This window comes from Pelagibius litoralis (assembly GCF_011683915.1).
Classification (GTDB): Bacteria; Pseudomonadota; Alphaproteobacteria; order Kiloniellales; family Kiloniellaceae; genus Pelagibius; species Pelagibius litoralis.
Genome location: NZ_JAAQPH010000011.1, coordinates 1 through 57,671, shown reverse-complemented (window position 1 = coordinate 57,671; position 57,671 = coordinate 1). Strand labels below are relative to the sequence as shown.

Here is a 57,671-nt window from a genome sequence, read left to right as displayed (position 1 = left end):
CGATGGTATCGTTGCCCGCCGTCGCGCCGAGACCGGTCGCTTCGTTGGCCTGCGTCGCCGTGGCGCCGGTCTCGCCGATCGCCTGCGCCCCGCCGGAGACAGTATCGGCACCGCCGGCCGTGTTGATCGTGTCGTCGCCCGCAGACGCGCCTACGGTGGCGGCGTTGCTGCCGCTCGCCGTGGCCGTCCCATCGGAAATCGCCTGGGCCTCGCCCGCCACCAGATTGGCGCCCCTGCCGGGACTGGCCGGACTGTCGATGTCGAACCCGGCAAAGACACGATCGTTGCCCGCCATGCCGTCGCCGCTGGCGGTGTTGCTGGCGGTTGCCGTGGCCGTGCCATCCGAAAGAGCCTGGGCCTCGCCGGCTACCACGTTGTCGCCCACGCCGGCATTGAGACCGTCGTTGCCGGCCTCGGCCCCACCGCTCGCCGCATTGACCTGCTCGGCATCTGCCACGGTCGCGCCGATCGCCTGGGCGCCGCCGGATATCGTATCGGCAGCATCGCCGCCAAAGATGTTGTCCTCACCCGCCTCGCGACCGCCGCCGGAGCCGACATTGTTGCCGTAGGCCTCGGCCGCGCCGCCGGAGGAGATCGCCTGGGCGTCGCCGGCAATCACACTGGCCTCGGCACTCACAAAATCGGCACCCACAAAAACCGAATCGCTACCGGCACGGCTGTCGCTGCCATCTGCGGTGTTGACCTGCCGGGCATTGGCCGAAGTCGCGCCGATCGCCTGGGCGTCGCCGGAGATGGTACCGCCGCCGACGGCCACATTGATGAAATCACGGCCAGCGTCACCACCGTCACCGGCAGTATTACTGCCCTCGGCGTCAGCCGACCCGGCGGCGGAAACAGCCTGAACATCACCCGCCAGAGCGTTGCTGCCGCCGCCAACCTCGATGCTGTCGTTGTCGGCATCGCTGTCCACACCGCTCGCGGTGTTTACCTGCCGGGCATTGGCCGAGGTCGCGCCGATCGCCTGCGCCCCGCCGGAGATGCCATCGCCGCCGTCATCCGCGACAATCCTGTCTCGACCCGCGTCACTGCCGACAAACGCCGCATTGCTGCCATAGGCCGTGGCGCTGCCGTCGGAGATCGCCTGAGCGTCGCCGGAAACCGTGTCCTCGCCGTCTCCTGATTCGATTTGGTCCAGACCGGCATCGCCGCCGCCGGATGCAACATTGTTGCCATAGGCTTCGGCTGACCCGGCAGAGGAGGTCGCCTGAGCATCACCAGCGACCTGGTTGTCGCCGCCACCGGCGAGGAGGGAGTCGCCGCCTGCCTCGCCCGAGGTGTCGGCAAGGTTAATGGTCTGCGCAATGGCACCGGTTACACCAATGGCCAAAGAATCGCCGGAAAGCGCATCGGCGCTATCCCCCGACGTGAGGGTGTCGTTGCCCGCCGAACCAGCGCCGCCGGCCGTGTTGTCAGCCGTCGCCGTGGCGCTGTCGCCCCGGGCCAGAGCCTCGCCGGCGATGGTGTCCTTGCCGGTGCCGCCGTCGATCACATCATTGCCGGCCGCGGCCTCCGCGCGGTCGCTGCGGTTCTGACTAATGGCCGTCGCCGAAGAGGTATCGCCCCCGGCACTTGCGTCCGCCAGCGCCTCGCCGGCAATCAGGTCATCGCCGTCCCCGCCGTCGATCGTGTCGATGCCGGTCGATGCCGTGCTCTCGCCGCCCTGCAAACCGAGATTATGGGCCGTCGCCTCCGCCGTACCGGACGATCCTTCTCCGGTAACGATCGCCGCCGCATCGCCGGCAATCCTGTCGTTACCGGCGCCGCCAACGAGGGAATCGTTGGCGAAACCGCGGTCTGTCTCGCCCGTACCGTCCAGCAGCCGGACAACGCTGTTATCGGAATAACTGACAGCCTGGGCGCTTTCGGAATCGGCGGCCATAGCGTCGCCGGACACCGCGTCATCGCCATTGCCGGCGACGACGGTGTCGTTGCCGCCCAGCACCGCAATGGCCGCCGCATCGGACTCGCCGGCACTACCGGGAATGGCGGTCACATTGTTCAGCGCATCGCCGGCAATGACGTCATTGCCGGCGTGGTCGGGGTCGTCGTCCGGCAGGCCGGCGATCTCTTCCGAACCGTCGCCGTAGATCTCGTCGTCGCCGCTGCCGCCCTCCAGGGAATCGTTGCCCTGGCCACCGATCAGGTAGTCGCCACCGGCACCGCCATAGAGCGCGTCATCACCGGCTTCGCCGAAGAGGAAATCGTTGTGATCGCTGAACAGGGGGTCATGGGTAAGGTCCGCGCTATCCGCGCCACCGAGCACCGAGGAATCGAGAATCTGCTGAAACTGGTTCTGTGCCTTGTCGCCCTGCTGTCCGCGCAGCGCCTGCGAGCCGCCGTAGAGCGAATCCCCGCCCCCGGCGCCGAGCAGGAAATCAGGTCCGCCGCCGCCCTCAAGCAGCTCACCCTGGGGATCGGCCGCCTGCAGGAAATTCTGACCGGCCAGCGGATCGGGGTTGTCCTGGCCCGGATTCAGATCGTCGTTCAGCGGATCCTTGGCATTGGCATCATCGTCCGTCTGATCGTCATCAGTGTCGTTGAGGGCCCCGTCGGTGGGGATCGTGCTGGTGGTCCAGTCGCCCGGGCCGTCGCTGTCGGTGGTATCGACCCGCGAGAAGATGGGGTGACCCTCGGTAAAACGGCCGTTGAAGGTCTCAAAGCTCAGATTCAGCAGCGGGGAGCCGAATCCATCCGGCGTACCGGTGAAATCCGGGTCAGTCAGGCCGTCCAGGTCTTCCTGGGAGACATTGGCCGCAAAGGTGTCGAGCGAACCCGTGACGCCGTCTTCGGTCGACACCAGGTTCACCGCAACCGGATCGCTGGTATCGTCGCCCAGGTTCCAAAATGCCTGAGCCTCGACGTCCTGGCCGCCGATCACATTGCCCTCGGCATCGAAGACCCGCAGCATAACGGTTTCAAGACCGTCAGCGAGGCTGTCACCAGCAAGCTGATAGAGAACCACAAATCCGCCGGCCGGGACGGTGATACCGCCGGGCACCTCGAAAACGATCGTCTCGCCGGCGGGATTGAGGATCTCGACCACAAGGTTTTCCGGGAAAACCCCGGCGGCGCCGTTGTTCACCACTTCGATGAAGTTGTATGCCTGGGCCAGTTGCGGGGCGGCGTCGGCAGCCTGGGGCGCATTGGCCGGATCCGGCTCCACCGTATCCGGCAGATCGGGAACGCGCAGTGTCGCGGAGACGCCGATCTCGTTGATCAGCGGCAACGGCAACGCAATCTCCGGCGCCGCTTCGTCGTTCAAAGCCAGTTCGATGGCATCGGCCTCAGTCCCGGCCAGGCCGAATTCGAGCTCGGTCCCCCCAAGCGGGTCCGCCGACGCGGTCAGCAGATCGATGGTCTCACCCAGGTCGTCGTTGTAGGCCGTCGCGCCGCCACCCTGGGCGCCCTGGCCGGCCGCCGTCTCCAGGTTGGTGTCGCCGCTCTCCGCCAACGCCAAAGCCTGGCTGATCAATACGTCCGCAGCGATCTCTATACCGCCAACCGTGAAGCTGGGCGCGTCGCCGCTGTCGGCCAGCGTCACCAAATCGAGGAAGACGATCTGGCTGTCGGGCGTGCCGTCGCCATTGTCATCGAAGGTCAGGATGAAGTCGGCCCCGTCGACCCGAACCTGCGCATCGCCCGGCGGAAAAGTCAGGTCATAAACCTGGCCGGCCACGGCCTGAATCTCAACAATCTGTCCGGGTGAACCACGCGAAATGATCAAGACATCCGCAGCTTGACCGGTCAGTTTGCTGCTACCGTCACTGCTGGCGACATGACTGCTCTCAACGGACTCGGCCAAAGTATCGTCCAGACCCTCGTCGCCGCGGCTGAGGTCGTCCGTCATCCTGTCTCTCCCACTTGTCCCACACCCCTTGGTGCAGATGCAAAACCCGGTCATTGAGAACCGGCTTCCGTATCCGCTGCGTACTCAAATTCTTAAGCACCTGGATTCTTAGATGTTTCGAGGCACCTGCGTTCCTGGACATCCATGTACATAGATGCACCCAAACACCTGTGTTCCCAGACACCTACGGCAGGCCGCAAGAACGCTACCTGTGCCTTTGCCGCCGCGCCTGTGAGTAGAGACAGTTTTGCCGGTTGATTTGAATGGGAAATAAGTAGTTTGACTGACCTGCGGGCACCTTTGTCCGAAATGAGTCTCCCACACATACGGAGATGTGAGCTTGAGATCCTTCAACCTTGAGTTAGAGTCGGCCCGCAATGGTAAATTCGCAGATTCCATGGCCCATACTTTTTCTGGCCACGTTCCTTTTTGCGCTCGCACCGACCTCTGCCGTCCAGGCGGACAGCCCCTTGGAGGCGTGCGATTCGGCAACGCCGCTCAACAGCCTGTCGGAACGCGGGGAAGACCAACTGCGCCCCTTGCTGGCGGACGTCTTCCTCGACCCCACCGGGGTAACGGAACCGGCCGCTATTGCGGCGCAGGCTTTCGAATCGGGGCATTGCACCCTCATTTTTCAGGCCCCGCTGCCCGACCAGGCTCTCTGGCTCCGCTTCACCGTCGTCAATGACCACGGCAGCGAAAAGCAGTGGTTCGTCGCCTTTATGGAATTCATCTTCGATGAGGTGATCCTGTTCGAACAGCAACCGGACGGTTTGATCAACCTATCGCGGAACGGCCGCACCGTCCCTCTTCCCGAAAGGGTAAATACCGAGGTCAAAACCGGCTTTCCCCTGACTGTCGGGCCGGGCGAGGAGAAGACCTTCTACCTGCGCATTCAGGGAACCTTCGCGCCGACCATAACCCCGGTGATTATGTCGTCCTATCTGTTTACGGGCTGGTCGACGCTGACCTTGGTTATGACGGCTCTATTCCTGGGCTACGTCGGGGCCATTGCCATCATCAGCCTTGTCCTGTTCCAGCACATAGAGGCCCGCTTCTATCAGTACTATGCGCTCTACATGCTTTGCCTCTTCGTCTTTTCATTCATCTATGACGGATGGCTCAGCAATTTTGTCGGCGTGACCCTTCCGGTTACCGTGATGTCGCCGATTCGCGAGTTCATGGCCGGGCTCGGCGTCTTCGCCAACATCCAATACTGTCGCGTGCTGCTTAGGATCGACGCGGGTACGCCCGGGCTAAGGCGACTGTTCCTGGTCCTGTCAGGCATTGCCGTCGTCACGACCGGGCTGGCGGTCGTCGATCCCTGGGGCCTCTCCCTCCCCTTGCATCTCGCTTTCTTCGCCTGCCCCCTGGTCCTCCTCGGTGTGGCATTCAAGAGAATTTACGACGGGCTGCCGCAGGCCAAGTTCGTCTTCGGATCCCTGCTCGCCCTGACATCGGGGCTGTCCATCGCCGTCTATTCCTTTGTCTTCCCGATCGAAATCACACAGGCTGCCGTCGCTTACGATCTCATCGTCATGCGCCCGCTCACCTGGGGCTATTACCTGGCCGTCATGGGGGAGACGACCTTCATGATGCTGGCAATCTCGACCATGGTGAACGCTCTTCACAAGCAGAGACATACCGCCGTCGTGGAGGTGCAGGCGCTGCGGCGTGACGCGATCGCCGCCCAGGACCAGCATGCCGAATCCCTGAAAACCGCCAGTGCAAGAATCGAGGCACTTGAGGCCAGTCTGATCGAGAGCCCTCAAAAAAGCCTCCAGTCCCCGGCCGAGCAGCGCTTTGTTGAGTCCGCCACCCGGTGTGTCCTGGAACATCTGGGCGAGCAGGGCTTCGGCGCCAGGGAACTGGCGGCCGCGCTGGGGACCAGCGAAAAGACTCTCGGCCGGCGCTTGAAGGAAGCCTGCGGCCTGGCGCCGGCCGCCTTCATTCGATCCGTGCGCCTGACCTTCGCCCGCGATCTTATCCTGCTGCGCCAGCGCAACACGATCGCCGAGATCGCCCATGCTGCCGGCTTCTCCAACGTCGGCCACTTTGCCAAGTTGTATCGCCGGGAGTTTGGGCAAACGCCGAGTGAATCCTTCAGGTCGACAAAAACTGTGGATTAGCCCGGATCACTTTCCTGCCGGTCTCAGGCTCAAAGGAGGTTGGAGGCTTGCGGGCGGCCTCAACGCCAAAAGCCCCGCTTGGTAGCGGGGCTTTTATGTTTGGTATTGGATTCAGGGTTTTCGCCTTGCCTTGATGGGCGCGGGCACAATTTCGGCCCTGTTGCCGCCCACCAAATCACCAAAGGCCCGCCGCTAGAGCTCAGCGTTTGAAAGCGGTTGCGAGAGCATGCCTGTGCCTTTGCCGGACAACCGCCGATCATGGAAGGTCCAAGACCGGACAACCTCCCGTGTCTCAGAAGCAGGAACGGCAGCAACCGGCTTACTTGTAGGTACGGGCGCTGAGCGGCTTGGCGTCGATTGCCGCGCGCAGGGCGGCCAGAAGGCCCTCCTCGGCGCGGTTTAGATGGGTGTGCGGGTTCCACACCACATAAATATCGATGGCCGGCGGCGCCTTGTAGGGCGGCAGCCGCCACAACAGACCATCGCGCAGATCGCGCGCCACCACGTGAATTGGCAGCGGGCCGATGCCGAGGCCGGCGACGATCATGCGCCGCACCTCCTCCAGGTGCGAGGAGTGGCCGACCACGATGTCGTCGATGTCGTGCTGCGCACGCAGCAGGGCGACGGGGCGCAGCGCATCGGCCAGCTGGTCGGTCTTGAAGGAGACCGCGGCGTGTCCCTTCAGGTCCTCCAGCTTCAGGCCGCTCTGCCCGAACAGCGGATGCGAGGGGCCGCAGAAGAACCCGAAATACTCGCGGTAGATCATCTCGTATTCCAACCGCGGTGAGCGCCTGTGCACCAGGCAGACGCCGAAGCTGACCGATTTCTCCAGCACCGCGCGGGTCACCTCGGCCGAGGTGTCGACCTCGATCTCGTAGGTCGCTTTGGGGTTGGCGACGTGGAAAGCGGCCAGAACCTCGTCGAAGATCGGCGAGATCACGTGGCTGGCCATGGCGATGCGCACATGGCCAGCGATCTCGTCCTTGATATCGCGGGTCAGCACCGCCACCCGGACGACGTTGCCGTAGATCTCCACGCATTCGCGGTAGAGCACCTCGCCGGCCGGCGTCACCCGGAAGGTCGCCGGGCCACGCTCGATCAATCGTTTGCCGAGCCGGGTTTCCAGGCGCTTCAGCGCGTGGCTGATCGTCGGCTGGCGCAGGTAGAGCCGCTTCGCCGCCCCGGTGACGCTGCCCTCCTGCACCACCACCATGAAGGTGCGCAGCAGGTTCCAATCCAGTTCGCGTGCCAAGCGCTCGCCGCTGTCCTTCAGCAGGGAAGACTCCATCATCGGCCTTTATAGATGATATCTATAACCATTATAGCACTTATCTATTTGCACAATAAAGGGCGAAGGAGAACACTGCCCCGACACGACCCCGGGCAACCCCGCAGCGCACAATGCCGGGTGTCAGAGAGGCTTTAAGGGACCAATGTCAGCAAGCGACGTCGACGCGCCGGGCGCGCGTCCGTGGATTCTTATGTCGCCGGCCCTGGCCGCGGTGGCCATGCTGTTGGTCATCCCGGTCTGCTTTATTGCGGTCTATTCCTTCTGGCTGCGCACCGCGGTCGGCTCCGAACAGGTCGGCTTCTACCTCGACAACTGGATCGAGGTGCTGACCGACCCCTTCTACCGCGACATCCTGTTCCAGACCCTGCGCATCGCCGCCGCCTCGACCCTGCTCTGCATCACGCTCGGCTACGTGCCGGCCTATTTCATCGCCCGCTCGACCACCCGCCACAAGGCCGTGCTGATCCTGCTGCTGATGCTGCCGTTCTGGATCAGCTACATCATCCGCACCATGTCCTGGATCAACATCCTGGGGGTCAGCGGGGCGCTCAACGTCTTCCTGCTGTGGCTCGGCGTAATCTCGGAGCCGATGCAGATCCTCTACAACGAGGGCACGGTGATACTCGGGCTGGTCCACTTCCTGCTGCCCTTCATGATCCTCAACATCTATGTCAGCCTGGACGGCATCGACGGTAACCTGGTCGACGCCGCGCGCTCGCTCGGCTGCACCGGCTGGCAGGCCTTCCGGGAAGTGACCCTGCCGCTGTCGCTGCCCGGGCTGGCGGCCGGCAGCCTGCTCTGCTTCGTGCTCGGCGCCGGCACCTACATCACGCCGATGATCCTCGGCGGACCGCGCGACGCGATGTTCGCCAACCTCGTCTTCGAGACCATCATCACACAGCTCGACTGGCCGCTCGGCTCGGCGCTCTCCCTTGTCCTGCTGGTCGTCCTCGGATCGGTTGTCATGCTCTACAGCCGCTTTGCCGGCATCGGCCAGCTGGCCAAGAGCTTCCGATGAGCGGCGGCCAAAACATCGTGACCAGCTGGAGCCTGATCCGGGCCTTCACCATCCTGATCTACCTCTTCATGTTCCTGCCGGTGGCGGTGGTGGTGCTGCTCGCCTTCAACGCCAACCAGTTCGGCAGCTTTCCCATGGAGGGGCTCAGCCTGCGCTGGTTCGTCGAGCTGTGGAACAACGACGCCATCGTGCGCGCCTTCAAGACCTCCGTGCTGCTGGGGTCGTTGACCGCCGCCGTCTCAACGACCCTGGGGGTGCTGACCAGCCTGGCACTGGTGCGCTACGATTTCCGCGGCAAGGGTTTGATCACCACCCTGATGATCGCGCCGATCCTGGTGCCGGAGGTGGTGCTGGCCGTCGCGCTGCTGCTCTTCCTGCGTTGGCTGGAGATGCCCAAGAGCTTTCCCCTGCTGCTGCTCGGCCACGTCATCTTCACGCTGCCTTTCGTGGTGCTGATCGTGCAGGCTCGCCTTGTCGCCGTCCGCCGCGACTATGAAGAGGCGGCGCTGAGCCTGGGCGCCAATGCCTTTCACACGTTCCGCGAAGTGACCCTGCCGCTGATCATGCCGGCGGTCTTCGCCGGCGTCATCTTCGCCTTCACGATTTCCTTCGACGACGTCACCGGTACCCTGTTCTGGAAGCCGGGCGGCGTCGAAACGGTCCCCACCCAGATCTTCGCCATGCTCCGCAATTCGATCAGTCCAGAAATCAACGCCCTGGGCGCGGTCATGGTGGTCGTGACCGTCGCCGTCCCGTTGCTGGGCGTCTCCATCGCCCGGCGCATGGCGGCCGCGTTGCGGTGACGAAAAGAGAGAAGCCTCGAACAATGCCAACAAACATCAAACCAGGGAAAGGTATGGGAGATGGATAACACCACCCGCTATCAAAAACTGCTGGAACGCTTTCGCAACGGCGATATCGACCGGCGCTCGTTTCTGACACTGCTGGGCGCGGCGAGCCTCACCGCCGGCCTGACCGGTGCGCCGCTGAAAGGCCTGCAGCGCCAGGCCTTCGCGGCCACCCCCGAAAGCGTGCGCTTCGACGGCTGGGGCGGCGTGGTCTCGGAGGCCTTCCGCAAACATGCCTTCGACCCCTACTCCGCGAAGACCGGCATCAAGGTCATCGACGGCACCTTCGCCAGCGGCGACGAATACCTCAACCGGGTGAAGGCCGGACAGCCGGGCGAATACAACATCTTCCACGCCAGCGGCGTCTTCGACTACGCCCGCTACGTAAACCTGGGCTACGACGTGGTCCTGAACGAGGACAACATCCCAAACCTGAAGTACGTCATCTCGGCCCTGATGGAGCCCTTCCGCGGCGTGACCAACGGCAAGCTGTCGGCGGCGCCCTACGACTACGGCACCACCGGACTGGCCTACAACACCGCGAAGATCAGCCGCGAGGAGATGGAGGAAAAGGGCGCCAGGATCCTCATCGACCCCAAGTACAAAGGCAAGATCGGTGGCTGGGGTGACTGGCGCACCCGGATCTGGTACGGCGCCCTGGCGACCGGCCAGAAACCCAACGACATCCAGGATATGGAAGCCGTCTGGGACGCCATCCGCGCGCATCGCGACCTCGCCCTGAAGTACTGGGGCTCCGGCGCCGAGTTGATGAGCCTGCTGGCCGAGGGGGAGATCTACGTCACCGAGGGCTGGTCCGGACGCATCGCGGCGCTGCAGCAGCAGGGCCACCCGATCGGCTACTACGACGCGCCGAACGGCTATGCCTGGCAGGAGTGCCTGATGGTCCTCAAGGGCAGCCCGCTGGAAGCCTGCGAAGAACTGCTGAACTTCATGCTCGAGCCCGCGGTGGCCATCGCCGTGGCCGAGGGGCAGAACTACCCGCCGGCGCTCGACCCGACCAAGGTCGATCTCGGCAAGAAGATCCCGACCCTGCCCGCTTTCGATGCGACCGGCAAACTCGCGCAGCTGACCTTCGCGGACCCGGCCTACTGGAACGGCAACGAAGCCGAGTGGTCGAAGAAGTTCGGCCGCGTTCAGAAGGGCTACTGAACGAGCCTGGCGGGCCGGAAAGATCCCCGGCCCGCCGCGCCTTCCTGACGGAGAACTGGAGTAACCCTTGATGAGCGATCGGGAACAGGTCGTCGAGCTGAGCGGCGTGGTCAAGCGCTATGGCAACTTCACGGCGGTCGAGCCGATGAACCTGGCGGTCGAGGCTGGCGCCTTCGTGACCCTGCTCGGCCCCAGCGGCTGTGGCAAGACCACCACCCTGCGCATGGTCGCGGGTCTGGCGGCGCCGAGCGCGGGAGACATCCTCATCAAGGGCGCGCGCGTGAACGACGTGCCCATCCACAAGCGCAACCTGGGCATCGTGTTCCAGAACTACGCCCTCTTTCCCCATAAGACCGTGTTCGATAACGTCGCCTTCGGCCTCAAGTACCGTAAGGCCGCGAAGGCGCAGATCGCCGAACGTGTCAGCCGCGCGCTGGACCTCGTGCAGCTGCCGCAGATGGCCGACCGCTTCCCCAACCAGCTTTCCGGCGGCCAGCAGCAACGCATCGCGCTGGCGCGCGCCATTGTGGTCGAGCCGGATGTCCTGCTGCTCGACGAGCCGCTCTCAGCGCTCGACGCCAACCTGCGCGAGGGCATGCGCGTCGAGCTGAAGAAGATCCAGCATCAGCTCGGGATCACCACCATCTTCGTGACCCACGACCAGTCGGAAGCCCTGGCGATGTCGGACAAGATCATCGTGATGAACCAGGGGCGGATCGAACAGGAAGGCTCCCCCGAGGACGTCTATACCCGGCCGCGCTCCGAGTTCGTCGCCCGCTTCCTGGGCAACTCGAACCTTCTCGACGGCCAGGTAACCGCCCGCGACGGCAACGCCCTGCGCATCGCGGTCGAGGGCCTCGGCGAAATCCAAGCCGACAGCGAAGGGACCGAGGCGCCGCAAAACGGCGCGCGCCTGCGGCTCGTCGTGCGGGCGGAAAAAATCCGCCTGTCCAGCACGCCGCAAGACAAAACCGATGCAACCCGCCTCACCGGCCGGATCGAGACGGTCGATTATCAGGGACAATCGGCCCGCTACTTCGTTACGGTCGGGACCCACAGCCTTCAGGTGATCAACCCGATCGACCGCCGTCCTTTCGGCCAAGGCGCGGAGGTCTCGGTAGAGATCCGGCCGCGCGATGTCGTTCTCCTGAAGCCGGAATAGAACCACCAAGAGACCCCAAGGAAAGACCGCCTTCATGACTGCCACCACCGCGATCGCCGCCGAGACGCGCGATCCTTCCAACCTCTTCTACCAGTCTCGTACGCGGCGCCCCATCGTGGCGCGCGCCGAGGGTATCTATTTCTGGGACCGCGACGGCCGCCGCTACATCGACGGATCGAGCGGCGCTATGGTCGCCAACATCGGCCACGGCAACCCGCGCGTCCTCGCGGCCATGCGCCAGCAGATGGAGGAGACCACCTTCGCCTATCGCCTGCACTTCGAGAACGAGGCCGCGGAGACCCTGGCAAGACGCATCGCCCAACGCCTGCCCGAAGGCCTCGACCGCGTGTTCTTCGTGTCCGGTGGATCGGAAGCCGTCGAATCCTGCCTGAAGCTCGCCCGCCAGCACGCGCTCGCCACCGGACAGGCCGGCCGCTACAAAGTGATCTCGCGCTATCCCTCCTATCACGGCGCAACGCTCGGCGCGCTCGCCGTTACCGGCTACACGCCGATGACCGCGCCCTTCGCGCCGATGATGCAGGAGATGCCGAAGATCCCGGCACCGACCTGCTACCTCGATAGCGACAGCCTGGACTGGAAGGCGCGCGGCCTGCGCTACGCCGAGATGCTGCGCGCGGAAATCCGCCGGCAGGGTCCCGAGACCGTTCTCGCCTTCATCATGGAACCGGTCGGCGGCGCCTCGACCGGCGCGCTGGTCGCCCCGGACAGCTACTATGCCCGCATCCGCGAGATCTGCGACGAATACGGCATTTTGCTGATCCTCGACGAAGTGATGAGCGGCGTCGGCCGCACCGGGCGCTTTCTGGCCGCCGAGCACTGGAACCTGCGGCCCGATATCGTCGCGCTGTCCAAGGGATTCGCCGCCGGCTACGCCCCCCTCGGCGCCATGGTCGCCGACCGCCGCCTGGTCGAGCCGGTGCTCGACGCGGGCGGGTTCATCCACGGTCACACCTACGCCGGCAACCCCCTGGCCTGCGCCGCGGGCCTGGCGGTTCTCGAGGAGATCGAAAGCCGCGACCTGATGGGCAATGCCACCCGTATGGGTGGGCTGTTGAAGTCCGGGCTCGCCGGGTTGATGGCGCGCTGTCCCTTCATCGGCGACGTGCGTGGCCTTGGTTTGCTGCTCGCCTTCGAGACGGTCACCGACCGCCAGACGATGCAACCGCTGCCGCCGGCCCTGAACGCCCACAGCCGCCTGGTCGAGATCGCTTACGAGAAGGGCCTGATCATCTACTCGCGGCGCACCCGCGGCGGTCTGGAGGGCGACCACTTCATGGTCTGCCCGCCAATGATCGTCGATGAGGCCGAGATCGCCGAGATCCTCCGACTGCTCGAGGAAAGCCTCGTCATCTTTGCCGCCGAAGCCGGCCTGTCGACCCTTCCGGCGGAGGCATAGCGCGGCCATGCCCTCCAGGAAGATCATCATCACCTGCGCGGTCACCGGCTCGATCCACACGCCGACCATGAGCCCGCACCTGCCGGTCACCCCGGACGAGATCGCCGAGCAGGCCGTCGCCGCCGCCGAGGCCGGCGCCGCGATCCTTCACCTGCACGCGCGCGATCCCAAGGACGGGCGCCCCTCGGCCGATCCCGCCGACTTCATGGCCTTCCTGCCGCGCATCAAGCAGGCCTGCGACGCCGTGGTGAACATCACCACCGGCGGCAGCGCGCAGATGACGCTCGACGAGCGTCTCGCCGCGCCGCTGAAGGCCGCTCCGGAGATGTGCTCGCTGAACATGGGCTCCATGAACTTCGGCACCTTCCCCCTGCAACGCCGCTACAGCGAGTGGAAGCACGGCTGGGAGCCCGGCTTTCTGGAGGCCTCGAAGAACGCCGTCTTCAAGAACACCTTCCGCGACATCGAAAGCGTCCTCGATCGGCTCGGCGACGGCTGCGGCACCCGCTTCGAGTTCGAGTGCTACGACATCGGCCATATCCAGACCGTCGCCTTCTATCTGGCGGAAGGCCTGATCAAGCCGCCGATATTCCTGCAGTTCGTGCTCGGCGTCCTCGGCGGCATCGACGCCGCCCCGGAACAGCTTCTGCACATGAAGGCCACGGCGGACCGCTTGCTGGGCGACGCCTATCAGTTCTCCGTACTGGCCGCCGGACGGCACCAGATGCCGCTGGGCACCATGAGCGTCATCCTCGGCGGCAACGTGCGTGTCGGCCTGGAAGACAGCCTGACCATCGGCCAGGGCGAACTCGCCACCAGCAATGCCCAGCAGGTCGGGAAAATCCGCCGGATCATCGAGGAACTGGGCTACGAAGCTGCCAAACCGGGCGAAGTGCGCGAGAGCCTGGCCCTCAAGGGCGGCGACCGGGTCGCCTTCTGATGACCGGCGACCAAGCACAAAGCCCGAAGGACGTGACGGTCCGTCTGGCCGGCAAGGCCGATGCGCAGGCCGTCTACAGCCTGATCGTGGAACTGGCCAGAAGCCGCGACGCGATGGACAAGGTGATCTCCAGCGTGGCGGACATCGCCCGCGACGGTTTCGGCGCCGACCCGGCCTTCGAGGCACTGATCGCCGAAGTCGGCGGCGAGGCCGTTGGCCTCTGCCTGTTCTTCGGCAGCTATTCCACCTGGCGCGGCCGGCGCGGCCTCTATGTGCAGGACCTTATCGTCGCCGATAGCGCCCGCGGCCTCGGCGTCGGCCGCCGGCTGCTGGCCGAGACCGCCGCCATCGCCCGGGCGCGCGGCGGCAGCTACCTGCGCCTCTCCGTTGACGACGACAACACCCGGGCGCAGGCCTTCTACCAGCGCACGGGGCTCAGCCATTCGCAGCCGGAGCAGATTTACGTGCTGAATGAAAGCGCCTTCGCCGAGCTGGCAGCCAGCGCGAAGGGAACCGACGCATGAAGGTGTTTTGCGCCGCCGAGCGGCAGAAGATTCACTACCCGCGCAGCTTCCTGGTCAACGGCGCCCCGCAACCCAATCCTGAGGTGCCGGAGCGCCTGGACCGCCTGCTGCAGACCGCCGCGCCCGCCGGGCATGACATTGCGGAGCCCTCGGACCATGGCCTCGGCCCCATCGCCGCCGTGCACACGCCGGACTACGTCCGCTTCCTCGCCAACATCTACGAGCGCTGGGCCCGCATCCCCGATGCCTCCGCCGAGGTAATCCCCAACATCCACCCTGACCGGCGCGACGCGAGCTATCCGCTCTCCGCCGTCGGCCAGGCGGGCTATCACATGGCAGACACCGCCTGCCCCATCGGCCCGGGCAGCTGGGAGTCGATCCGCTGGAGCGCCAACACGGCGGCCGCCGGCGCCCACCACGTCCTCGACGGCGCGCCGGTGGCCTACGCGCTCTGCCGCCCACCGGGGCATCACGCTTTCACCGACCTGGCAGGCGGCTTCTGCTTCGTGAACAACGCCGCCGTCGCCGCGATGGTACTGCGCGGCGACCACGAGAGGGTGGCCATCGTCGACGTCGACCTGCACCACGGCAACGGTACCCAGGGCATCTTTTACCGGCGCGCCGATGTGCTGACCATTTCAGTCCATGCCGACCCGGTCCGCTTCTACCCCTTCTTCTGGGGCCACGCCCACGAGCGCGGCGAGGGTCCGGGCCTCGGCTACAATCTCAATCTGCCGCTGCCGCGCGGAGCCCAGGACGACGCCTTCCTCGGCGCTCTTGACTGCGGCCTGGAGTCCGTTGAGGCCTTCGCTCCGGGGGCGCTCGTCGTCGCCCTCGGGCTCGACGCCTTCGAAGGCGACCCCTTCGGCGGGCTGTCCGTCACCACCGGGGGCTTCGGCCAGATCGGCCAGAGGCTGGCGGACCTCGGGCTGCCGACGGTGATCGTTCAGGAGGGAGGCTATCTCTGCGACGCCTTCGGCGACAATCTCACCGCCTTTCTCGCCAGCTCCGATGCCGCCCGCGACGCTTTCCGATAGGGGAAGTGGGAAAATCCCACGGCCCAGGCCGTTTACGGACTATGTCTAGAGCAGATTCACCGGGTTGGATGGACTCGCTGAAAGCGATCCATCAACCCGGTGAATCTGCTCTAACTGTTTGATGTCGATCGGATTCACATGTTTTGTCGAAACCACGAAGTGGTTCCGTCAAAACATGATCCGATCTAGGAAACCAAAAAAAACCGCTCACTGTCACGACAGGCTTGAAGTCAGCAAGTGCTTCGGGTTGCGAATGCGCCTCTCCGCCTGTTTGTTCCTTTGCATTTGCGCAAAGAAAAGCGCCGCTAAGCTTTTGACTTAGCGGCGCTTTTTGCTGGTTGCGGGGGCCTGCAACCACCGAAACCGACATTCGCTTACTGTCTCAGTATGATGGCAGCTGGGGGGCTATCCCCACGCGGTTGGGGGAACCCTTCCTGAAGCTCGCCCCGCTTCGTCAGTTTGGGGCCTGTCCCCGCGCGTGCGGGGGGACCTTGCCGTGGCGCATGAATTTGTGACGGCGGTAGGGCCTACGCCCGCTCCAGATCGAAGCGGTCGGCCGTCATCACCTTGATCCATGCAGCGACGAAGTCGCGGAGGAATTTCTCGTCACCATCCTCGGACGCATAGACCTCGGCGACGGCACGCAGCTCAGAGTTCGATCCGAAGATCAGGTCCACCGGCGTAGCCGTCCACTTCAGTTCACCCGTGGCGCGGTCGCGTCCCTCGTAGATGCCGTCGGCGTCCTTCGCCTTTGACCAATTCGTTGCCATGTCGAGCAGGTTGACGAAGAAGTCGTTGTTCAGCGTCCCGGGACGGTCCGTGAACACGCCGTGTTCGACGCCGCCGGCGTTGGTACCCAAGGTCCGCATGCCGCCAACCAGTGCGGTCATTTCCGGTACGGTCAGTCCAAGCAGGTCGGCGCGGTCTACCAACATCTCTGCCGGTGACAGGTGGTTACCGCCGCCGAAGTAGTTGCGGAAGCCATCGGCCGTGGGCTCGAGGACGGCAAAGGACTCGACGTCGGTCTGTTCCTGGATAGCATCCGCGCGCCCGGGCATGAAGGGTACCTCCACCTCGTAGCCGGCTTCTTTCGCCGCCTGTTTGATGGCCGCCGCGCCGCCGAGGACGATCAGGTCGGCGAGAGAGACCTTCTTGCCGCCGGACATCGAGTCGTTGAAGTCCTTTTGAATGCCTTCCATGGTCTGCAGCACCTTCGCCAGCTCTGCCGGGTCATTGACCGGCCAGTCCTTCTGCGGCGCGAGGCGAATGCGCGCACCGTTGGCGCCACCGCGCATGTCTGAGTCGCGATAAGTAGCGGCCGACGCCCAAGCGGTCCGCACCAGCTCGGAGGTGGAGAGGCCGGAGTCGAGGATCTTCTTCTTGAGCTCGGCGATATCCTTCGCGTCGACCAGTTCGTGCTCGACCGCCGGTACAGGGTCCTGCCAGATCAGTACTTCCTCGGGCACGTCAGCGCCCAAGTAGCGGGCGCGCGGACCCAAGTCACGGTGGGTCAGCTTGAACCAGGCCTTGGCAAAAGCCAGCTCGAACTCCTGCGGGTTGTCAAGGAAGCGCTTGGAGATCTCGCGGTAGGCCGGATCGAACTTCAGCGACAGGTCTGTCGTCAGCATGATGGGCGCATGCCGCTTGCCCTCGACGTGGGCGTCGGGGACGGTGTCGGCGGCTGCCCCGCCCTTGGGCACCCACTGAATGGCGCCGGCGGGGCTACGGGTCTGCTCCCATTCGAAGCTGAACAGGTTCTCCAGGTACATCATCGTCCACGACGTCGGCGCCGCGGTCCAGGCGCCTTCCAGCCCGCTGGTGATGGTGTCCTCGGCGTTGCCCTTGCCGCACTTGTTGGCCCAGCCCAGGCCCTGTTCCTCGATGTCAGCGGCTGCCGGCTCGGGACCCACGCACTCGGATGGCTCGGCCGCACCGTGGACCTTGCCGAAGGTGTGGCCGCCGGCGATCAGGGCGACGGTCTCTTCATCGTTCATGGCCATGCGGCCGAAGGACTCGCGGATCTGCTCGGCGGCCGCGAGCGGGTCCGGATTGCCGCCGGGCCCTTCCGGGTTCACGTAGATGAGGCCCATCTGCGTGGCGGCGAGGGGGTTTTCCAATTTCCCTTCCTCGTCATAGCGCTCCCGGCCCAGCATCTCGGCTTCCGGGCCCCAGTAGACGAGATCCGGCTCCCAGTCGTCCGCCCGGCCGCCGGCGAAGCCGAAGGTCCTGAAGCCCATGTCCTCCATGGCAACGGTGCCGGCTAGGACCATCAGATCGGCCCAGGAAAGTTTGCGGCCGTACTTCTGCTTGATCGGCCAGAGCAGGCGCCGCGCCTTGTCGAGGCTGGCGTTGTCTGGCCAGCTGTTGAGCGGATCGAAACGCTGCTGGCCGCCACCGGCGCCGCCGCGCCCGTCAGCGACGCGGTAGGTGCCGGCGCTGTGCCACGCCATGCGGATGAACAAGGGGCCGTAGTGGCCCCAGTCGGCCGGCCACCAGTCCTGGGACGAGGTCATCAGTTGCTCGAGGTCCTTCTTGACGGCCCCGAGGTCCAGGCTGGCGAAGGCCTCGGCGTAATCAAAGTCCTCGCCGTAAGGATTGGACGTCGGGTCGTGGTCGCGCAGGGGCTGTAGGTTGAGCTGCTCAGGCCACCAGAACTGGTTAGGCTTCGGCTTGCCGGACACCATGGCTGGGTCTGCGGCTGCCGGTGCGACGATCAGGGCAGCTAGGATGACTGCGGGAATTGCTTTCATGAGCATGGGGATAATCTCCTCATTTTTGGTCAGTTCCACTTTCGGGCGCAAAGAAACGCCTGGGCTTGTCGTCATCTGTTTCGCGTTCCAGTTTCACCTTTAGAACCCGGCCTCCGACGTCCTGGCGAACGCGGACAAGAAGACGGTCCAGTGGCATGACCTCACCGGCCTCGAGCGCTGCTCCGAAATCGTGCTCATGGTCGTCAGCCCAGAGTGGCGAAGCGCCGAAGCAGAGCTCAACAACAAGGGCCATCAGAAAGGCCGGAACGACCCTCTTCCAGGGGAGAATGAAACTGGAAAACCTCACGTTCGTGATCCTACAAAGCGCCGCCTCACCGGATGGAAAGCATTGTTCGTGCTGTGCTCTGAGCGCTGCTTCCCGCTGAGCCAGCGCTGTTTCGCCTTGTAGACCCTTTCTCCATAGAACGATTGCGCGGCCCCGGAGCCTTCGGGGTCAGCACAGCACAATCATAGATTACAATTTGACTCGACTCTATCGGGAACCTCTTGATCTGGCTCAATGGATACGTCTTGACCAAGAAGTGTCACAGGACAGTTGGCTGCCGGTCCGGCGCTGCCGTGACTTTGCGGGATGTATCAGTTGCCGCCCTGGCCCAGGCCCCGTCCTTGAGCAGGGTCAGAGCAAATGAGTTGAGCCAGGTAGGAGAGTTCCATAGTCTCCAGTGATGCGCAGCCCCTTGCGCTATTTCAACAGTTCGCCGGAGGTGATCCGCCTCACGGTGATGTTTTATGTCCGCTATCCCTTGTCGCTCAGGCGGGACGAAGACCTGCCGCAGCGATAGCGGATAACGGACATACATCATCATCACTGCCAGGCGGATGACCTCGGGCGATGTCTTGGAGTATCGGAACGGATTCCTCATCCGAGGACGCTACGAGACGCGCTTTCGACGCTCAAGCAATTTGCTCTGACACTGCCGCAACCCGCCCTCGATGCAACACAGGTTTCGAGCCGGACACTGGCTTAGATCACCTACCACCCACTTAACGTGTCAATTCCGCTCGCGGTCCATCTGGTGGAGCTTCTCGACGCGCCGCCGGAAGTCTTCATCGGCCGAAAACTCGGCCCGGAGGTAGGCGCTGATCAGGTCTTTCGCGAGCCAGGCACCGACGATCTGGGCGCCGATGCACATGACATTCACATCATCATGCTCGACCGCCTGATGGGCGGAGTGGACATCATGGCAAACGGCGGCGCGGATACCCCTCACCTTGTTGGCGGCAATCGATGCGCCGACGCCCGTACCGCACACCATCAGACCACGGTCGGCCTCTTTATTGGCGATTGCATCCGTCACCTGCCGGGCTATATCGGGAAAGTCCACCGGCTGCTCGTCATACGATCCGACATCCGTCACCTCGTGACCGAGAGCGCGAACATGTTCCATGACCAGCGCTTTGAGCGGGAAGCCTGCATGATCGGAACCGATGACGAGACGCATGAGATGATCCTTTTGATGGGAAGCGGCTAGCGCAGAAAGCTTGGAAGCCAGAGAACCAGATCCGGCGCGAAGGTGATGATTGCCAAGGTCAGGAGAAGCGGGACATAGAACGGAACAAGCGCTTTGAGCAACTGGCGCAGCGAGATGTCCGCGATCGATGAAATAAGGAACAGCGACAGGCCCATCGGCGGCGTCAGCAAACCCAGCATCAGGTTGAAGATAACGACAATACCGAAGTGTACGGGATCGACGCCGGCCATCACCATCGGCGGCGCAATGACCGGTACCACCAGCAACGTGGCCGTGGTCGAATCCAGAAACATGCCGGCGATGAAGAAAATCAGGTTTGCGATCACAAGCAGCACAAGAGGGTCTTGCGAGAGCGACAGGATCATCCGCGAGAAATCCTGCGGGATCTGCTCGACCGCGAGGATCCAGCCGAACAGCGATGCAACGGCAACGATGATGAGGATGGCACTGGTGCTGCGAACCGTCAGCAGCATGGCGCCCAAAAGGTGGGACAGCGTCAGCTCGCGATAGATCACCCCGCTGATGAAGAGAACATAGACAGCGGTGACCGCGGCGGCCTCGGTCGGGGTGAAGATTCCCAGCATCATGCCGGCGATCATCAGGACGGGCGCCAGAAGCGCCGGAAGGGCCGGAACCAGGGCGCTGACCAGTTCCCCGCCCGTCGGCCAGCGCCGGGCCCGGGGCATGTCGTTTCGCAACGCGATGACCGCCGCCGTGATCATCAGCAAGACGATGCAGATCAGCGCCGGGACGATGCCCGCGATCAGAAGCTGGATGATCGATACGCTGGTGACCGAGCCATAGACGATCAGAGGAATGCTGGGTGGGAAGATCGGTCCGACAACGGCCGAGGCTGCCGTGACCGCCGCGGAAAAAGGGGCAGAGAAACCTCTTTCGCGCATGGCCTTGATCTCGATCCGGCCCAGGCCGCCGACATCGGCGAGGGCGGCGCCCGACATGCCCGAGAATATCAGGCTCGAGAAGATGTTGACCTGGGCAAGGCCGCCAGGCGCGCGCCCGACCAGCGTATCGGCGAAATGAAAGATCCGGCTCGTAACGCCGGCGGCATTCATCAGATTGCCGACGAAAATGAAGATCGGTACGGCGACAAGGGGAAAACTGTCGAGGGCATAGGTAATCCGTTGAGCCAGAAGACCCAGCGGCAGCCCTTCAATGAGGATATATCCGATAGCCGGTAGAAGGATCGCATAGACGACCGGAAAACCAGCTATGAAGAATACCAGAAAGGCAACGACAACGAGGATACCCATGACCCTGTGCTAGTGCCTCACGTTGCCGTTGGTTGGCCTCGCCCGGCGGCGTTGAAGCAGACCGACGATAACGACCCCGCAAAACCCGAATAAGGTCGCCCCCAGAAACAGCCAGAACGGAATCTTCAAGGTCGGCGTCGAGTTATTCAGGTTCGCCAGAATCGTTACCCAGGTGGCATAGGCGACAAAGGCGCTGGCCAGTATTCCAAGAATGGCGATTGCGAGTTTGAGGACGCGCCGCGGCTTGTCCGGCAATGCCTCACGGAACTCACCCATGACGATGTTCTCGCCGGCGGCGACCACCAGCGGAAGGGCGACAAAGACGAGACAGATCAGCAGGAACCGGGTGAGCTCCTCCGCCCCGACAATTGGCGCCCCGAAGGCGTCGCGCATGACCACCTGGATGAAGGGAACGGCCACAAGCGCCCCCAACAGAACAACACTGAGCGCCTCCACCGCTTTCCTGATGACCATCAATTCCGTCATTCCCTGTGTTCAGTATCCTGCGTTCAGGACTGGCCGCACCAAGGGCCGCCGACAAACGACCATGACACCCCCTAGGAGATGGCGGGGTCTGTTCCGGTGCTCCGAAACCCCTTGGCTCCGGCGCCTGGAAAAAGAAACGGGCGCGCAGGGCGCCCGTTCCCCTGCCTCAAACCCAGGCCTTATTCGACTGCGCTGATCTGCTCGATATAGGCGGTATACTCGGGAAAATCGGCATTGATCTGCTTGAGCACCTGTGTGCGGAAGGCATCAAGGTCGAGGCCGTTTTCCGTGGTAACGAAAGTCATGCCGGCACCGGTCAGCTGAGCGATCAACTCGCCCTCTGAGTCCTGAGCCCAGCGGAGAGACTCCTTGGCTTTCCGGTCTAGAACCTCGGTGATTGTCGTACGGTCGACCTCGTCCAGCCTCTGCCACGCGGCCTCATTCACAAAGATCGCCAGAACCGACTGCATATGACCGGTCATCGCCACATGAGACTGCACCTCGTTCAGCTTGTTGGCGCTGATCATGGTCAGAGGGTTTTCCTGCCCAACCACAAGGCCGGTCATGAGCGCCGTCGGCAGCTCGGAGACCTCCACCGGCGTCGGCGTGGCGCCGAAGCCCTTGACCATCGAAACCCAGAGATCGAGCGGCACGGCCCGAAACGCCTTGCCGGCCAGATCGTCGGGCGACTTGACCTCGAAGTTCGAAGAGATATGACGGGCACCGCGATAGAGGCGGCCAATGATGCGAACACCGCCTTCCCTGATCAGTTTCTCGTTGATTTCCTGAAGCGCCCGGGAGGTGCGGGGGTCGGTCGCGCTGAGCGCGTGGGCGCCGTCGCGATAGATGAACGGCGCATTGAAGACCGCCACCTCCGGCGCGATGCGAGCCAGCGATGCGAAATCGTGATGGCCCATCTGGATCGACCCGATGCGCACGCCGTCCACCAGTTCGGCGACGCCGCCGAGTTGGCTGGCCGGGAAGACCTGCACCGTGATGCGGTCATCGGTGGCCGCTTTGATCGCCGCCGTCGCTTCCTCGGCATAGCGGGTCTGAATATCGCCTTCCGACCCGACATGGGCGTAACGAAGGTTTTCAGCCAGAGCGGGGCCTGCCATCAGGCCGAGCACCAGGCCCGCCGACGCAATATAACGTAGTGACTCCACAAGCATTGTAATTTCTCCCTAGGATTTTTTTTGATTTTGTTGGGTAGCTACCCAGCGCCGCCCTTGCTGTAGGCGGCGATGAGACTTTTGCGGCGGAGTTCGTCGCCGATCGCGAAATGCTCCCGCAAGCGCCGGTCGGCCGCCTCGCGGTCACGTTCGACGATGGTCAGGAACACCTGTCGATGGGCCTCGACGAGATCGTCGATGATCGCTTTCGTCTTGTGCGTGGTGCGGCGGCGTTCAACGTGGCTGCACAAAAGCAGATCCGAGATTGCCCGATAGAGGGTTATCAGCCCGGGGCTGTGGCTGGCCGCGACGATGGCCTGGTGGAACTGGAAGTCGGCCTCGCCGCCCGCCTCCGGGTCATCGAGCGTTTCAATGAGCGCCGTCAATCGCTCGCCGATGCGCGAAAGGTCATTTTCCGTGGCGCGCTCGCAGGCCAAGCGGATCGCCTGGCACTCGATGGCGATCCGCGCCTGCAGAATATCGTCCAGAATGTTCTGTTCCTGAGCCAGGCAGAAGGTGAAGAAATCGGCGAGAACACTGATGTCGGCTTTGCCGACATAGGCCCCTTTGCCATGACGGATGTCCAGGAGGCCGAGCATGGCCAGAGACCGCATGGCTTCGCGCAGCAAGGGCCGGCCAATGCCGAGTTTCAGCGCCAATTCCCGCTCATTGAGAAGGCGGTCCCCCGCCTTGAGTTTCCCGGACAGAAGCTGTTCGCGGAAAAACGCGAAAACCTGCTCGGCACCGCCGCGCTCGTCGTCATCAGACACTGAGAGTTCGCTCTTGGTCATAATTGTTCCTACCGTGGTAAGACCAATTGTGACCAATCTGGGAAACGGAGTCAAGCCCGGCCTTTCTCCCTGTTTAATCAGCGACATCGAAGCCATCCAAACCGGCCAAGATGCGGGGGGTCAGGTCTGGGGTGCGGAAATGAACTGCAAGGCGAAGGATTTCCTGTGCTGGCGGCAAATGGGTCGATCAGCTTATTGCCGGCGGCGGTGGCGATGCGATGAACACGGTCCTGCGGTCTCGGGTGATCGCAGGCGATCCTCCGGGCATGACCGTGCTCAAGGGGCCGGTGGTGGCAGAATCGGCCGATGCCGGCGCGCTTGCGAACATCGAGTCCGTCGCGGCCGCGGAAGATTGGGACAACATTCTCCCCCCGCTGTTGTCGGAGATCGTGAAAGTCGATGGCGTCTATGCAGCAGTTCCAGTCGATATCCACCGGGTAAACTGGCTTTGGATCAGTCCGGAGGTTCTTGCGAAGGTCGACGGGACCGTCCCGACCACATGGGACGAATTCAATGCCCTGGCGGAAAAGCTCCTTGCCGCCGGGATCACATCCTTGGCGCATGGCGGGCAACCCTGGCAGGACGCCACTGTTTTCGAAGTCGTCGCCCTTGGCTTGGGTGGCCCGGAGTTCTTTCGCAAAGCTCTGGTCGACGTCGATCCCGAGGCCCTGCGCAGCGATACCATGATCGCTGTCTTCGACCAGATGCGCGTGATGCGTGGCTATGTCGACAGTAATTTTTCCGGGCGCGACTGGAATCTCGCGACAACGATGGTCATGAACGGCGAAGCCGCCATGCAGGTCATGGACGATTGGGCAAAGGGAGAGTTCCTGGCCGCGGACCTGAAGCCGGGAAAGGACTTTGTCTGCGCACCCGCCCCCAACCAGGGCGGCTACATCTTGAATTCAAACAGTTTTGCGTTCTTCGGGGCCTCAGACGAGTCTGCCGACGACGTCGCCGGGCGTGAACTGATGGCGAGCCTTTTGCTCTCCGAGCAGGTTCAGATCGACTACACGCTTCACAAAGGATCTGTTCCGGCCCGTCTTGGTGTGTCGCGCGATCCCTATGACGAATGCGCGGTCAAATCGACGAACGACATCGAGACGACGATGAACGCCGGCACTCTTGTGCCCAGCATGGCACATGAGATGGCGACATCCAGCGCGAACCGCGGCGCTTTCGTCGAGGTCGTTACCGAACATTTCAATTCTGACATGACATCCGAAGAAGCTGTTACACGACTGGTTCAAGCGATCGAGTTGGCCCAGTAATCCGACTGCCTCTTCGTCAACACTCCGCCTCCCAAAGGGGGTCGTCATCTGCAAAGATGACGACCCCTCGCGCCTGCGGCGGATTGTCTTGGCGCCGCGGGTTACGCTCATATCGGCATTCAAAGAGAGGGTTTTCATGTCAGGCCCGTCCCGGTCAAAGAAACCCCAATCTGCGATTAAGGAGTTCGACAGCTCAACGCTCCGTTGGCTCCAGCAGCGCTTTTCTCAGATAGTTGTCGCGCCATCCTTCGCGGCGGTGTTGATATTCGTTTACGGGTTCATCTTGTGGAATGGATACATCTCGGTTTCAGAGTCGCGGATGTTGCCGGACTATGACTTCGCCGGGTTGGCTCAGTACGAGCGGTTGTGGGCAATGCCACGCTGGCACGCCGCGCTCAGCAACATGTTTGTTTTCGGCAGACTCTATATATTCTTCAGTCTGGCTATCGGCGTGTTGCTGGCGATCTTCCTGGATCAGCGCATCCGATTGGAAGGCACACTCCGCACCATCTTTCTTTATCCTATGGCGCTATCCTTCATCGTCACGGGAACGGTATGGAAATGGCTACTGAATCCGGGCGTTGGGGTGCAGAAGTTCGTTCAGGATCTGGGCTTTTCGACCTTCACCTTCGACTGGATTATCGATCGGGAAATGGTGGTCTATACACTGGTTATCGCTGCCGTCTGGCAGTCCTCCGGGTTTGTCATGGCACCATTTTTTGCGGGTTGGTTGCGGGGGCAGGATTTGAATCTGCGACCTTCAGGTTATGAGGCTGGCGGACTAGACAACGTTGGACCTATTTGGCCCTCTTGGTGCACACAAATTGCACACGCAAGGCACTTGCCCATTGAATATCTGAAACTGGTCGTCCAATCCATCATGGGGGCAATTGAGAAAGTATGGTCTATTTTGGTTAAGGTTGTGCCAGCGTCATTGTTCCAGGTCGATCCAAGCAACCCACACTTTCCATACTTCTCGGAAATCAGGCAATGGCTGGAGATCGGGAGCCTCGCTTTCGACAAACTGCGACCTGAAGCAACCGGCCGCCTGTGCGAAGCCGGTCTTCCGATTGAGAAGACCTCGCCGATAACCGGCCACAATGATTGGAAGATGCTGAGACGCGATACCTCTCAAATCCGGAAGACCCACATAAAGGTCAATCGGAACATCAACCGACTATCGTGGCCCACCTCCTCTTCGAGGTGTTCCAGAGCCTCCGGCTCCATGAGGGGAGTTTCATCACCCATCACTGATGTCGCCCTATGTATGGCTTCAGGTTTTTCTTGAGTACAGCTGCCGATCGTCACGCCCCTCTTTCTTTGCTCAAGGCCGAATCGCGCTGCGGACGACAGACACCGGAACGAAGCGCGGAAATCCAGGACTGGGAATAACGGTTGTCTCGTCACAGCCGTCCTGACCCCCCATTGACGTTCGTTACCGCTCGGACACGCCTAGGCGGTCAACCTGAAATAGAGCATCGGCAGGCGCTCGGGCAGGCTCTCAAGTCGGTCGATCTGCACCACGTTGCGTCGCCCAAAGATCCGCGTCAGGTAGCTGTCACCGCCGGAATCGAGGCCGACGCAGAACACATCGATTCCGTCATGCGCGAGGTCATGGATGACGTGGCGGGCGTCCTCGACCAGGTATCGGCGATCAGAAACATCGATGTCAGAAGGTTCGCCGTCGGTGATCACCAGCAACAGCTTGCGATGTGTCTGCTGGAGCTTCAGGTCCGCGGCCGCGTGCCGCATGGCTGCACCGATACGCGTGGAAAAGCCGCTGCTGAGACCCGCCAAACAGGACTTCGATCTGGCATTGTAGGGCGCGCCGAAGTCCTTGACCCGGTAGTAGCGAACCTCCTCGCGCCGGTTGGAACAGAACGCGGCGATAGCGAAGGGATCGCCTATGCCGAACATGGCGTGAGCCAGCAACGCTGTTGCCTGACGTTCGAGTTCCAGCACCGTGTTGTCGGATCCGACTACCTTGTCTTTCGTGGATTCTGAGACATCAAGTAGTACGTGCACTGAAAGGTCACGGTGGCGGCGTTCGGCGTGGCTATATACGTGGGGATCGGGAGTTTCGCCCATACGGCGGCTAATCACCGCCTCTATGCAGGCGTTCAGGTCCAGGTATTCGCCTTCTTGCTGCCGATTGATCCGTTGCGGGCGGCTGACGCGCGCCGAATCAATCAACGCCTTGATGCGATTGACCACGTAGGCATGGCGTTCAAGGATATCGTCGATGACATGAGCATGCCCGGCCGGCGGCGCGAATTCGACGATGGTCGTCCAGTCGGGTCGGCTGCTGGCGGTGACGTAATCGTATTCCGGGTAGCGCGCGACGGGAATGCCGTCCTGCGCGAGGAACTCCATGTTGATCCGGTTGGCCTCTTCGTCCTCGCTCTGTTCATGCTCCTCGCGCTCCTGGTCGGGCGGCATGTCGTCGTCGTCATCCTGCTCTTCGATACGGATCGAATCGAACAGCTGCTCGGCTTCTGCGGCCTCGGGCGTTTCTTCGTCACCGAAGTCCCAGAGCCCGAGATTGTCATCGCGGTAAGGTGGCTCGACCACATAGGTTCGGGCATTGAACTGAACGCGCATTTGGCCGAGGTCATTGCCGATCAAGCCGCCGATCTCACGGCTGATCGCGGGGCATTCCCATTCGCCGCAGCGGTCGTAGAACATGGTGCGCGCGCGCCGTATCCAGCCATCCATGTCATGGAATTCGGGATCGAGCAGGGCGCGTGAGAGGCGCGCCATCAGGCCTGGCGCGTTCTTTGAGCCCGTGGCCTGGGCGATATGGAACGGCAGCCACAAGCGGCGCAACCCGGGGAATTCCCGTATTGCCAGCAATTCGACCCGGGCGTCCTCGATCAATGAGACCAGCGCGACCTGCACCGGCTTCAGCTTGCCGATGGGGAACCGATCGCCCGAAAACATCATATGTGCTCCGACGTGTGCGAGCGCCGCTCGGTAGAGGTCGGCGGCTTGTTCGCCGCGGTAGCCGGGAAACGACGACGGTATGCGGATCAGGCTCTGGCTGAAACTGGCCCGGCGGCGCGCCTGCTCGGGCGCGTGTGCGGGCGGCTCGCGCAAGGGTATGCGAATGCCCCATAGCGCTGTCAGATAGGCTTTCAGTTCGCGGTCCATGTCGGAATAAACGACTGAGCCGGACTCGTGATCGAGCCATCGCGAGGCCTCGGCATCTTCAAACATAAAGAAGCTCAGTCGCCGTTCGTGGTCGATCCCGGCCGCGCGCACTCCGGCCAAAAGCCAGGCCTCCAGCCGAGAGACGTTAAGGCGCGAAAGCAGGACATCCATTTTCAGCAACACGGGCTCGACGGATTCCGGCGCCAGGTCGGCGAACCGCTCTATCAGCCCCATCCATGAGCGAAAACGCGCCTCTTTGTCCTCCAGGCGCTCGGCCGCCTTGATGGCGGCGGCCGGCAGGCATTCCGCGGCGCGCCGTCCAGCCTTGATGGCCACCGAAGAGACGATATCAGCCAGGTCGATGGCGCAGTCCGTGCCGACCCGCCGGGCCAGCGGCGGCGAGTAGCGCTCGTAGGCATCGATCACGCTGGCGCCGTAGCCTGCCTGACCCAGCTTACGGCAGGCACGCAGCCAGCGTGCCGTGTCAGAGTCGTCGAAGACTTGTTTTGCCTGCGAGCTGCGTTCGGTGTCGTCTGTGCCGTTGTCGTCGGCGATGACTTTCAGGAAGTTCCTTTTTTTTGATGAATTCATGGCTTGAGCCGTTTCATGGAACGGTCCTTCAGGCACATGCGGAAATTGCCGAACCCAGCGCGCTGCGAATATCAGGATCGTCGGTGATCGGCAAAACCAATGCCACGTCGCAGGCCTCGCCCAGAGGTACACCGCGATTGATCAGCTGGCCCACATGAATGAGCATGCGCGTCGACGCGCCTTCTTCCAGGCCATGGCCGCGCAGGTTGCGCGAACGCTCGGCGATCTTGACCAACTTGTCTGCGACTGCTTGCTCGACGCCGGATTCATGGCAGACGATCTCCGCCTCAAGCTTGGCTGAAGGGTAGCTAAAGTCGATGGCGCCAAAGCGCTGCTTGGTCGATTCCTTCAAGTCCTTGAGCACGCTCTGGTAACCGGGGTTATACGAAATGACCAGCTGGAAATCCGGATGTGCGCGCACCACCTCGTTCTTCTTTTCCAGCGACAGAATGCGCCGATCGTCTGTCAGCGAATGGATGACGACAGTGGTGTCCTGGCGGGCTTCGACAATTTCGTCGAGATAGCAGATCGCGCCGTGCCGTACGGCCAGCGTTAAGGGTCCATCCTGCCAGACGGTACCATTGGCATCCAGCAGGTAGCGCCCCACAAGGTCGGACGCGGTCATATCCTCATGACACGATACGGTGACTAGCGGCTTTCTCAGACGATAGGCTATGTGCTCTACAAAGCGCGTCTTGCCGCAACCGGTCGGCCCCTTCAGCATGATCGGCATGCGGTCAGCGTAGGCGGCCTCGAAATGCGCGATTTCCTTACCTGTACTCTGATAATAGGGTTCTTCGGTAATCAGGTAGTCTTTTAACGGCATCGCACGGACCAACCCCGGACATTGTTTTGCAGGCGGCGCTTGAATCGTTGGGAGGCGGCGTGCATGAGCCCCGCCTCCCAGTCAGCAACTGTCTCTAGCGGTGAGAACCGGTTTTCTGGTTGGGGATACCTTCCATCGGACACTCATCGGTACCCACGGTCTCACGGGTGATCGACTCGACAACTTCGCGGGTGCCGTCGGGGTCGGTGATCCATTTCTTGTAGAAATCGAACGGGCATTCGGCAGCACCGCGGTCGCCATCGCCGGAATTAATCATGCCGGTGTAGCCACGGTGCAGCAGCTTGAAGAGGTGGTTCTGGGACTGACCGTTTTTGCGTGCATCGCGGATAGCGGAAACGGAGAGTTGGGCGTACTGAATGCCCATTTCCTCCTCGGCGCAGGCACCCAACGTGCGACCATCGAAGCCGATGATTGAGGAATAACCAAAGTAGGAATACACGCCATCAAAACCGGTGGCGTTCGCAACCGCGACGTAGGAATTATTAGCCCAAGCCATCGCCTTGGCCATGGTGACCTGCTGTTCCTTGGCCGGGTACATGTAACCCTGGCAGCGGACTATCAGTTCAGCGCCCTTCATGGCGCAATCGCGCCAGATTTCGGGATAGTTGCCATCATCGCAGATGATCAGGCTGACTTTCAGCCCCTTGGGGCCGTCGTTCACATAGGTGCAGTTGCCTGGGTACCAGCCCTCGATAGGAACCCACGGCATGATCTTGCGGTACTTCTGTACGATCTCGCCCTTGTCGTTCATCAGGATCAGCGTGTTGTAGGGCGCTTTGTTGGGGTGCTCTTCGTGGCGCTCACCGGTCAGCGAAAATACGCCCCAGACCTTGGCCTTGCGGCATGCTTCGGCGAATATTTCCGTCTCCGCGCCCGGGCACTCCGAAGCGGTTTCGTACATTTCTTTTTCGTCGTACATGATGCCGTGCGTGCTGTACTCCGGGAAGATCACGAGATCCATGCCGGGCAGGCCCATTTTCATGCCTTCTACCATCTCCGCGATCTTGCGGCAGTTGTCCAAGACTTCGGCCTTGGTGTGCATGCGCGGCATCTTGTAGTTGACGACGGCGACGCCGACTGTGTCGTTGCTGCTGCTTATATCTCCGTGATACATGGGAGGTACCTCCTTCTCTGCTGCAGGTTAGATGTCTTCCGAACTACGTCCTCGTTCTGTCAAACGGCCATGTGCCGGTGAACTAGGTCATCTGACAGCTCATCGATTGAGCCGTGCGACGCGACGCTGCCTCGGTCGAGGAGAACGAACTTCTGAGAGGCTCGCCGCGCAAACTCGACGTTCTGCTCGACCAGCACTACGGTGATGCGGTGCTCGCGGTTGAGCTTCACCAAAACTTCCTCGATCTGCTCGACGATGTTGGGCTGAATGCCTTCGGTTGGCTCGTCCAGAAGAATGACTTTAGGGTCACTGAGCAGCGCTCGCGCAATGGCCAGCTGCTGCTGTTGGCCACCTGACAGGTTGCCACCGCGTCTTCCCAAAAAGTCCCTCAGGATGGGGAACAGTTCGAACACCCATTCGTTGATGGTGCCACTGTTTGACTGACTGGCGAAGGTGCCCATCATCAGGTTTTCGCGCACTGTGAACTTGGGTAGGATGCCCCGCCCCTGCGGCACATAGCCGATCCCGGCCAACGCACGCTGGTCCGTCCGCTTATTGTTGATTTCCTTTCCGTCCAACTCGATGCTGCCCGTGACCTTGTCCATCAGGCCCAGGATGGCGCGCATGAGCGTTGTCTTGCCCCCGCCATTGCGGCCCAGCACACTCATGAATTCGCCCGATTCCACGTGCATGTCGACGTTCTGCAAAGCTGGGCTGTTGCCGTAGTAGGCAGTAACGTTTTCTAGCTCAAGCACCAGCAATGCCTCCCGAACCCAGATAGGCTTCCCTGACTTTGGGATGTTGTTCGATTTCGCTTACGCTTCCCTCCGCCAGAAGTTTTCCTTGGTGCATTACGGAAATGACCTCGGCGATTTCCTTGATGAAGCCCATGTCGTGTTCCACCACAACCAAGGTGTGACTACCTCTGAGCTTGTTGAACAGGTTGGCGGTCTTTTGCGTTTCCACCCTGGTCATGCCGGCGGTCGGTTCATCCATCAGGATGATTTCTGGGTCCTGGGCAAGCAGCAGAGAGATTTCCAACCATTGAGTCTGGCCGTGGGACAGGTGGCTTGCCTGGGTATCCAACTGGTCCTGGAGTCCCACAAGTTCCGCCAGCTTCTCCAGTCCGTCATTTTCGGCGTTGCGGCCGAAGCGAACGACATTCGACCAAACACCGGTGCGTTTGCAGTGCGCCACGTCCAGGTTCTGACGAACGGTCAGCTCGCGGAACACACTTGGGACCTGGAACTTCCGACCCACACCGTTTCGGGCTATTTCATGCTCTTCCAAGTCGTTGAGGATCATGCCGTCGAGGCTCACCTCACCCGACGTCGGCGTGACCTTGCCGCAAATCAGGTCCAGCGCGGTGGTCTTTCCTGCGCCATTTGGGCCGATCAAGCAGCGTAGCTCACCCTTGGCGACCGAAAGGTTCAAATCGCTCAGTGCTTGAAAGCCGTTGAAGTCCATGAAGATATCGCGCATCACAAGATGCGCCGGGTACGTGCCGCTCATTTCACGCCTCCCTTCGCGTCGACGGGCCCGGCGATGTGGTCCAGAATTCTTTCGGCGGCCCCGGCCAATCCTTTGGGCAGAAACAGCACCACCATCACGAACATGAAGCCCATGATCAGAGTCCAAGTCTCCAGGAAGGTTTCGGATTCCGACAAGGCACCCTGCATGCCTGTTACAATGATCGCCCCCAATGTGGCGCCCAGCAGACTTCCCCGACCGCCGACTGCGACCCAGATGACCACGCTCAAGCTCAACGGCACGCCAAGAAAGGTTGGCGAGGCGAACTCCATCACCACGGTGTAGAGCATGCCCGCGACACCGGCGATGGCGGCCGACAAGGAAAAGGCGAAGATTTTGAAGTTGGCCACGTCATAGCCGAAGTAACGCACGCGATCTTCGTGGTCACGGATGCCCTGAAAAATCAGGCCCGCCTTGGATTTTGTCACCGCCAGTGCAAAAAACAGGCACACCGTCAGGGTGATGGCGATCAAGTAGAAGGACGAACTTCCGTAAGCGTCGAACTCGAACCCAAAAAGTTCGAGCTGCGCCAGGTCCGTAATTCCGTTGAAGCCGCCGGTATATCGCTGCTGATCGACGATCAGCAAATTCACCACCACCAGCCAAGCCAATGTGATGATGGCGACATACACGCCCGAAACCCGCCCCTTGAAGATGAACCACCCCAGGAGCGCCGCCAAGATAACCGGAATGGCGATTCCGGCAGTGATGGCGAAAGTGAGCGAATGGAAGGGTGCCCAGAACCAGGGCAGATCGGTGACGTTGTTCCACACCATGAAATCTGGAAGGCCGGCCTTGCCGGTATGCACTGGAATGGTGCGTAGCTTCAGCGCCATGGCCATGCAGTAGGACCCCAACCCGAAGCTGACCGCCTGGCCCAGATTGAGGATCCCGGTGTAGCCCCAGGAAAGGCTGAGCGCTAACGCCAGGATCCCCAGCACCAGATAGCGCGAATATTTGTTGAGGAGGAACGCATCGTCCACAAAGGTTGGAACCAATAACACGGCGAGGCACATGATTGCGTATGTGCCGATCTGTATGGCCGTTCTTCTTGACACAGTAGGTATCCTTACGCCGATAATTTCATGCTTTCCGCACCGCCGGTCAGCCGCGCACTTTGGTGGCGAACAGTCCTTGCGGGCGGTAACGGATCAGAATCACGATGGCCAGGAACACTAGCGCCTTGGCAATGGTGTCGTTGCTGTAGAAGGCCAGAAAACCCGTGAGTTGCCCCAGAATCGCTGAACTGACAATGGTTCCCACCAGGCTTTCGACGCCGCCAAGCACTACCACCATGAAAGCATCCACCACATAGGAAGTACCCATCTCTGGCGACACGCTCTTCAAGGGCGACACCAGGGCGCCGGCGAGGCCTGCCAGGCCAGCGCCGTAAGCAAACGTCATGCTGTAAACCCGGTTGCTGTTGATACCGAAGGAACTGGCCATCTCCCGATTCTGGGTGATGGCGCGCAACTTCATCCCGATGCTGGTGCGGTACATCAGGCACCAGGTGAAGGCGAATAGCGCGGCGGTGAAAACAAGCACGAAAATACGGAACGCGGAAATTTCCACACCCAACAGAGATATGCTGGCGCTCAGAGCCTCGGGCATCTGTACATAACGCAGTTCCCCACCCGCCATCAGGCGAATGGCCTGCTGCGCCATGATACCGATGCCCCAAGTAGCCAGAATGGTATCCAGCGGCCTGTCGTAAAGATGTCGTATGACCGCGCGTTCGATGACCCAACCGAAGAGGCCGACGAAAATGAAGATAAGGATCAGGCTTTCGATCAACCCGATACCTGCATAAGTCTGTAGGGCCCAAGCGCTATAGGCACCCAGCATCACAAACTCCCCATGCGCCATGTTGATGACGCCGGTGGTGCCGTAAATGATCGCCAGGCCAAGCGCGACAAGCAGCAAAATCGACGCGATGCTCAGTCCGGTCGCAATCTGAGAAATGAAAATGTCCATACGTCGAACAACCTTGATACGGGCGGCACCTGGTGGAAGGCGAGAGCCTCCCACCAGATGCCAACGCCAAACTGGACAAGGACTGGTTAGGTTTCCTTGAGGCCCTGCTCTGTGCAGACTTGGTTTTCATAGGCTTTGTAAGGAACCGGCTCCAGCCAACCCGGAGACTGTTTGATGATTTCGAACTGACCGTCGGATTTGCACTGGCCGATCTTCGGCCACAGGTAAGTGTGCAGTGTGGCTGCGTCCAGCCGGACCTTGCCCTGCGGCGCTGTCAGTTCCACTCCCTTTACCGCTTCGCGGATCTCGGCCGGGTTAATGTCGCTGGGCGCCAGTTTGGACACCGCCTGCTGGAACATTTTGACCTGGAAGTAGCAAGGCTCGGACACGAAGTGCGTCACCTTATCCGCGCCCCAACGCTTCTGATAGGACTCGACGAACTTCTGGTTTTCAGGGCTGTCCCAGACCATGAAGTAGGGAGCTGACGTGAAGTGTCCAGCCGCCGCGTCGCCGCCCATGGCCGCCACTTCGTTTTCCGATGTAGTCAGACTGGCCATTGGCATCTTGGCCGGGTCCAGACCCGCCGCGCGATACTGACGGTGCAGCGCCACCACGGAATCGCCGACGACGGTCGAGAAGATGACGTCGGGCTTTTCGCTGCGGAACTTGTTTACCACCGAAGAGAACTCGGAATGGCCCAAGGGCACGTATTCTTCGTTTACTACTTCCGCTCCGAGTTCCTTCAGAAGCTTCTTGCAGTAGTTGTTTTCTTCCTTCGGGTAAATGTAGTTGGAACCGATCAGATACCAACGTTTCCCGAAGTTCTTGACCAACCAGGGCACGAACTCATCCTGCTGCTGGTTCGGCACGGCGCCTGTGTAGATCACGTTCTTGGAGCACTCGCGACCTTCATAGAGCGTCGGGTACCAGTAAAGGTTTTTGCGCTTCTCAAACACCGGCAGCACTGCCTTGCGGCTGGCAGACGTGTAGGAGCCGAAGACGCTGACGCACTTGTCACTGAGCACCAACTTGCGCGCCTTCTGGGCGAAGGTGGCTGGGTCGGAAGCCGGATCCTCCACAACGGCTTCAATTTGCATGCCGTTGATACCGCCTTGGTCATTAATTTCCTCAATGGCCATGATCGTGGCCTTGTTGAGGGATTCCTCAATGATGCCGGTGGTGCCAGTCAGCGAGAACAGCACACCGACTTTGATCTTTCCGCCCGCGGCATATGCCAACGAGGCGTCCGTGACCCAAATATGCGGGAAACCGGTGGCTGCAACTGCACCGGCTGCGGCCCCGCCCTTCAGTAGTTTGCGCCGAGTGATTTTCATCTTTCTTTCCTCCCAAAAACAAAAAAGCCCCGCCGTCCGCCGCTTGCACGGCCAACAGAGGGGCTACTTCGCCATTCCATTTTTCACGGCTTCTTCGCCGTGTTTCCGGGTCTGGACGCTCCAATTTGCGCCACAAAAAAACCCCACCTCACGTCCCAAACGGACGTTGAGTATGGGGCTCCATCGCCATCAATTTTATGGGCAGCACCGTTGCTGCCGCGGAGTCAACGTCGAAACGTCACTTCCGATGAAATCAAAGCTATCCCAGCAATTCCTGCGAGTCAACGACCGCAGTAGCAACCGCTCCAATCGTCGTGCGCTTCTCCATGGCCAAGCGGCGGAGGTGATGATAGGCCTCGTCTTCGCTCAGACTCTTGCTGTGCATAAGAATTGTCTTCGCACGCTCTACGCTGCGCATGGTTCGCAGATTTTCGTCGAGTTTTTCGATGCGTCTGCGAAGCCGGCGCTCATACATGAAATGTTCGCGTGCGATCATCAGGTTGCACTGCACGGCTTGGATTGTCGCGGGTAGAGTCAACACTGCGTGCGGGGCGCAGGAATGAAGCAGCTTGAAATCAACGGGTAGATTTCCGTGAACGAGAATCACCAGCGCCGCGCCAGGTTCTCCCGGTATCCAGGGCAAGCGCCTGGGAAGGTCGTCGATCAAATCACAGAAAACCACGTCATTCTCGACGGGTATTTGCTCGGGCACCGGCCAAACATGATTGACGCGCGAGCGCAGACTCTGCAATCCCCGAATCAGCCGTTCACCTTCTTCATCACGCTTGGTGATAACGGCAATATCCAGATCCGTCAGCCCCCCATAGACCCCGCTGTCCGTGGTGGACCTTTTCCGAATCTGTCCGCCCCCCGCGCGCCGGCGCATAACAGTTGCCGATTGATCTGGCGTATTCATTGCTTATCCGTACACCAGGGATCGTCCGTAGCCGATCAAATAGGGATCTGCATCAACCCTGGAGCTTGATTCGCGGATAACCTCGAACTGGCCCTGACGGTTGGCCTTCCCGATACGCGTCCAGAGATCAGTATGCGCGCACGACAGGTTGATAGAAATTTTGCCTTGAGGTGCATCGTATTCAGAACCAAGCACCGCGGGACGTAAGGCCTCGGTTTCCAAAGTGTCCACCTGTTCCAGCGCCCTGGCAAAGACGTGAACCTGGAAATAGCTGGCTTCCACGCACATGTTGGTGGGCTGGTCCTGGCCATAGCGTTTTTTGTAAAGCTCAACGAAAGAGGAGTTGCGCGCGCCGCTGATGCCTTCGAAATAGGGCGCCGCGGTAATATGTCCCTCTCCCACATCCGGCCCCATTGCCCCGATCTCGGCTTCGGTTGTGGTCAGGCTTGCGATCGGCATCACCTTGGAATTAAAGCCAGAATCCGCGTATGCCTGGTACAGATGGGTCGTGGAATCCCCGACGACGGTGGAAAAGATAACGTCGGGTGAAGCGCGCCCGATTTCGCGCATCACGGGGAGAAAATCTCGGTCCTTGGCGCGCAAGCTGAGGTATTGCTCACCGACAACCTCACCGCCATTGTTGCGGACAAGTTCGCGCATGATTCGGTTCGACGCCCGAGGGTAAACGTAGTCCGAGCCGATGAAGAAAAACCGCGTCCCGTATGATTCCATGAGAAACCGGCACAATTCTACGCTGTTCTGATTCGGCGCCGCGCCGGTGTAAATGACATTGGGGGAAAACTCGAACCCTTCATACAGGGTTGGGTACCACAGCAGGCCGTTAAGCCGTTCGATGACGGGAAGAACCGCCTTGCGACTGCTCGATGTATAGCAGCCAAACATAGTTGTGACCCCATCTTCGACCATCAGCTTCTTGGCGTATCGGCCGAACGCAGAGGACTCAGATCCCGGATCGTAAACGACCGGCTCAATAGGCCGGCCATTGATACCCCCGGCACTGTTGACCTCGTCGATCGCTGTGAGTGTTCCCCGCAACTGCGTGTCTTCGATCACCTTCATAAATCCGGTTCTCGAAAACAAGACGCCGACACGCCACGGCTCGCCAGTACTTCGCGCTCGCGGCATCAAGTGTTCCTCCCAGAAAGTCGATGGCTTACGGTGCCCCACTTCCATATTGGAGGAAGCGCATCAGCGCAGACGCCATGATTTCGGACTTCATATCCATATCGGTGTCTAAGCCAAACCTCCACGCTCCCTTGAAACAATGATAATCGCTCAAGGAGTAGAGTCAAATACGTGTTCAAGAAAAAGCACAATATCGCTTTGACCCGAGTGATCAAAATCTGGAAGTGACAGAATTTCAGATTGGCATACGCCCACTGACCGTATTGTATCGCAGCAGTTGCAGGTTAGGTGTTTCTGTCACCTTTCTGTTCTAAAGGCGGCCATTTCTATTGGCAGCCATTTGACGACACCCGGAATATAGAAGATGGATCTCGGCGATCTTACTGATGTCCACCGCTCCAGATCACGTGGGTCTCATCAAGCCACTTCTGCGGTACCGGATAGTGATGCAGTCTACCTTTCAGTGTTTTCCGGCCGGAACTGCGTAGCGTCTGACCTTGCCTGGCCCCAAAGGACAATCAATCCCCGTTCGGCCTAACCCTAACGGCCTCAGCGGCTCTGTCACAGGAACGAGCTGGCCGGATCGATGACAGCCCGTTAGCGTTGTCTCATGTCTAAGGTCTCATATGCCCGTCATCATTTTCCACCGAGTGTCATCCGCTATGCCGTCTGGTTATATCTGCGGTTCAACTTGAGTCTCAGGGACGTCGAGGACTTGCTGGCTGAGCGTGGCTTGGACATCTGCTACGAGACCGTCCGCCGTTGGGTCGTGAAATTCGGAACGGCCTACGCCAGGAATTTGCGCCGGCGCCGGCCAACGGCAAATGAGCGATGGCATTTGGATGAAATGTTCGTTTCGATCGGCGGGCACCGGATGTATTTGTGGCGCACTGTCGATGCTGAAGGCGAGGTACTCGACATCTTGCTCCAGCCGCGGCGAGACAAGCGTGCTGCCAAGAAACTGATTCGGAAACTGCTTAGGAAGCAGGGCATTTCACCAACTGCAGTCGTGACTGACAAGCTACGCTCCTATGGCGCGGCGTTGGGAGGTCTCGGACTTAAAGAACGCCACAAGACAGGCGGCCGACTGAACAATCGTGCTGAGAGTTCCCATCAGCCGGTGCGGCGGCGAGAGCGATCGTGGATCGGCTTTAAGCGGCCAGGATCGACGCAACGATTTCTCTCTACCCACGCCGTCGTCTACAACTGGTTCAACCTCCAACGCCACCCCATCTCCAGACGCACACTCAAAACCTTCCGAGATGTGGCATTCACCGAATGGCGGATCGCTACCCAGACTGCGTGAAACAGACCTATTCTCCCGAACCCCTATATTCACTTCGGGAAGATGTGACAGTGCCGCGCTGGCTGAATGGTGTCAGATGACGGCCTAAACTTGGCGGTGCCAGGCAATCCGGAGACTGGTTCGCATTAGACTGACAGCACCCGTCCATGTCATAACGAGCGCAACGTTCTCAACATCGGATCGTGTGATGTCCTCTTCTCTTGCCACTCTCGACGCCCTGCCGTCGATCGTGGATTTCTACGCGAACTACTGGAACAAACGGCCGTTCCTTGTGCGGAACGCCATCGATCAAGCCGTGATGGACGGACTGATCACGCCAGATGAACTTGCGGGACTGTCCATGGAAGAGACCGCGCGCGCACGCATGGTCTCGCGGAAAGACTGGGCCTGCCAATTTGGGCCCTTCACCGAAGAAGATTTCAATACCGCCGGAAAGCCACCTTGGAGCCTGCTCGTCCAAAACGTCGAACAATTCCACCCAGACACTGCCACGTTGTTGCGCGCGTTCAATTTTGCGCCCCGTTGGTTGATGGACGACATCATGGCCAGTTTCTCCACCAAGGGAGGCACCATCGGCGGTCATATCGATAGCTATCACGTCTTTCTTGTCCAAGGCCAAGGCTCACGCCGCTGGACCATTGGTCGTGAACCCGTCATCGATGAAGAGTACATCGACGGCCTCGACCTCAAAATCCTTAAAGACCCCATTGACGGCAATACTGTTGAGGTTACCTCAGGCGACATCCTGTACATCCCCCCCCATTTCGCCCACGAAGGCACCACGCTTGACGACGCGTTGACCTTTTCCGTTGGTTTCCTCGGCCCGAAATTGTCCGAACTTTACGACGCCTATGGTCAGCACCTCGCCGACCACGATGCGCTTGATCACCGCTACGCAGGCGAGGGGTTGAGCGCAGACAGCTCAGGCTTCATCCTCTCCATCGATGCCGTTGAGACGCTGCGCGATCATCTCAGCCACTCGCTCAGTACGCCCGCGTTTTGTGAGTGGCTGGCCTCGTTTTTCACCGGATCAGCCAGTGAAGACACTGCACAGTACAGCAAACGCGACGACACTCTTAGCTTGGCAGCCTTCACAGAAGCTCTGCAGGCAAGGGCCGGTCTGATCAAACCCGCCTACGTAAAATTCGCGCTCATCCCATCGCCCAAGGGCACCTACAGCCTTGGCTTTAATCGTAAAACTTTTGACATCAATGATGACGCCCTGGCCGTCATCTTAAGCCTGATGAAAGAAGATGCCGTCACCACAAATGACACGCCCGCGCTGCTCGATCATCTCGATCTTTTGTTCACGCTCTATAACCACCAGGCGTTGGAATGGCATTGACAACTTAACTACCATGGAACCAAGGACCCACCGACGGGCTTCTGGTTATACAGCCAACGCGACACTTCGCCACTGAGCATGAGCTTCATCGCGGAACTGGCGATTGGTCATTCGTGAAAGAAGGTGACGCTGCGTGTTGAAAAGGTTGTAGACGGCGGCGTGGGTGGACAGAAATCGCTGGGCTGATCCCGGCGACTTGAAGCCCTGCATCTTTCGCTCTCGTTGTCGCACGGATTGATGCGAGTTTTCCGCTCTGTTGTTCTTGTATTGGCCCGTCTCATGGTGTGCTGTCAGATCCAGATCACGGAACGCCGCACCATAAGAACGTAGTTTGTCAGTTGTGATGGTTGTCGGCGCAAATCCTTGCTTCTTTAGGAGTTTGCGCATCAATTTCAGTGCGGCTTTTTTGTTCCGTCGCGCTTGAACCAGAAGTTCCAGGACTTCGCCTTCACTGTCATCGGCCCGCCACAAGTACATTGTCTTGCCCCGGATCGAGACATACATCTCGTCCAAATGCCAGTTGCCGTCTGATCGTGGCCTGCGATGTCGAATCTTTCTGGCATAGGCGACTCCGAACTTCAGAACCCAGCACCGAATGCTCTCGTAGGAGATATCCAAACCCCGTTCGGAGAAAAGGTCCTCCACGTCACGAAAACTTAGCGTCAAACGGCAGCACAGCCAGACCGCATGCTGGATGATCTCTGCTGGAAATCGATGGCGTTTGTACGAAATTTAGTTCATCCGCCGAAGCTACCGCGCCAAGGGCGGTGCAGGTAGGGAGTTAACCTGTCAGTGCCGTAAAGGTGGTTGCGGGGGCTCGCAACGCTTCTTGGCTTACAACCCCTCGCATCACAGTCCCGCTGGTTTTACCGCGACCTAAGGCGGCGTAAAATGAGGCCAGCAGTAGAGGAAGCCGCAATGACGAAAGCAAAGAAGGTTCGCCCGATAATCGAAGCCCTCGCCGAGTGGGCTGTGGACGATGCCTTGGCATCGCACAACAAGGGATTTCGGCAACGGAAGCGACTGCCAAGAGAGCACTACAAGAATAAGCTGGCCGAGGAATCCCCAACCAAGACCAAGGCCAGGAAGCGCAAGAACTAGCGCCCGTCTGACTCACTAACTCACTAGGGCGTGCACTCATAAACGACAATGTGTCGATGACCGCTTTCGGCAGAACCTCGGACATCCACCTGCCGTCTGTGCATGTCGCTGATGTGCCAGGAGCAGATATTTAGCCCGTCCTTTGTGCTTCGTTGTGTCAAAGTAGATCGAAGCGGAGCTGGCGCTAAAAACTGTACAGACATTAGCTGGACATATCAGCCAATCGGGTAACTGTACGTTCTTGCCATCACTGGAAACGTTGCTCTTGTTCGACAAAACCAAAGTTTTCATAAAGTCGGTGAGGAAGGACGTGGATTAAGGAAGAGCAGCTTTCACGTCGATCGTAGTGTCTATAGTGGTCTCTAAGCGATACGGTGCGCCAACGGTATCAATGTGGGCCTTTACCACACGCCCGAAATCCACTTGACGGGTCAGCAGAAAACAGCTTTTCGGAGGATTGATGGAGGACAGGTCCAGCATCATCGTCGCCTTGTCGTTTTTCTGAATGATCTCTGTGAGACCAGAACCGTACTTGCTGACGACGGCTTCGGTATCGACAAGAGGTTCAAGGCCGTGGTAGTTCCAGAGGCCCAGCACTTCCTCTTTTTCTTGGCGCTTACGCCCTCTTACCCTAACTTGGCATTCGACAACAGAAGCGCCATCAATCATCAAGGCGGGAAGCTGAATTTTGGCCGTCAGGTTTGTGTCACGGTCAAAGTAAAGGCTGCCTTCCGCATTCTGTGTTAGCTCTTGGAGGATGAGAAACTCGGGAGATACGTTTGAATCGGAGAGCCGCAGTTTCGGCCAGCCTGTCACAAGGCCCGATTGGGCATAGGAGACGATCAGCTGGAACTCCAACTCTGAGATTTCGAGATAGTTCGTCACCAACTTGGCGGACTTGCCCCAGGTTTCGATCTCCGCATCCGTCATTTCCGACAAGGTTCGGGTGACGATGCCCTTTGCCTTGGCTTTGGCAAGAGCGGGTTGGCCGAAACCCGATAGGGAAACGGCGATAATATCGTCCGCCTGCAAGCTCTCCCTACGACCAATCAATTCTTCGATCCACATAACGTCCTGGGGGTCTTTATGATCACGGCATTCGATGTGGATGATTTTGCCGTCACGTTCGATGATGCCGTCAATCTGTCGCGAACTGCCGGTATCTGGATCGGATATATGCTCATCCCAAGTCACGGTCGCGCCGGTCGGCTCGATTAGTTTGTGAATCCTGACGGCAAGTTGTTCAAGTTCTTTCGAAGTTGAAGTGGGCTTCACGGTAGCGGTTCCTGCTGGCAAACAACTGGGTTCTAACGGGTTGCTTTGTCAAATTCTTCCGCAAGCATAACCGTCAGGACGCGCTTTGTCCTGGCTGGGTCCGAAGGATCGGGAGATTGTTGGCTCAAGTTAGAGTTGCGGTATCCGCTTCGGGTCAAACTGAGACCAAAGCCTTCAAAGGCAGACGTCCGCTCCGCACAGTCGCGATCAAGCCCTTTCGGCATGGCCGTCACGACCGTCACCAACGACGCGTTCCGCACCTTCGTCGACGCCACCGGCTATGTGACCGAGGCCGAGCGCTTTGGCTGGTCCTTCGTCTTCTGGAGCCAAGTTCCCCAAAGCGTCGGCCCCACCCAGGCGGTCAACGAGGTTGAATGGTGGCGTCGGGTCGACGGCGCTTGCTGGTTCGCCCCCAACGGCCCCGACACCGAAGGCGATTGCCTGCCCGATCATCCCGTCGTTCATATCTCGTGGAACGACGCACGGGCTTACGCAAATTGGGTCGGCGGACGGCTTCCGACCAAGGCAGAATGGGAACACGCTGCCCGGGCAGATCAGGGCGACGTCAGGTTTCCTTGGGGCAATGACGAGCCGAATGACACCGCCTTCACCCCCTGCAACATTTGGCAGGGCGATTTTCCGAAAGTGAACACCGCCGCCGACGGGTTTGTCACGACCGCTCCTGCCCGGTCCTTTGAGCCGAACCCCTGGGGGCTCTACAACGTTGTCGGCAATGTCTGGGAATGGAATGCCGGTCCCTATCGGGTGCGGTCGCTAAAACGCTCGGTCAAACAGCGGTTGTCGGGGATGAAAGGTTACAAGCTGTCCAAAGGCGGATCGTTCCTTTGCCACCGCAGCTATTGCTATCGGTATCGCATTGCCGCCCGGTCGGGCTCATCGCCGGACAGCTCAACGACGCACCACGGGTTCCGGGTGGTCTGGTCGGACTAAGCGGTTAGCTGATTTCGGTGTAAAGCGTCTGGAATTGCGCCAACTCTTCGGGGATGCTGTCGATGCCCAGACCCGGACCATTGCCGCACGTCCACATGCCGTCGGCTATTGGCTCTTGCCCATCGAAGAACAATGATCTCAACGGGTTATCGTTGACGTCGACTTCCAGAAGCCCGTCCCCTCCTGCACCAGCCAGCAATTCCGCCGAGGCGGCGATACCGACGCCAGCGCCAAGGAAGTGGGGGAAATACCGGCGACCATTGGCCAGCGCATTTCGGGCCACGGCAAGACATGCAGTAACGCCGCCCCATTTCGCTACGTCGGGTTGGATGACAGACAAAACGCCCGCTTTGATCGCGTGATCAAAGTCGGCTTCGCCGATGATATTCTCGCCCCCTGCCAGCGGTATCGCCGAATTTGCGGCCAAGGTCTGCCACTCGCCCCGGTCCGCGAAGACCGGCAGCGGTTCCTCGAGCCAATGCAGGGGAACGTCAGCGACACCGGTGACGAACTCCTGCGCCTGTTCCAGTGACCAGGCTTGATTCGCATCGCAGGCGATCAGTTCGTGGTCGGCCAATCCCGCGTGAATGTCGTGGACGGCGGCGATATCGGCGTCCAAGTCGAAGCCCACTTTCAGTTTGAACCGTTGGTGCCCGACAGCCCGTGCGCGCGGCATAAGATCGCCCGCCACGGCAATCTGGATGCCACTCGCATAGGCCGGCACGCGGTCGGGCGCGTCGGCACGGATTAGACGCCGCAGCGGCAGGCCCTTGCGTCGTGCGGCCATGTCCCAGACAGCGATGTCGAGCCCGGCAATAACTTGGGCAAAGGGGCCCACCTCGCCGCATTGGACGGCGCGTATTCGTGTCTGGGCGTCAAGCTTGTGGAAGAACCCGGCCGGTGTTTCGGCGCGGGCGCCCAGCACCAGATGTGCGACGTCCATCTCAAGTAGACGCACGCGATGCTCAGCTCCGGCGACGGGCCAGTTGGCCCAGATCTCGCCCCAACCGAAAACACCGTCACGGTCTTCGACCCGCACCAGCACCGCCGGGCGGTCGTGCATCACACCGAAGGATGTGGCGACAGGTCTTTTCGTTGGTGAACGAAAGGCCCAGGCCTGAATGCGGGCAATGTCGATCATGCAAGAAGGTCCATTTCAAGGCGGACAAAGTCACTGCGATAAGTGACGTCCGCAAGATAGATCACCCGATCCTGGCCGTCGCAAATAACGCGTCGGACCTCGACCACAGGGTCGCCGACGGCAAGGCTCAGCAGCCCGGCAGTGTCATAATCACATTTACCAATCGTCAGGGACTGGCGGGCCCGAGCAACGTCGATGTCGTCGGAATCGACCAGCACCGGTAAGGCAAGTTGAGTTCTGAATTCGCCTTCATGGCGGGCGAACAGGTCCTTTTCGAAGTAGATCGAAATAACGCAATAGGTTTCACCATCGCGCGTGTGGGTGCGCCGCAAAAGGTGATAACCCTTGTCAGACAACCCGCCAATTATGGGCGCACCCGGCACTTCGGCGTCACGGTCTTCCAACAGATCAAGTGCGGGTTTGTCACCGCGATAATGGTCGGCCAATGTCGACAAACGCGTGCCAAGATGCAGCCGATCTGGCACAGGTGGCGTCGGCAAAACGGTCGTTCCGCGTCCGCGCCGCGATTCCAACAACCCTTCTTCTTCAAGTATCTTCACGGCTTGCCGCACCGTGATCTTTGCGACTGAATATTCAGTTGAAAGATCTGAAATCGTTGGCAAAAGTTCTCCGGGCATCCAGACGCCGCGGTCGAGATTCTGGCGCAGTATCTCAGCGATCTGAAGATAAAGCGGGGATCGGCTTTGCCGAAGAGTGTCCGTCATGGGGTGCGCTAGCCTCAATAGGTTCTAAAAACCTATATATAGAATTTTTGTTGCAACACCAGCGTAATCCGATTAGTCCTATTAATAGAACTTTTGGGGATGGGCTGCGTGACGGGCTTTGATTACATCATCATCGGATCGGGAACGGCGGGGTCTACGTTGGCCGCCCGCTTATCGGAAGATGAAGCTGCGCGCGTCCTTGTTCTGGAGGGCGGCGGGGCCGATCGGGGGTTCTGGCTGAAGCTACCCGTTGGGTACTACAAGTCGATCTATGATGGCCGCGTGTCGCACCTTTATCGCGGCGAGCAAGACCCCGGCATCGCGGAGCGGCGGATGGATTGCCCGCGTGGGCGGGTGGTCGGCGGATCAAGCTCGATCAACGGATTGATCTATATCCGGGGGCAGCACGCGGACTTCGACGACTGGGCAGCCCTTGGTGCGGACGGGTGGTCGTTCAACGATGTGCTGCCGCATTTCCGGGCTATCGAGACCTATGCCGGGCCGCCGTCGCAATTACGCGGTGCGCACGGGCCTTTGCAGGTCTCGGATCTGCGCAATGACAACCCGGCGTGTAATGACTGGCTGCAAGCGGCGATGGCGCATGGGTTGCCACGGAACAAAGACTTCAACGGTGATGCAGCTTACGGCGTCGGCGCATATCAACTGACCTTGCGCGGGCGGTGGCGCGACAGCGCAGCCACAGCGTTTCTGCATCCGGCCTTGCAGCGACCTAACCTGACGCTTGAGACAAACGCCTATGCGTCGTCGATCATCTTCGACGGCCACCGTGCAACGGGCGTGCGCTATGTCAAGGACGGCGCGACGCATGAGGCTCATGCCGATTGCGAGGTGATCCTTTGCGGCGGTTCGGTCCAGTCGCCGCAGCTTTTACAATTGTCCGGGATCGGGCCTGCGGAGCTGTTGCGCGAGCATGGGTTGATGGTGCGCCATGACGCGCCTGAGGTTGGTGAGAACCTGCAGGACCACTTGCAAATGCGTACGGTCGTCGAGCTGGACGAACGCGGTGACTCGCTGAATGACCATATCCGCAATCCCATCAGCCTTGCAAAGATGGGGCTGGAGTGGCTTGTTCAATCGCGCGGCCCGCTGACTGTCGGCGCAGGTCAGGTGGGAGGCGCGGCCTGCACCAAATACGCCGAGGGCGGGCGGCCCGACCTGCAATTGTTCGTCATGCCGCTGTCTGTCGACAAGCCCGGAAAGCCTCTGCACCGCTATTCTGGTTTCACGACCTCGTTCTGGCAGTGTCACCCAGAAAGTCGCGGCTCAGTTCAGATTGCGGGCACCGATCCCTTTGCCGACCCCCTCATTCGCACCAACTACCTTGCGGCCGAGAAAGACCAAAAAGTCATCGTCGAGGGCGTCCGCCTTGTGCGCGAACTTTATAACCGGCCCGAGTTCCGCCAGCGTTGGCGACGCGAGGTCGTGCCGGGTGCCGAGTGTCAAAGTGACGCTGAGGTGCTGGACGCTGTGCGCCAGATGGCAGGAACAGTCTACCACCTGGTCGGCACGTGCCGAATGGGGAACGACGCACGCGCCGTTGTGGATCCGGCACTGCGCGTGAACGGTGTCGAGAGGCTGCGCGTCGTCGATGCTTCGGTGATGCCAATGATCACATCCGCCAACACCAATGCGCCGACCTACATGATCGCGGAGAAAGCGGCAGCGATGATCCTTGCCGACGCGAATGCAACCTAACTTACAGACAAAACTGGAAAACGCCTATGCCGATTGAAATTCGAAACCCTGCTGCCCCGGACGACATCGTGGCAAGGTATGACGAAACGCCCGCCAGTGCGCTGGATGATCTGGTGGCGCGGGCGCGCGTGGCTCAGGTCAACTGGGCCGCAGCGCCACAGCCGGACCGGGGCGCGAAGGTTGCCAAGTTTGTCGATACCCTAGAGGCGCGGGCCGCCGAGATCGCCCTGTCGATCACGAAGGAAATGGGCAAACCGTTGGCCGAAGCGCGCGGCGAGGTTGCCAAGGCGGTTGGCGAGGCACGCGCGTGCATTGGCCGGGCCAGTGCGCCGATTGGCGAGGTCTTCCCGTCGCAAATTCCAGGAACCGTCGCCTATTCGACACGGCGCCCGCGCGGAGTGATCCTTGGCATCAATCCGTGGAATTTCCCGTTCAGTACACCGATGCGCAAGGCCATTCCGGCACTTGTTTATGGCAATGCAATCATCCTCAAGCCCGCCTCTCTGACGCCGGGAGCTGTTGCCCTGATGGCCGAGATTGCCGCCGAGACCTTGCCTGCAAACCTCGTGCAGGCCGTCATTGGCGGCGGTGCTTTGGGGCAGGCCTTGTCGGAACACGCAAGCGTCGATGCCGTCAGCTTCACCGGCTCGGTCGGTGTCGGCAAGCGGGTCGCCATCGCGGCGGCGGGCCATCTGGCCGAAGTGTCGTTGGAACTTGGCGGCAAGAACCCGGCGATACTGAACGATGCCAGGGATCTTGACAAAGCGCTCGACCAAATCATGGCGGCGGCTTTCGCCGTCTGCGGTCAGCGTTGCACGGCGGTCAGCCGGGTCATTGTGCAGCGCGATCTTGAAGAGGCCGTTGTGGCTGGGCTGGCGGCGCGGGCCGAGCTTATGCAGCCTATGGACGGTGCAATGGATGGCGCGAAGACCGGCCCTTTATCAAGTGCGCAACAGCTTGAAGATGTAGCCGGGTTCGTATCGCGTGCAGTGACGGAAGGCGCAGTCATTGCGGCGGGGGGCAAGAAGCTCGACTCCGACAAGGGCGGATATTTCTATGCGCCGACGATCCTTTCCGGCGTCAACCGGGGCATGGAAGTCGCGCGTGACGAGGTATTCGGCCCAGTCCTGTCGGTGATCGCCTATGACACATTGGACGAGGCCATGAGTGTCGCCAACGACGTCGCCTTCGGCTTGTCCTCATGCCTTTATTCCGAGCGCACGGACGAAGTGGAACGCTTTGTTGCAACAAGCGAAAGCGGCATGATCCATGTTAACGCGGGCAGCTTCCCGGAAAATCATCTGCCGTTTGTCGGCATAAAGGACAGCGCCATGGGCGTCGGCGGTTCGAATGGGCCTTCGACCATCCAATTCTATACCACCGAGCATACTGTTTATCGCCGGGCGGAGGTCTGAAGTCATGACCGACAAACCAAACATCCTCATGATCATGGCTGACCAACTGGCCCCGCAGGCGTTGCCATTCTATGGCAACCGGGTTTGCAAAACCCCGCACCTAGATCGGTTGGCGGCAAACAGCGTGGTCTTCGACAACGCCTATTGCAACTATCCGCTTTGCGTACCATCGCGGACCTCGATGATGTCGGGACGGCTGACGCCTACGATCGAGGCATGGGACAACGCCTGTGATCTGGCGTCCAGTCAGCCGACCATGGCGCATCATCTGCGCCACTTGGGCTATCACACGGTGCTGTCGGGCAAGATGCACTTTATCGGCCCTGATCAGTTGCACGGCTTTGATGAGCGCACGGTGACGGATGTGTATCCGTCGGGGTTTGACTGGGTGGCGGACTGGAAGGCGGGTCCGGCCTTCGTACCTTCGGCGACGGGACTAAATGGTGTTGTTGACGCCGGACCGGCGGCGCGGACCTTGCAGGAGGATTTTGACGAGGAAGTCGCCCATGCCGCCGTACAGACGATCTATGATCTCGCGCGGCGCGGCAATGATGCGGGGCCGTGGTTTCAGGTCGCGTCTTTCACTAGCCCGCACACACCGTTTGTCGCGGATCAACAGTACTGGGACCGCTATGATCCCGACGACATCGACGCGCCGAGGGTTGGTACTTTACCTTTCGACGACCTCGACTATGCATCGCGCGCCCTGTTCTTTGCCCATGGGCGGCACCGGCACCGGGTGACCGAGGATGACCTGCGCCGCGCGAGGCATGGCTACTATGCGATGATCTCGTTCATCGACGACAAGATCAGTGAAATCCTCGCTGCATTGGAGGCTAGCGGTCAAGCTGACAACACTGTCGTCCTCTTCTGCGCTGATCACGGCGAGATGCTGGGCGAGCGTGGCATGTGGTTCAAGCAGAGTTTCCATGAGTGGTCCGCCCGTGTTCCGCTTATGATCTCGGCGCCCGAACGTTATACGCCGCACCGGGTGAAAGACTGTGTGTCACTGGTCGATCTACTTCCGACGCTGGTTGGTATCGGGGGGGGCGAGGTAAGGCTGCCCTGCGATGGCGAAAGCCTTGAACCCGCGCTGATCGGGGGCGCAACTCGCGATCTGGTTGTTTCAGATTACTATGGCATCGGGCCTTGCGTGCCGCACCGGATGGTCCGGCAGGGGCAGTTCAAGCTGATCTATACTCATGGTCACCCGGACCTGTTGTTCGATCTGGACGTGGACCCTGACGAGTTGCAGAACCTTGCGGGCGATCCGGCGCACGCGGACACCCTGGCGCGTTTAAAAACCATCCTGATGGACGGCTGGGATCCGGACGCCATCGACCAACAGATTCGCGTCAGTCAGGCCGAACGGCTGTTTCTGAAGGCGACACCCGGCGATCCTGAGGACTGGGATTTCGTGGCGCGCAAGGGTGACGAGACACGCTATGTGCGGCGTGGATCGGGCGGCGTGGACGGAACCAAGGCAGACCGTCGCCTGCCCCGCGTCGAACCGGCCGAGCCATATTTTCCCGCGTTATCTCAAGAGGATGTAGCCCTGATAATTGCCGGTCAGAAACCGCTGCCGGATTATCTATCGGAGGGGAGATGCGATGATGTCGAGTCTTGATTTCGGACTATCGGCGGGTTTCGCCGAAGGTGTTTCGACGAACACATCAATCGACAGGTCAATTCTATGGCCATTACAAACTACCCGATGGCTAGCAATGGTTCCACCAGCGCGACTCCTGCCAGTCTGCGCCACATGCACCGACGTCTCATGCTAAGCCGCATTCAGGCAGAACCAGGCGTATCACGCGCCGAACTGGCCGGAGGCTTCGGGTTTTCCGAGATGGCGTCGACCCGGATTGCACACGATTTGCTGGCCGCCCGCATCATAGAGGAATTTGACCATCCAGAAGCGGGTGCCGTGCACGAGCTGAAAACCACATTTGGTTATGATCCCGACAGCGGTTCCGGTTGGTGAAAAGCGAGGTCTCGCCCGCCGAGGCAGCGTCGCTGCTGGCATTGCACACGTTCTGCTGTTCCGACCGGCTGGACTTTGAGCATCTGAATAAAAGCGCGTCGGGCTCCGATGAAGGGGCGGCCTATGCATAGCTTGGTATCAGACCGGGCATTGGGCTGGATCATCGGCATCGTGTCGGTGTTGCTGGTCAGCCTGACACTTTACACCGCCTATTTCGGCGTTTTCCCAGATGGGTTGCAGCGCAGCGGTCATCTGCTTTTGGTCATGGCGCTGGTCTATGTCGGCGCGCTCAGAGCATCGTTTGGACCAAACGGTCAAACCACTATGTTGGTGACTCTGCAACGCCTCTGGATTGTGGTTGCCCTTACCCCTGGCGTCATTGCGACCGGGCACCACATTGTGAATTTTAGCGCCATCAACGACCGGTGGGGTGAGATCACCCAGATCGAAATCGTGCTGGCTGTGATTCTGGTAATTGCCCTGTTCGACGCCTGCCGCCGGACAATCGGTTGGCCTATCGTGATCCTCGCCTCGTTTTTCATCGCCTACGGGCTCTTTGGTGCCTACCTACCCGATGGTCTGGCGCATCGAGGCTATTCCCTGAAACGGGTGACGGCGCAGCTTTATCTGGGCGGTGGCGGCATCTTTGGCACGCCCCTTGGTGTCAGCGCCACATTCGTTACCGGCGTCGTTGTGCTGGGTGCGCTTCTGGAGAAAACCGGCGCCGGGCAAGTGCTGATGGACTTCGCAACGGGCCTGACCGGTCGGATGCGCGGCGGGCCTGCCAAGGCAGCCGTAGTCGGCTCTAGCCTGATGGGCATGATTTCGGGCACCGCCGTTGCCAATGTACTGACCACGGGGCCGATCTCCATCCCGCTGATGCGCAAAAGTGGCTATCGCAAGGAAGCTGCGGGCGCGATTGAGGCTGTCGCCTCTACTGGTGGTCAGTTGATGCCGCCGGTGATGGGTGCGGCGGCCTTCATCATGGCCGAGTTCACGGCAACGTCTTACCTGACCATCGCCAAGGCGGCGTTCCTGCCTGCGGTGATCTTTTATGCCGTGCTGCTGGCGATGGTGCATTTCGAGGCGGTCAAACGGAATATACCGTTGCTGCGCGACGCAGACTCGGTCATCGACTGGGCAAGCATCGCCAAACGGTCCTATCTGCTGGCACCTCTGCCGGTCTTTGTCAGCATGTTGCTGAACGGCTATTCGATCATGCTGTCGTCGTTCTGGGCGGTGGCGGCGTCAGTGATCGTCAGCTTCTTCAACCGCTCATCCGCTCAGACACCGCGCCGGATGGTCGAGACAGCGATCACCGCGGCCAATGCTGTCATCCCTGTCGCTTTGGCCTGTGCGGCCGCGGGCATGATCATCGGGATCATCACGTTAACCGGCATCGGGCTAAAGTTTTCGACTCTTGTGGTTCTGCTGTCAGGCGGCCATTTGCCCGTTGCGCTGGTACTGACGATGTTGACTTGCCTGATTCTTGGAATGGGCCTGCCAACGGCAGCGGCCTATATTCTGGTGGCCACACTGGTAGCCCCTGCCCTTGTCGATCTGGGCGTCGGGCTTCTGGCAGCCCACCTGTTCGTACTTTATTCCGCCATGCTCTCGTCGATTACGCCGCCGGTTGCGCTTGCCGCTTATGCAGCGGCTTCGATCTCGCAAGGCAATCCACTGAAGATCGCGGTTCTGGCCTGCCAGTTTGGCATGGGTGCCTTCGCGGTTCCGTATTTCTTTGTCTATGATCCCGCGCTTCTGGCCATCAACGCGACCTGGGTGCAGGTGGTTCTGTCATTTGTCACCGCAATCTCCGGGGGCGTTGCGGCCAGTGTCGCGATGATGGGCTTCTTCGCCTACCGCCTGAGTGTCCTCGAGCGGTTCGGCTTCGCTCTGGCAGCCGTGCTGTTTCTAAGCTCGGACTGGCGGTTTGACGCGCTGGCGGTGCTGATCGCAGCAGCCTTGATCGTCTGGAACCTGCGCAAGGGTGTAGCTCACGAAACAATCACAACAGAAATCGGTTCAGAACCGATCGCATCAACTTCAAAGGGAGAGAAAAAATGAAACTCACACTTAGACATGCACTGTTTGCGGCGGCAACGCTGGTTGCCCCGATGGCCGCACAGGCTGAATTCTTGTCGATCGGGTCCTGCCCGGTCGGGTGCACGGCCTACACATGGTCCGCGGGCATCGCCGATGTCATCAACAAGAACGTTGAAGGCATCGAAGTTACGGCGGAAGAAACCAAAGGCTATGTCGCCAATATCAATCTCTTGCAGGATGGCGAGATCGAAGCCTCTATGGCGACCTCGCTGTCTTCTTATGAAGCATGGGCGGCAACCGGCCCCTATGAGGGCAGCGAGCCCGGCAAAATCCTGTCGTGGATGTCCATCGCCCCGGTCGGCATGCATATCATCGCGCTGGAAGGCGGCCCGATCAATTCGGTCGAGGACCTGAAAGGCAAGCGTGTGGGCATGGGCCAGCCGGGTGGCGTGTCGATGCTGGACGCGAATGCACTGATGGGCATGGTCGCAGGCGAGGACTTTGAGGCCTTTCGCGTCCGTCTTGGCGACATGATCGATATGCTGAGCGACGGCAACATCGACGCAGCCCTTTGGAACGGATCATTCCCGCTGCCACCCGTCATCAAGCTGTCAGCGCAGCGTGATGTGAAACTGATCCCGATCTCTGACGCGTTCTATGCCGACCTCAATGCCAAGTATCCGCCATACTTCCGTCTTTCGATCCCCGGCGGCACTTACGAGGATGTGGCAGGCGATACGCCCACCTATGGTCTTGCAAACGGATTAGTCATTTCCGCCGATGTGTCCGAGGAACGGGTTTATGAAATGACAAAGGCGATCTTTGAAAGCCTTGATGATCTGGCGGGCGTTCATCCTGCCTTTGGCCGCGTGAGCAAGGACACCGTGCTAAACGGATTTGGTGCGCCCCTGCATCCCGGTGCGCTGAAATACTACCGCCAGATTGGCGTGGCCGGCATCGAGGAATTCGTTGCCCGCACCAGCAGATAAAGTGTCACTCTCAAGTCCGTCCGGGCCAATGTCCGGGCGGATATCTTTGCGCAAGGAAAAGCCATGACCCGTCCCAACATCCTCGTCATTCAGGCGGACCAGATGACCGCGCTTTGCCTGTCGGCTTACGGCAAGCCTTATGCGATCACGCCGAACATCGACAAAATGGCCAAGAACGGGACGACTTTTGCCAACAGTTACTGCAGTAACCCGGTCTGCGGCCCCTCGCGCGCCTCGATGATGACGGGGCGTCTGCCATCGGATGTTGGCGTCTTTGACAACGGGGCCGAGTTCCTGCCGTCCGAGCCGACCTATGCCCATTACCTGCGCACGCTTGGCTACAAGACCACGCTGTCGGGCAAGATGCACTTTGTCGGACCAGACCAGCTGCACGGGTTCGAAGAACGCCTGACCACCGACATTTATCCATCCGATTTTGCCTGGACCATGGACTGGGAAAAAACTGACGAGGCCTATGCGCCTTCGGTGATGAGCCTTTTGAGCGTCGTCGAATCCGGCCATTGCGAACGCAACCTGCAATTGGACTATGACGAAGAGGTCTTTATCGCCGCGCGCAAAGAGCTTTATGACCACGCCCGGTCAACCGATGATCGTCCGTTCCTGCTGCATGTGTCGTTCACCCAGCCGCATAACCCGTTTGTTGCGGGCCGCAAGTATTGGGACATGTACGAAGGCCGCGACATTCCCGAACCCGAAGTGCCCTATATCCCCTACGAGGACCGGGACCCGTGGTCGCAACGCTATTTCATGACGATCCGGCAGGACGAGTTTGAGATCACGCCGGAACAGCTTTACAATTCGCGCCGCGCCTATTTCGCGATGGTCACCCATATCGACGAATTGGTCGGCGGGCTGATCGAGACGTTGGAAAGCATCGGGCAACTGGACAACACCTACGTCTTCATGATTTCGGACCACGGCGAAATGCTGGGCGAGCGTGGCATGTGGTTCAAGTTCAACCCATACGAGGCCTCGCTGCGCGTGCCGATGATCATGCAGGGCCCCGGCGTGAAGGCAGGCCACCGGGAAGAGGCGCTAGCCTCACTGATCGATCTGATGCCGACTTTCACCGATATCGCCAGCGGCGGAACCTTTGACGGTTACGCGGCATCCCATGATGGCCGAAGCCTGCTGGATCGCCCCGATCGGAACAGCCGTGACGACCGGGTTTTCATCGAGTCGACCGGTGAAAGCCTTTACGGCCCCGCGTTCATCATGATCGAAGGATCGAAAAAGCTGGTCTATACGCGGACCGATCCCAAGATGTTCTTTGACATGGAAGCGGACCCCCTAGAGCTTACCAACCTGGCGGACGCCCCCGAGCATCAGGCGCAGATCGAAAGGATGTTCGTGGCCATGAAGGAACGATGGGACGAAGAGGGACTTGAGGACCGCATCCGCGCTTCGCAGAAGAAACGGATGTTTGTTCATGGCGCAATGAAACACGGACGGTTCCCGACTTGGGATTTCGGCCCCGACTATGATCCTGGAAAAGTCTATGTCCGTGGCAGCACAGATCCCAGCACAACCGCCACCAAGCAACGCGGACGGTTCCCTTACGTGCCAGTGACACCGCCGCAGTTCCCACGAGAAACCAAAAAGTGAAGCTACTAGGCGGCGGGTGAGTTGCATTTTCTTGCCAGCTTTCGCGCGGAGCGTATTGCTACGCAGGCCAAAAGAGACGGGTGCGTGTGTGAAATCTCGGAAGCGGCCGTATTCTAAGCCGCTACGGCTGCTTAAGTGCCGCTTTGCCCTTTCGTTCCACTTGCGGCATTCGTCACTATGGGCTCATAGCCGACGTTCGCGGCCACGATGGCGACCGGCTGCTTAGGGTCGACCTCAGTCATTGCCCACAGGAATTTCCTGGCAATTCTGCCTCTTCACCCAACTGCTAAAATCGCTCAGAGAAGATGATTACAGCGCCCGGCTGGCTCAATGCTTTGCTATGGAGCCGATTTTATCAGGCACCCGGATCCAAACGTAAACAACAGCCTGCGCCAGCGTAATCAGTAGCAGGGCATAGAAAACCGTTCTGAGACAAGCTTTGCCGGTATGGCCTCGGCTGGTTGTTGGCACCGCAGGTGCATGGGATGCGATAAACCGTCCCTTGAGTTTAGGTGCGAATTCGCGGCCAAAGAGAGCGCTGGAGAGTGGCCGCAGGATTCGTCTATGGTCGCTCCTTTCCCACTTCAGCCGAGATAACCGAGCAGGCGACCTCCTGGAACACTACTTCCGCAAGCGCACGCCCGGGCCGGCGGCATCGTCGGCAGGAATGAACGTAACACCCGCAGCTTCAAGAGCTTTGCGCATCGCGGTCACGTTGTCGGTGACCGGCACCCGTGCACCACGTTCGAACTCAGCTACTGTCGAACGCGCAACACCGGCCGCCGCGGCCAGTTCCTGCTGGGACAAGTTCACTAGGTAGCGAGCAGCACGACATATGTCCGGAGAGATCACCGTTCCGCTTAGAGTCCCCGCGCCTTGTGCCTGCGAAAGAGCACGCCTCGCAGCTTGGTTCGCCCCTCTCCTCTAACCCGAGCAGGTGGCAGCCCCTCAGGAATAATAGGACGCTGACCACGGACAGAAGCCAGAGCCTCGTGGCGGACATCGGAAAATGAGGAGCTTGACACCAAAGGCCCGATTACAGAAACCACCGAAGCCGACATTCGCTGGTAGTGCTGGTTTGACGACATCAAAGTGTCGCCGGAACCCTGATCACATGTCATTTTTCTGGCGTGGAGCTTCTACAAGTGGGCGATCAGGAAGTGCCCGCGCTCAAACAAGGGTGCCAAGGTTCAAGTCACTATTGTCCAGATCGCCTGTCACACTCGTGACCGTCGTGAGCACGGTTTCAAAAACGAGATCGCCATCGCTGTCGAGGGAGACCACCGCGTCCTGATCGCTGCCAGCCTGCTGAATATCCACCCTGGCGCTGCGGTCGGCACCAGCAATGCCGAGGCTATCCAACAGCGCGTCTAGATCGATGAGATCCGAACCCGTGGCATCAAACCCATCGATCACGTCGCCGGCCTCCAGGAGATCTTGATAAGCGAAGATATCGGCGCCGTCGCCACCCTCCAGGGTATCGCTGCCAAGGCCACCGATCAGCGTGTCGTCACCCAAGCCCCCAAGAAGGACATCGTCCCCATCATTGCCGATGATCAGATCCTGGCCCGCCTGTCCGTTCAGGTAGTTGTCTCCATCTGTGCCCGTAACCGTATCGTCGCTGCTCGAAGAAACCATCCCGGCGATCTCCGCCTTTGTCCAGATCGTTCCATCACCAAGCTCGATCGTTTCCAACCCGTAACGGCTATCGCCGAGTTGATTGTCGAGAAGGATGGACCCTGGTAAATCGCCGAAAGTGATCGTCACGTCGAGAGCATCGACTTCGCCTTTGGCGAACATCACATCGCGTGGTGCAAAATCGGCCCCGAGAACCAGCTTATCGCCCAGGTGGCGTGAATACTGGGTGGAGCTGCTGTACTCGAAGATCGTGTCGTTACCGTCACCCAGATTGTAGACGTAGGTGTCGGCATGCCAACTGCCTTCCAGGTAGTCGTCCCCGACGCCGCCAGTCAGGCTGTCGGCGCCCAGCCAGCCGTAGAGGCTGTCGTTCCCTTCACCTCCGTTGATGGTGTCGTTCTCCTGAATGCCGAAGATGTAATCGTCACCGGCCGTCATCGCCTGGGCGTATCCGACATGCGCAAGCTGCGATGATGTCCAGACCGTACCGTCGGCAAAGACGATCTCTTCCACGCCATAGCGGTTGTCGCCGAACTGCTCATTCAACAGGATCGAGCCGGCCGCGCCCTGGAAGCTGATGGTCACATCCTCCCAATCAGCCGCGTTGCGCGTGACGATGACATCGCCAACTGCGATTCCCGGCCCCAGCACCAGCTTATCGCCCAGGTGGCGGGAGTACTGGGTGGAGCTGCTGTACTCGTAGATCGTGTCGTTGCCATCGCCCAGATTGTAGACGTAGGTATCGGCGTGCCAACTGCCCTCCAGGTAATCATCCCCAGCACCGCCGGTCAGGCTGTCAATACCTTCCCAGCCGTAGAGGCTGTCATTCCCCTCGGCCCCGTTGATGGTGTCGTTGCCCTTGACGCCGAAGATGTAATCGTCACCGGCCGTCATCGCCTGGGCGTATCCGACATGCGCAAGCTGTGACGGTGTCCAGACCGTACCGTCGGCAAAGACGATCTCTTCCACGCCATAGCGGTTGTCGCCGAACTGCTCATTCAACAGGATCGAGCCGGCCGCGCCCTGGAAGCTGATGGTCACATCCTCCCAATCAGCCGCGTTGCGCGTGACGATGACATCGCCAACTGCGATTCCCGGCCCCAGCACCAGCTTATCGCCCAGGTGGCGGGAGTACTGGGTGGAGCTGCTGTACTCGTAGATCGTGTCGTTGCC

The 57,671-nt window shown here is 60.4% G+C and carries 47 protein-coding genes (1 of these 47 running past the window's edge); 22 read left to right on the top strand and 25 right to left on the bottom strand.

Annotation, left to right across the window (positions count from 1 at the left end; all coding sequences use genetic code 11):
• Positions 1 to 3,868, bottom strand: the 5' end (the start) of a protein-coding gene (locus HBA54_RS29455; protein WP_167226011.1) for a type I secretion C-terminal target domain-containing protein. 13,364 nt of this gene lie to the left of the window's left edge; the window shows 3,868 of its 17,232 coding nt (coding positions 1-3,868); the start codon lies at positions 3,866 to 3,868; the stop codon falls past the left edge of the window.
• 470 nt (positions 3,869 to 4,338) lie between these two features.
• On the opposite strand from HBA54_RS29455, the gene HBA54_RS15035 reads away from it, so the two are divergent.
• Positions 4,339 to 5,997: a helix-turn-helix domain-containing protein gene (locus tag HBA54_RS15035; RefSeq protein ID WP_167226008.1), complete on the top strand. Its 1,659-nt coding sequence runs from the start codon at positions 4,339 to 4,341 to the stop codon at positions 5,995 to 5,997.
• A 319-nt stretch (positions 5,998 to 6,316) separates the two neighbouring features.
• Here the strand turns inward: HBA54_RS15035 and HBA54_RS15030 are convergent, their stop codons facing one another.
• Positions 6,317 to 7,288 (bottom strand): LysR family transcriptional regulator, encoded by a 972-nt coding sequence (locus tag HBA54_RS15030; protein WP_240932705.1) that lies wholly within the window; start codon positions 7,286 to 7,288, stop codon positions 6,317 to 6,319.
• Positions 7,289 to 7,430: 142 nt separating this feature from the next.
• Between HBA54_RS15030 and HBA54_RS15025 the strand changes: the two genes are divergently transcribed.
• From HBA54_RS15025 to HBA54_RS14990, 8 genes are all read left to right on the top strand, one after another.
• Positions 7,431 to 8,306, top strand: coding sequence for an ABC transporter permease (locus HBA54_RS15025; RefSeq protein ID WP_167226006.1), 876 nt, complete (start codon positions 7,431 to 7,433; stop codon positions 8,304 to 8,306).
• The gene (locus HBA54_RS15020; RefSeq protein ID WP_167226004.1) at positions 8,303 to 9,109 is read left to right on the top strand and encodes an ABC transporter permease; all 807 of its coding nucleotides are present in this window, start codon (positions 8,303 to 8,305) and stop codon (positions 9,107 to 9,109) included. The genes HBA54_RS15025 and HBA54_RS15020 overlap by 4 nt, the downstream gene beginning before the upstream one ends.
• A 60-nt stretch (positions 9,110 to 9,169) precedes the next feature.
• Positions 9,170 to 10,324 (top strand): extracellular solute-binding protein, encoded by a 1,155-nt coding sequence (locus tag HBA54_RS15015; protein ID WP_167226002.1) that lies wholly within the window; start codon positions 9,170 to 9,172, stop codon positions 10,322 to 10,324.
• Between the two features lie 70 nt (positions 10,325 to 10,394).
• On the top strand, positions 10,395 to 11,486 hold the full coding sequence (locus HBA54_RS15010) for an ABC transporter ATP-binding protein (RefSeq protein ID WP_167226000.1): 1,092 nt from the start codon (positions 10,395 to 10,397) through the stop codon (positions 11,484 to 11,486).
• Positions 11,487 to 11,520: 34 nt separating this feature from the next.
• The gene (locus HBA54_RS15005; RefSeq protein ID WP_167225998.1) at positions 11,521 to 12,903 is read left to right on the top strand and encodes an aminotransferase family protein; all 1,383 of its coding nucleotides are present in this window, start codon (positions 11,521 to 11,523) and stop codon (positions 12,901 to 12,903) included.
• Positions 12,904 to 12,910: 7 nt separating this feature from the next.
• Positions 12,911 to 13,843 carry a 3,5-dioxohexanoate:acetyl-CoA acetone transferase gene (gene kce, locus HBA54_RS15000; protein WP_167225996.1) on the top strand — a complete coding sequence of 311 codons (933 nt, stop codon included), beginning with the start codon at positions 12,911 to 12,913 and terminating at the stop codon, positions 13,841 to 13,843.
• Positions 13,843 to 14,367, top strand: a complete 525-nt coding sequence (locus HBA54_RS14995) for a GNAT family N-acetyltransferase (protein ID WP_167225994.1) — start codon at positions 13,843 to 13,845, stop codon at positions 14,365 to 14,367. Before kce ends, HBA54_RS14995 begins: the two co-directional genes overlap by 1 nt.
• Entirely contained in the window at positions 14,364 to 15,404 is a 1,041-nt protein-coding gene (locus tag HBA54_RS14990; protein WP_167225992.1) for a histone deacetylase family protein, read from the top strand. Before HBA54_RS14995 ends, HBA54_RS14990 begins: the two co-directional genes overlap by 4 nt.
• Positions 15,405 to 15,931: 527 nt before the next feature.
• Here the strand turns inward: HBA54_RS14990 and katG are convergent.
• The 6 genes from katG to HBA54_RS14955 all read right to left on the bottom strand — a co-directional run bounded on the left by katG (position 15,932) and on the right by HBA54_RS14955 (position 23,367).
• Positions 15,932 to 18,229 carry a catalase/peroxidase HPI gene (katG, locus tag HBA54_RS14985; protein ID WP_437126197.1) on the bottom strand — a complete coding sequence of 766 codons (2,298 nt, stop codon included), beginning with the start codon at positions 18,227 to 18,229 and terminating at the stop codon, positions 15,932 to 15,934.
• Between the two features lie 938 nt (positions 18,230 to 19,167).
• Positions 19,168 to 19,617, bottom strand: a complete 450-nt coding sequence (gene rpiB / locus HBA54_RS14975; protein WP_167225990.1) for a ribose 5-phosphate isomerase B — start codon at positions 19,615 to 19,617, stop codon at positions 19,168 to 19,170.
• A gap of 26 nt (positions 19,618 to 19,643) precedes the next feature.
• Complete coding sequence (locus HBA54_RS14970; protein ID WP_167225988.1) at positions 19,644 to 20,918, bottom strand: TRAP transporter large permease; 1,275 nt, start codon at positions 20,916 to 20,918, stop codon at positions 19,644 to 19,646.
• A gap of 9 nt (positions 20,919 to 20,927) precedes the next feature.
• Positions 20,928 to 21,404, bottom strand: a complete 477-nt coding sequence (locus tag HBA54_RS14965) for a TRAP transporter small permease (protein ID WP_205944676.1) — start codon at positions 21,402 to 21,404, stop codon at positions 20,928 to 20,930.
• A gap of 179 nt (positions 21,405 to 21,583) precedes the next feature.
• Complete coding sequence (locus HBA54_RS14960) at positions 21,584 to 22,576, bottom strand: TRAP transporter substrate-binding protein (protein ID WP_167225986.1); 993 nt, start codon at positions 22,574 to 22,576, stop codon at positions 21,584 to 21,586.
• 41 nt (positions 22,577 to 22,617) lie between these two features.
• The gene (locus tag HBA54_RS14955) at positions 22,618 to 23,367 is read right to left on the bottom strand and encodes a FadR/GntR family transcriptional regulator (protein WP_167226237.1); all 750 of its coding nucleotides are present in this window, start codon (positions 23,365 to 23,367) and stop codon (positions 22,618 to 22,620) included.
• 158 nt (positions 23,368 to 23,525) lie between these two features.
• On the opposite strand from HBA54_RS14955, the gene HBA54_RS14950 reads away from it, so the two are divergent.
• On the top strand, positions 23,526 to 24,638 hold the full coding sequence (locus tag HBA54_RS14950; RefSeq protein WP_322096049.1) for an ABC transporter substrate-binding protein: 1,113 nt from the start codon (positions 23,526 to 23,528) through the stop codon (positions 24,636 to 24,638).
• 136 nt (positions 24,639 to 24,774) lie between these two features.
• The gene (locus tag HBA54_RS28730; protein WP_205944675.1) at positions 24,775 to 25,926 is read left to right on the top strand and encodes a carbohydrate ABC transporter permease; all 1,152 of its coding nucleotides are present in this window, start codon (positions 24,775 to 24,777) and stop codon (positions 25,924 to 25,926) included.
• A gap of 164 nt (positions 25,927 to 26,090) precedes the next feature.
• On the opposite strand, the gene HBA54_RS14940 is transcribed toward HBA54_RS28730, so the two are convergent.
• From HBA54_RS14940 to HBA54_RS14895, 10 genes are all read right to left on the bottom strand, one after another.
• A complete protein-coding gene (locus tag HBA54_RS14940; protein ID WP_167225982.1) occupies positions 26,091 to 28,379 on the bottom strand; it encodes a nitric oxide reductase activation protein NorD in 2,289 nt (762 codons plus the stop codon).
• Positions 28,380 to 28,407: 28 nt separating this feature from the next.
• Positions 28,408 to 29,205, bottom strand: a complete 798-nt coding sequence (locus HBA54_RS14935; protein WP_167225980.1) for a CbbQ/NirQ/NorQ/GpvN family protein — start codon at positions 29,203 to 29,205, stop codon at positions 28,408 to 28,410.
• 94 nt (positions 29,206 to 29,299) lie between these two features.
• A complete protein-coding gene (locus tag HBA54_RS14930; protein ID WP_167225978.1) occupies positions 29,300 to 30,340 on the bottom strand; it encodes an aliphatic amidase in 1,041 nt (346 codons plus the stop codon).
• A gap of 59 nt (positions 30,341 to 30,399) precedes the next feature.
• Positions 30,400 to 31,095, bottom strand: a complete 696-nt coding sequence (gene urtE / locus HBA54_RS14925) for an urea ABC transporter ATP-binding subunit UrtE (protein WP_167225975.1) — start codon at positions 31,093 to 31,095, stop codon at positions 30,400 to 30,402.
• Positions 31,088 to 31,852: an urea ABC transporter ATP-binding protein UrtD gene (gene urtD / locus HBA54_RS14920; protein ID WP_205944674.1), complete on the bottom strand. Its 765-nt coding sequence runs from the start codon at positions 31,850 to 31,852 to the stop codon at positions 31,088 to 31,090. Before urtD ends, urtE begins: the two co-directional genes overlap by 8 nt.
• Positions 31,849 to 32,928: an urea ABC transporter permease subunit UrtC gene (urtC, locus tag HBA54_RS14915; protein ID WP_322096044.1), complete on the bottom strand. Its 1,080-nt coding sequence runs from the start codon at positions 32,926 to 32,928 to the stop codon at positions 31,849 to 31,851. The genes urtD and urtC overlap by 4 nt, the downstream gene beginning before the upstream one ends.
• A gap of 46 nt (positions 32,929 to 32,974) precedes the next feature.
• Entirely contained in the window at positions 32,975 to 33,844 is an 870-nt protein-coding gene (gene urtB / locus HBA54_RS14910; protein WP_167225973.1) for an urea ABC transporter permease subunit UrtB, read from the bottom strand.
• A gap of 86 nt (positions 33,845 to 33,930) precedes the next feature.
• Positions 33,931 to 35,178: a transporter substrate-binding domain-containing protein gene (locus tag HBA54_RS14905; RefSeq protein ID WP_167225971.1), complete on the bottom strand. Its 1,248-nt coding sequence runs from the start codon at positions 35,176 to 35,178 to the stop codon at positions 33,931 to 33,933.
• A gap of 259 nt (positions 35,179 to 35,437) precedes the next feature.
• Positions 35,438 to 36,094, bottom strand: a complete 657-nt coding sequence (locus tag HBA54_RS14900; protein ID WP_167225969.1) for an ANTAR domain-containing response regulator — start codon at positions 36,092 to 36,094, stop codon at positions 35,438 to 35,440.
• Between the two features lie 3 nt (positions 36,095 to 36,097).
• Entirely contained in the window at positions 36,098 to 37,240 is a 1,143-nt protein-coding gene (locus HBA54_RS14895) for a transporter substrate-binding domain-containing protein (protein ID WP_167225967.1), read from the bottom strand.
• Positions 37,241 to 37,850: 610 nt separating this feature from the next.
• Here HBA54_RS14895 and HBA54_RS14890 point away from each other — a divergent pair.
• Entirely contained in the window at positions 37,851 to 38,546 is a 696-nt protein-coding gene (locus HBA54_RS14890) for an IS6 family transposase (RefSeq protein WP_167225965.1), read from the top strand.
• 187 nt (positions 38,547 to 38,733) lie between these two features.
• Positions 38,734 to 39,891 carry a cupin domain-containing protein gene (locus HBA54_RS14885; protein ID WP_167225963.1) on the top strand — a complete coding sequence of 386 codons (1,158 nt, stop codon included), beginning with the start codon at positions 38,734 to 38,736 and terminating at the stop codon, positions 39,889 to 39,891.
• Between the two features lie 45 nt (positions 39,892 to 39,936).
• Here HBA54_RS14885 and HBA54_RS14880 read toward each other — a convergent pair whose 3' ends face one another.
• The gene (locus HBA54_RS14880) at positions 39,937 to 40,623 is read right to left on the bottom strand and encodes an IS6 family transposase (RefSeq protein WP_167226231.1); all 687 of its coding nucleotides are present in this window, start codon (positions 40,621 to 40,623) and stop codon (positions 39,937 to 39,939) included.
• Between the two features lie 186 nt (positions 40,624 to 40,809).
• Here HBA54_RS14880 and HBA54_RS14875 point away from each other — a divergent pair, with 186 nt between their 5' ends.
• Positions 40,810 to 40,992: a hypothetical protein gene (locus HBA54_RS14875; RefSeq protein ID WP_167225961.1), complete on the top strand. Its 183-nt coding sequence runs from the start codon at positions 40,810 to 40,812 to the stop codon at positions 40,990 to 40,992.
• Between the two features lie 315 nt (positions 40,993 to 41,307).
• Here HBA54_RS14875 and HBA54_RS14870 read toward each other — a convergent pair whose 3' ends face one another.
• Together HBA54_RS14870 and HBA54_RS29885 are read right to left on the bottom strand one after the other, a co-directional pair.
• Positions 41,308 to 42,267: a restriction endonuclease gene (locus HBA54_RS14870; protein WP_167225959.1), complete on the bottom strand. Its 960-nt coding sequence runs from the start codon at positions 42,265 to 42,267 to the stop codon at positions 41,308 to 41,310.
• A 32-nt stretch (positions 42,268 to 42,299) separates the two neighbouring features.
• On the bottom strand, positions 42,300 to 42,491 hold the full coding sequence (locus HBA54_RS29885; RefSeq protein WP_167226228.1) for a DUF3768 domain-containing protein: 192 nt from the start codon (positions 42,489 to 42,491) through the stop codon (positions 42,300 to 42,302).
• Here HBA54_RS29885 and HBA54_RS14860 point away from each other — a divergent pair.
• Entirely contained in the window at positions 42,403 to 43,218 is an 816-nt protein-coding gene (locus HBA54_RS14860; RefSeq protein WP_277345383.1) for an SUMF1/EgtB/PvdO family nonheme iron enzyme, read from the top strand. The genes HBA54_RS29885 and HBA54_RS14860 overlap by 89 nt on opposite strands.
• A 4-nt stretch (positions 43,219 to 43,222) precedes the next feature.
• Here the strand turns inward: HBA54_RS14860 and HBA54_RS14855 are convergent, their stop codons facing one another.
• Together HBA54_RS14855 and HBA54_RS14850 are read right to left on the bottom strand one after the other, a co-directional pair.
• Positions 43,223 to 44,359, bottom strand: coding sequence for a mandelate racemase/muconate lactonizing enzyme family protein (locus tag HBA54_RS14855; protein ID WP_167225955.1), 1,137 nt, complete (start codon positions 44,357 to 44,359; stop codon positions 43,223 to 43,225).
• Positions 44,356 to 45,084 carry a GntR family transcriptional regulator gene (locus HBA54_RS14850; RefSeq protein ID WP_167225953.1) on the bottom strand — a complete coding sequence of 243 codons (729 nt, stop codon included), beginning with the start codon at positions 45,082 to 45,084 and terminating at the stop codon, positions 44,356 to 44,358. The genes HBA54_RS14855 and HBA54_RS14850 overlap by 4 nt, the downstream gene beginning before the upstream one ends.
• Before the next feature lie 108 nt (positions 45,085 to 45,192).
• Between HBA54_RS14850 and HBA54_RS14845 the strand changes: the two genes are divergently transcribed.
• The 7 genes from HBA54_RS14845 (at position 45,193) to betC (HBA54_RS14815) (ending at position 54,860) form a co-directional block, all read left to right on the top strand.
• On the top strand, positions 45,193 to 46,800 hold the full coding sequence (locus HBA54_RS14845) for a GMC family oxidoreductase (RefSeq protein ID WP_205944671.1): 1,608 nt from the start codon (positions 45,193 to 45,195) through the stop codon (positions 46,798 to 46,800).
• 26 nt (positions 46,801 to 46,826) lie between these two features.
• On the top strand, positions 46,827 to 48,215 hold the full coding sequence (locus HBA54_RS14840) for an aldehyde dehydrogenase family protein (protein ID WP_167225949.1): 1,389 nt from the start codon (positions 46,827 to 46,829) through the stop codon (positions 48,213 to 48,215).
• A gap of 4 nt (positions 48,216 to 48,219) precedes the next feature.
• Positions 48,220 to 49,842: a choline-sulfatase gene (betC, locus tag HBA54_RS14835; protein ID WP_167225948.1), complete on the top strand. Its 1,623-nt coding sequence runs from the start codon at positions 48,220 to 48,222 to the stop codon at positions 49,840 to 49,842.
• A gap of 66 nt (positions 49,843 to 49,908) precedes the next feature.
• On the top strand, positions 49,909 to 50,199 hold the full coding sequence (locus HBA54_RS14830; protein WP_167225946.1) for a hypothetical protein: 291 nt from the start codon (positions 49,909 to 49,911) through the stop codon (positions 50,197 to 50,199).
• A gap of 123 nt (positions 50,200 to 50,322) precedes the next feature.
• Complete coding sequence (locus tag HBA54_RS14825) at positions 50,323 to 52,266, top strand: TRAP transporter permease (RefSeq protein ID WP_167225944.1); 1,944 nt, start codon at positions 50,323 to 50,325, stop codon at positions 52,264 to 52,266.
• The gene (locus tag HBA54_RS14820; RefSeq protein ID WP_167225942.1) at positions 52,263 to 53,234 is read left to right on the top strand and encodes a TAXI family TRAP transporter solute-binding subunit; all 972 of its coding nucleotides are present in this window, start codon (positions 52,263 to 52,265) and stop codon (positions 53,232 to 53,234) included. Before HBA54_RS14825 ends, HBA54_RS14820 begins: the two co-directional genes overlap by 4 nt.
• A gap of 63 nt (positions 53,235 to 53,297) precedes the next feature.
• Entirely contained in the window at positions 53,298 to 54,860 is a 1,563-nt protein-coding gene (betC, locus tag HBA54_RS14815) for a choline-sulfatase (protein ID WP_167225939.1), read from the top strand.
• 621 nt (positions 54,861 to 55,481) lie between these two features.
• Here the strand turns inward: betC (HBA54_RS14815) and HBA54_RS14810 are convergent.
• A complete protein-coding gene (locus HBA54_RS14810) occupies positions 55,482 to 55,712 on the bottom strand; it encodes a helix-turn-helix domain-containing protein (protein WP_167225937.1) in 231 nt (76 codons plus the stop codon).
• Positions 55,713 to 56,030: 318 nt separating this feature from the next.
• Positions 56,031 to 57,671 (bottom strand): calcium-binding protein (locus tag HBA54_RS14805; protein WP_277345382.1); only part of this gene is annotated, 1,641 nt, incomplete at its 5' end.

Coding starts and splice junctions, on each gene's coding strand:
- HBA54_RS15030 (WP_240932705.1), bottom strand. CDS start 7,288: ATGATGGAGTCTTCCCTGCTGAAGGACAGCGGCGAGCGCTTGGCACGC.
- HBA54_RS15025 (WP_167226006.1), top strand. CDS start 7,431: ATGTCAGCAAGCGACGTCGACGCGCCGGGCGCGCGTCCGTGGATTCTT.
- HBA54_RS15020 (WP_167226004.1), top strand. CDS start 8,303: ATGAGCGGCGGCCAAAACATCGTGACCAGCTGGAGCCTGATCCGGGCC.
- HBA54_RS15015 (WP_167226002.1), top strand. CDS start 9,170: ATGGATAACACCACCCGCTATCAAAAACTGCTGGAACGCTTTCGCAAC.
- HBA54_RS15010 (WP_167226000.1), top strand. CDS start 10,395: ATGAGCGATCGGGAACAGGTCGTCGAGCTGAGCGGCGTGGTCAAGCGC.
- HBA54_RS15005 (WP_167225998.1), top strand. CDS start 11,521: ATGACTGCCACCACCGCGATCGCCGCCGAGACGCGCGATCCTTCCAAC.
- kce (WP_167225996.1), top strand. CDS start 12,911: ATGCCCTCCAGGAAGATCATCATCACCTGCGCGGTCACCGGCTCGATC.
- HBA54_RS14995 (WP_167225994.1), top strand. CDS start 13,843: ATGACCGGCGACCAAGCACAAAGCCCGAAGGACGTGACGGTCCGTCTG.
- HBA54_RS14990 (WP_167225992.1), top strand. CDS start 14,364: ATGAAGGTGTTTTGCGCCGCCGAGCGGCAGAAGATTCACTACCCGCGC.
- katG (WP_437126197.1), bottom strand. CDS start 18,229: ATGACGACAAGCCCAGGCGTTTCTTTGCGCCCGAAAGTGGAACTGACC.
- rpiB (WP_167225990.1), bottom strand. CDS start 19,617: ATGCGTCTCGTCATCGGTTCCGATCATGCAGGCTTCCCGCTCAAAGCG.
- HBA54_RS14970 (WP_167225988.1), bottom strand. CDS start 20,918: ATGGGTATCCTCGTTGTCGTTGCCTTTCTGGTATTCTTCATAGCTGGT.
- HBA54_RS14965 (WP_205944676.1), bottom strand. CDS start 21,404: ATGACGGAATTGATGGTCATCAGGAAAGCGGTGGAGGCGCTCAGTGTT.
- HBA54_RS14960 (WP_167225986.1), bottom strand. CDS start 22,576: ATGCTTGTGGAGTCACTACGTTATATTGCGTCGGCGGGCCTGGTGCTC.
- HBA54_RS14955 (WP_167226237.1), bottom strand. CDS start 23,367: ATGACCAAGAGCGAACTCTCAGTGTCTGATGACGACGAGCGCGGCGGT.
- HBA54_RS28730 (WP_205944675.1), top strand. CDS start 24,775: ATGTCAGGCCCGTCCCGGTCAAAGAAACCCCAATCTGCGATTAAGGAG.
- HBA54_RS14940 (WP_167225982.1), bottom strand. CDS start 28,379: ATGAATTCATCAAAAAAAAGGAACTTCCTGAAAGTCATCGCCGACGAC.
- HBA54_RS14935 (WP_167225980.1), bottom strand. CDS start 29,205: ATGCCGTTAAAAGACTACCTGATTACCGAAGAACCCTATTATCAGAGT.
- HBA54_RS14930 (WP_167225978.1), bottom strand. CDS start 30,340: ATGTATCACGGAGATATAAGCAGCAGCAACGACACAGTCGGCGTCGCC.
- urtD (WP_205944674.1), bottom strand. CDS start 31,852: ATGAGCGGCACGTACCCGGCGCATCTTGTGATGCGCGATATCTTCATG.
- urtB (WP_167225973.1), bottom strand. CDS start 33,844: ATGGACATTTTCATTTCTCAGATTGCGACCGGACTGAGCATCGCGTCG.
- HBA54_RS14905 (WP_167225971.1), bottom strand. CDS start 35,178: ATGAAAATCACTCGGCGCAAACTACTGAAGGGCGGGGCCGCAGCCGGT.
- HBA54_RS14900 (WP_167225969.1), bottom strand. CDS start 36,094: ATGAATACGCCAGATCAATCGGCAACTGTTATGCGCCGGCGCGCGGGG.
- HBA54_RS14895 (WP_167225967.1), bottom strand. CDS start 37,240: ATGCCGCGAGCGCGAAGTACTGGCGAGCCGTGGCGTGTCGGCGTCTTG.
- HBA54_RS14890 (WP_167225965.1), top strand. CDS start 37,851: ATGTCTAAGGTCTCATATGCCCGTCATCATTTTCCACCGAGTGTCATC.
- HBA54_RS14885 (WP_167225963.1), top strand. CDS start 38,734: ATGTCCTCTTCTCTTGCCACTCTCGACGCCCTGCCGTCGATCGTGGAT.
- HBA54_RS14875 (WP_167225961.1), top strand. CDS start 40,810: ATGACGAAAGCAAAGAAGGTTCGCCCGATAATCGAAGCCCTCGCCGAG.
- HBA54_RS29885 (WP_167226228.1), bottom strand. CDS start 42,491: ATGCCGAAAGGGCTTGATCGCGACTGTGCGGAGCGGACGTCTGCCTTT.
- HBA54_RS14855 (WP_167225955.1), bottom strand. CDS start 44,359: ATGATCGACATTGCCCGCATTCAGGCCTGGGCCTTTCGTTCACCAACG.
- HBA54_RS14850 (WP_167225953.1), bottom strand. CDS start 45,084: ATGACGGACACTCTTCGGCAAAGCCGATCCCCGCTTTATCTTCAGATC.
- HBA54_RS14840 (WP_167225949.1), top strand. CDS start 46,827: ATGCCGATTGAAATTCGAAACCCTGCTGCCCCGGACGACATCGTGGCA.
- betC (WP_167225948.1), top strand. CDS start 48,220: ATGACCGACAAACCAAACATCCTCATGATCATGGCTGACCAACTGGCC.
- HBA54_RS14830 (WP_167225946.1), top strand. CDS start 49,909: ATGGCCATTACAAACTACCCGATGGCTAGCAATGGTTCCACCAGCGCG.
- HBA54_RS14825 (WP_167225944.1), top strand. CDS start 50,323: ATGCATAGCTTGGTATCAGACCGGGCATTGGGCTGGATCATCGGCATC.
- HBA54_RS14820 (WP_167225942.1), top strand. CDS start 52,263: ATGAAACTCACACTTAGACATGCACTGTTTGCGGCGGCAACGCTGGTT.
- betC (WP_167225939.1), top strand. CDS start 53,298: ATGACCCGTCCCAACATCCTCGTCATTCAGGCGGACCAGATGACCGCG.